Source organism: Streptomyces sp. NPDC085900, assembly GCF_044540925.1.
Classification (GTDB): domain Bacteria; phylum Actinomycetota; class Actinomycetes; order Streptomycetales; family Streptomycetaceae; genus Streptomyces; species Streptomyces gilvifuscus.
This window is the reverse complement of record NZ_JBITSP010000001.1, coordinates 57672-114148: the sequence shown is the minus strand read 5'-3', so window position 1 is coordinate 114148 and position 56477 is coordinate 57672. Positions and strand designations below refer to the sequence as shown.

The following is a 56477-nucleotide window of genomic DNA, read 5'->3' as shown; positions in this document are numbered from 1 at the left end:
CGGGCGTGGCGGAGGAGCCGTCGGACGCGCCGCCCTGGGGGCCGGGGTCCGCGGTCACCCTGCGGAAGACGAACGTGCCGCCGGAGTCGGCCTCGGAGGGGGCCGTCCGGGCGGGCGGGATCGTCGCGGAGCCGTCCGTGCTGCTCGTGCGGTCCGGGCCGTCGGACCCGGCACGCGGGTCGGCACCCCAGGAGACGCGGCGGTCCTGGTCGCCGCCGAAGCCGGACTGCCGGGAGCGGTCGGCGCCCCAGGCGGACGCCGGCTCGGGACGGCCGCCCTGCGCGGGCTCCGCGGGAGCCGACTGACCCGGCTCGGGGTCCTCGTCGAAGAAGTGCGGGCCGGTCTCCTCGACCAGGGGGACCGAGGGGGCCTGGGCCTGCCCGGGGACCGGGCCCGATCCGGGCGGCGGGTCGAGCGACTCGCCGTCCGACGGCGCCGGACGGCTGGTGCCCGGTACCCAGGCGGCACCGTTCCAGTACCGGACATATCCAGGAATGGACGGGTCCGGGTAGTACCCTTCGCGGGGCCTGTCGTCGCCGGGGGCCGGGGATGGGGCGCTCATGTCCGTCGTCCCGTATCTGCTCGCGGGTGAATATGGGGGCCACCACATCTATCAGACCGGCGCGAGCCGCACGCCCGGTCCCGCCGGACCCACTCTTTTCCGGGCAACCTCATGCACCGGATTCACACGCTCGGAAAAAACTTCTCCGAACCCGCGTAATGGTCGCGGCCCCACCCCTCTCTCCCCTGTACGGGCCCGCCCACAGGGCCCCGTACACCTGCCCGAGAGAGGAACCGGACGTCATGCACTACACCGTCGTGGAACGCGAGTTGGAACTCAGGCTGATCCTGTCGCCGGAACGCGGTATCCCGGTACCGGCCCGGCTCAGCTACCGCACGGACGACCCGTACGCCGTGCACGTCGCCTTCCACATCAACTCCGAGCACCCCGTGGACTGGACGTTCTCGCGCGAGCTGCTGGTGGAGGGGGTGTTCCGGCCGTGCGGGCAGGGTGACGTGCGGGTGTGGCCGACGAAGACCGAGGGGCGCAGCGTCGTGCTGATGGCGCTGAGTTCGCCGGACGGGGACGCCCTGCTGGAGGCGCCAGCCGCGCAGGTGTCCGCCTGGCTGGAGCGGACGCTGAGGGTGGTGCCCCCGGGGACCGAGGGCGAGCAGCTGGGGATCGACGACGCGCTCGACCAGTTGCTCGCCCGGTGACCGCTCCGGTGACGGGGTCAGAAGAGCTTGCCGGGGTTGAGGATGCCCAGCGGATCGAAGACGTGCTTGATCTGCCGTTGCATCTCCACCCCGACCGGCCCGATCTCGCGCGCCAGCCACTCCTTCTTCAGGACGCCCACGCCGTGTTCGCCGGTGATCGTGCCGCCGAGCTGGAGGCCGAGGGCCATGATCTCGTCGAAGGACTCGCGGGCGCGCCGGGACTCGTCGAGGTCGGCCGCGTCGAAGCAGACGGTGGGGTGGGTGTTGCCGTCGCCGGCGTGCGCGCAGACGCCGATGGTGAGGCCGTACTTCTCGGCGATCCGCTCCACGCCCTGAAGCATCTCGCCGAGCCTGGAGCGGGGCACGCACACGTCGTCGATCATCGTCGTGCCCTTGACGGCCTCCAGCGCGGTCAGCGAGAGCCGCCGGGCCTGGAGGAGGAGTTCGGACTCGGCGACGTCTTCGGCGGGCACCACCTGGGTGGCGCCGGCCGCCTCGCACAGGGCGCCGACGGCGGCGAGGTCGGCGGCGGGGGCCAGGGTGTCGAAGGCGGCCAGCAGCAGGGCCTCGGTGCTCTCCGGCAGCCCCATGTGCGCGAGGTCGTTGACGGCCTTCACCGTCGTACGGTCCATGAGTTCGAGGAGCGAGGGGACGTGGCCGCCGGCCATGATCCGGCACACCGCGTCGCAGGCGGCGGTCGCGGAGGCGAACTCGGCGGCCAGCACGAGCTGGGCGGGCGGCTGCGGCTTGAGCGCCAGGACGGCCCGGACGACGATGCCGAGGGAGCCCTCGGAGCCGACGAAGAGGCGGGTGAGGTCGTAGCCGGCGACGCCCTTCGCGGTGCGGCGGCCGGTGGACATCAGGCGGCCGTCGGCGAGGACGACGTCGAGGCCGAGGACGTACTCGGCCGTCACGCCGTACTTGACGCAGCACAGGCCGCCCGAGGCGGTGCCGATGTTGCCGCCGATCGTGCACATCTCCCAGCTGGAGGGGTCGGGCGGGTAGTACAGGCCGTGTTCGTTGACCGCCCGGGAGAGCGTGGCGTTGATGACGCCCGGTTCGACCACGGCGATGCGGTCGACCGGATTGATCTCCAGGATGCGGTCCATCTTGGTGAGGGACAGCGCGATGCTGCCCTCGGAGGTGTTGGCGCCGCCGGACAGGCCGGTGCGGGCGCCCTGTGGGACGACCGGGACGCGCAGTTCGGTGGCGATGCGCATGACGTGCTGGACCTGCTCGACGGTGCGGGGCAGCACGACCACGGCCGGGGTGCCGGCGGGACAGAAGCTGGCCATGTCGTTGGCGTAGGACGCCGTGACGTCGGGGTCGATCAGGACGGCCTCGGCGGGCAGACCGGTCAGGAGCCGGTCGACGAGGTTTCCGGTGGCTGCGTCGGAGGGCGCTTCGATACGGCTCATGATCACAGCGTCGCACCCGGGGCCATCGGTGTGAACCCCGTCTACGGCAGTGGACGTATGCCGGGTGTGGTCGTCGTGCTGGCGCAGAGTGAGCGGCATGGAGAAGGAGCAGGAGGCACGGCGTCCGCGGACCGGCCGGCGGGTACTGATCGCCGCTCTCGCCGGGTCCCTGGTGCTCGGCGCGGCGGTGGCGCTGTGGCCCTGGGAACGGCCCGTGACCAGGCCCGTCGTCACTCCGGCGGCGGGCGCGCAGGCGCTGTCGGCCGTCGTCGCGGGGGCGCCTGCGGGGCTGCCGGAACTGGGGACGCTGATCGGGGAGCGGGAGGCGTGGGTGCGGGGGCATCCGGGGGACGGTCGGGCCTGGGCGGTGCTGGGGGCGGCGTACGTGGAGCAGGGGCGGCGGACCGCGGACGCGGCGAACTATCCGCGGGCCGAGCGGGCGCTGCGGACCTCGCTGCGGGTCGCGGGGACGCGGAAGGACGTACAGGTCGCGGCACTGGACGGCATGGCGGCGCTGGCGAACGCGCGCCGCGACTTCCCGGCGGCGCGGGCCTGGGGCGAGACGGCGCTGAAAGTGGAGCCGAAGCGGTGGACGACGTATCCGCCGCTGCTCGACGCCTACACCGGGCTCGGTGACTACAAGGCGGTCAAGCGGACCCTGGACCGGCTGCTGGAGCTGCACAGCGGGTCGGCCGTGCGGGCGCGGGCGGCGGCCGTCTACCGCGACCGGGGCTGGCGCGAGGACGCGGCGGCGCAGCTGTCCGACGCGGCGGCCGGAGCGTCGTCGCCCGCCGAGCGGGCGGCGTGGCTGGAGCGGGCCGGGGAGCTGTCGTGGGAGCGCGGGGATCCGCAGGACGCGCTGCGGCGTTTCCAGGAGGCGGTGCGGATCGATCCCGACCAGCGGGCGGCGCAGGCGGGGCAGGGGCGGGCGCTGGCCGCGCTGGGGCGGACGACGGAGGCGCTGAACGCCTACCGGGTGGCCCTCGCCAAGCAACCCTGTCCCCAGTACGCCCTGGAACTGGGCGAGTTGTACGAGTCGATCGGGCTCGGTGAGGCGGCCCGGGTGGAGTACGACGCCGTGCGGGAGCGGGTGCGCGAGGTGGCCGAGGCGGGGGTCGACGAGACGCTGGTGCTCGGACGGCTGGAGGCCGACCACGGGGACGCGCGGGCCGCCGTGCAGCTCCTGCGCGCCGAGTGGCGCAAGCAGCCCGGCATCGAGGTGGCCGACGCGCTGGGCTGGGCGCTGCACCGGGCCGGGCAGGACAAGGAGGCGCTGCGGTTCGCGACGGCGGCGACGGACCCGGTGCACGGCGGCGGGGTGCGCAGCGCCCTGTACGCGTACCACCGGGGCGTGATCGAGCGGGAGTTGGAGCAGTACGGGGCCGCGCGGCGGCATCTGCAGGAGGCGCTGCGCGTCAACCCGTACTTCTCCCCGCTGCACGTCCCCTCGGCACGACAGGCGTTGGCGGCGCTGGGCGAGCCGCCGGACGTGCCGGTGCCGACCGTCGAGGAGAGCAAGGAGCCTCAGGACGAGGAGGGTTGAGTCATACGGCGGCGGTGCCGATGAGGGCGTTTCGGGTCACCAGCGCGGCCAACTGCTCCTCGCCCAGGTCCTGTGTGCCCTCGGGCCGGCGCGGCAAGACCATGTAGCGGGTCTCGGCGCTGGAGTCCCACACGGTGATCTCCGTGCCGGCCGGCAGTTCCAGGCCGAACTCCGCCAGGACCGCCCGTGGTTCGCGGACCACCCGGGAGCGGTAGGCCTCCGACTTGTACCAGCTGGGGGACGGGCCGAGCAGGCGCAGCGGATAGCAGGAGCAGAGGGTGCAGACGATGACGTTGTGGGTCGTCGCGGTGTTCTCGACGACCCGCAGCCGCTGGTACGAGCCCTCCATGAAGCCGAGTTCACGGACCGCGGCGGTACCGTCCGCCAGCAGGCGGGACCTGAACCCCTCGTCAAGCCAGGCCCGGGCGACGACCCGTGCGCCGTTCGCCGGTGTCGCCCCGGACACGGTGGCGTCGATGATCTCGTCGAGCCGGGCGCCGGAGAGGACGCCCTTCTCCTCCAGCAGGGTCTCCAGGCGTCGTACCCGACGGGCGATCGTCGCGTCGGAGTGGTCACCGCTCATGCTCGGGATCCTCTTCCAGGTAGCTTTCCCACAGGTCCAGTACGACGTGGTGGTCGCCCTCGCCCCACAGGTCGCGGGCCGCGAACCGGACCGCGTAGACCTGCTCGACCGGCGCGTCCCCGCGGCCCTGCGCGCTGACGTCGGCGAGTTCCGCCGGTCCCTCCGGTTCGATCACGACGCCCCGCTTGCCGCGGGCGTAGCGCGGCAGGCGGGTGTGGTGGGACGGGTCGTGGTGGAAGGTGCGGACGCGTGCGCCGGGCGGGAAGCGGTCACCGGGCATCGAGCTCACCCGGCTTCAGCACGCCCTTGCGTTCGAGCAGGACGCGGATGGCCTCGAACCAGCGCTCGTAGTACGACGTCGACAGGTACTCCGCCGGCGGCATGGACTCGATCGCGTCCCGGAACTCGTTGGTGTTGAACAGCCCTTGCTCGCGCAGCGCGTTGAGCAGCCCGACGACCCTGGCCTCCCAGTCCGCGTGGAAGGGTTCGGCGTCGTCGGTGATGTCGACGGCGCCGAAGCCCTGCGTCCCGCCCACGTCGTTGATCCTGGCCATGCGGACAGGCTACGACGCGGTTCAGTCGCTGTCCTCCTTGACGAAGATCGAGAAGCGGCGCGCTCCGATCTCCCCCGAGGCGAAGCCGACGTACACCCTCGGGTCGGAGCCCGGGCGCACCGCGACGCCCTCCGGCTCGCGGTAGGTGAGGCTGTAGCCGGCCTCGGTGCGCTGTTGCTGGAGCAGCTTGCCGGTGGTGACGGAGACGCTGGAGACGTAGGAGTTGCCGCGCCCCGCGGCCGGGTTGGTGGTGGCGTTGTAGGCGGTGCCCGCGAGCTGATAGACGGCGTCGCGGAACAGGGCGTAGCCCTGGAACGGGATACGGGGGTCGGGGTGGGCGCCGACCTGGGCGAAGTCCGCGACCGGGTTGTCGTAGTCGCGGGCCGTGAAGGCGTCGAGGTCCCAGACGCGGTACCGGGGCGTGTTCGCCTTGTCGCGGTAGCGGATGGCGATGCGGCCCGAGGCCTGGCAGACCGACGGCTGGTTGTTGGTGGAGCCCGCTATCGGCTTGCGGATCTTGACGTCGGCGGCGGTGCGGGTGGCGCCGTCGGCGAAGTGGAAGCGGGTGACGCCCTGCCCGTAGCCGCGGACGGCGGCGGCCTCGGTCCAGATCCAGGTGGAGCCGTCCTCGGCGTCGCGCTGGATGCCGATGCTGACGCCGTGGCCGAAGCCCCTGAGGTACATGTGACCGAGCCGGTTGCCCTTGTAGTCCAGCTTGTTGAGGCACAGATCGCCGGCCGCGTGGCCGGTGGCGGTGACCTGGAGCACGTACAGATGCCTGTTCGGCTCGTCGAAGGCGAACGACTGCAGCACCGTCGGCTCCCTGAGCGTGGCCTTCTGCCACAGCCAACGAACCGACGGCACCGCGAGGTTGATCGCAGAGATCACTGCACTTTCCCCAGTCCTGTGGGCGCCCCCTCGGCACCCGCAGGACTTGAGGGTGTCAACCGGCGTTCACCGGTCGCAAGGCTTTCGGCTCACAGGTTTCCGCGCTTGGCCTGCTCCCGCTCGATCGCCTCGAAGAGGGCCTTGAAGTTGCCCTTGCCGAAGCCCATCGAGCCGTGCCGCTCGATGAGTTCGAAGAACACGGTCGGCTTGTCCTGGACCGGCTTGGTGAAGATCTGCAGCAGGTAGCCGTCCTCGTCGCGGTCGGCGAGGATCTTCAGCTCACGCAGGGTCTCGATCGGCACCCGGGTGTCGCCGACCCACTCGCCGAGGGTGTCGTAGTACGAGTCCGGGGTGTTGAGGAACTCCACGCCGGCCGCGCGCATCGTGCGGACCGTCTGGACGATGTCGTTGGTGTTGAGCGCGATGTGCTGGACGCCCGCGCCGCCGTAGAACTCCAGGTACTCGTCGATCTGGGACTTCTTCTTGGCGATGGCGGGCTCGTTGATCGGGAACTTGACCTTGAGCGTGCCGTCGGCCACCACCTTCGACATCAGCGCGCTGTACTCGGTGGCGATGTCGTCGCCCACGAACTCCTTCATGTTCGTGAAGCCCATGACCTTGTTGTAGAACTCCACCCACTCGTTCATGCGGCCGAGTTCGACGTTGCCGACGCAGTGGTCGATGGCCTGGAAGGTGCGGTGGGCGGGCGGCTCGACGATCGGGCTCGCGGCGACGAATCCCGGGAGGTAGGGGCCGTCGTAGCCGGTGCGCTCGACCAGGGTGTGGCGGGTCTCGCCGTAGGTGGCGATCGCGGCGAGGACGACCGTGCCGTTGTCGTCCTTCAGCTCGTACGGCTCGGCGACGCTCTTCGCGCCGTGCTCCAGCGCGTAGGCGTACGCGGCGCGGGCGTCCGGGACCTCGATGGCGAGGTCGACCACGCCGTCGCCGTGCTCGGCCACGTGCCGGTCGAGGAAGTGCCCCCAGGCGGTGGCGGGCTTGATGACCGAGGTGAACACGAAGCGGGCGGAGCCGTTCTCGAGCACGTAGCTCGCGGTCTCGCGGCTGCCGTTCTCGGGTCCCGAGTAGGCGACCAGCCGCATGCCGAAGGCGGTGGAGTAGAAGTGCGCCGCCTGCTTCGCGTTGCCCACGGCGAAGACGACCGCGTCCATTCCCTTGACCGGGAAGGGGTCGGCCTGCCGGGCGGTGTCGGGAGTGTGGTGTGTGGTCTGGGTCATAGCGGCAGCCTGATGCGGAGCGGCAAGGTGCGCAATAGTTTGCGTATCTGCTGGACAATCTGTTCAGCGGCACGGCCGTACACGCGGTCTTTCTGTACAGGATGACCACCGCACTCGGGAGGCTGCTGTGGCGATCGACCAGCTCGACGGCCGGATCCTGGTCCTGCTGGCGCTGGAGCCGCGGATCGGGGTGCTGGAGATGTCCCGGCGGCTGGGGGTGGCGCGCGGGACGGCGCAGGCGCGACTGGACCGGCTCCAGTCGAACGGTGTCATCCGGGGGTTCGGGCCCCAGGTGGATCCGGCGGCCCTGGGGTATCCCGTCACGGCGTTCGCCACCCTCCAGATCCGCCAGGGCCAGGGCGCCGACGTACGGGCGCACCTGGCATCCGTGCCGGAGGTGCTGGAGCTGCACACGACCACCGGCAGCGGGGACATGCTGTGCCGGCTGGTGGCCCGGTCCAACGCGGATCTGCAGCGGGTCATCGACCGGGTCGTCGGCTTCGACGGCATCGTCCGGGCCGCCACCGCGATCGTGATGGAGAACCCCGTTCCGCTGCGGATCATCCCGTTGGTGGAGCAGGCGGCGAGGGATGTGGAGGGCACCTAGCGGCTCACAGAAGGCGATGCAAAGAAAGCGTTGCAAAGAGACCTTTGCAACGCTACCTTTGTATGCGTGACAGAGCAGCCCAGGACCCCGGAGGTCCGCCATCTCGACGCTCGCTCCCTGCGCGGGCTCGCACACCCCCTGCGCATGCAGCTGCTGGACGCCCTGCGCTTCGGCGGCCCTGCCACCGCGTCCCAACTCGCCGAGAAACTGGGCGAGTCGAGCGGTGCCACCAGCTACCACCTGCGCCAGCTCGCCGCCCACGGCTTCGTCGAGGACGCTCCCGAGCGCGGCAAGGGACGGGAACGCTGGTGGAAGGCGGTCCACAAGGGCTTCTCCTTCGACGACTCCCTGCTCACGGACACCGATCCGGCCGTCCGCGGGGCCGCCGACCTCTACCTCCACGAGATCGCCATGAGCCAGGTCAGGAACCTGTCCACCTGGCTGGGCGACCGCGGTTCCTGGCCCGAGGAGTGGAACCGCGTCTGGGACATGAGCAGCGCGACGCTACGGCTGACGCCGGAGCTCACCCGTGAGCTGATCGAGAAGATGCACGCGCTCGTCGACTCCTACCGCGACCTGGCCGTCGAGGACGACACCGCCGCCCAGGTGCGCATCCACACGCACGCCTTCCCGCTGACCGACTGAGAGGCCCGGCCCCGATGCTGCCCCCCGAGTCCCACCTCGCCACGCACCACGTCCGCGCCGCCGAACTCCACGCCGAGGCCGCCGACCACCGCCTCGCCGCCGAGGCCGCACGCCCCCGCGACCTCCGTGCCCGCCTGGGCTGGACGCTCGTGGAAATGGGCCTGCGCATCGCCACACCGAGGCCGGCGCTGAACCCCTAGAACGGAATTCAGCAGGCGACGACCGGAGACGACTTCAGCGGGCCACGACCATAACCGGCTTCAGCAGGCGGCGACGGAACCCTTCCCGCTCTCCAGCGCCACCAGCGAGTCCACGGCGCTCTTCAGCGTCGTCACCGGGATCAGCCGCAGCCCCTTCGGCAGCTCGGATCTGGCGTCGGAGCACTCGGCCTTGGGGACCAGGAACACCGTCGCCCCGTCCCGCCGGGCGGCCTGCGTCTTCAGCGCGACGCCGCCCACGGCGCCGACCTTGCCGTCGGCGTCGATGGTCCCCGTACCCGCGACGTTGCGGCCGCCCGTGAGGTCGCCGCCGCTGCCGTTGCCGTCGAGCTTGTCGATGATGCCCAGCGTGAACAGCAGCCCGGCACTGGGCCCGCCCACGTCGGCGAGCTTCAGGGTGACCTTGACGTCCTTGCCGTTCAGATGGAGGTAGTCCAGCGCGGCCTCGGTCGCGGCGTCCTGGGACTCCTTCATCTGCGCGCTGTTGTGCTGCTCGATCTGCTTCGTGGTCTCCCCGCTGGGGTAGACGGCGTCGCGCGGCATGACGGCCCGGTCCGTGGCGAACCACGCGGAGAGCACGTCGCCGAGCGAGACCCGCGTGTCCGGATTGGTCGCCTCGATCGTCGTCATCCGCAGCTGCCCGCTGGTCGTACGGGTCTTCGCGCCGGAGATGGTGATCACCGGGGTGCCCTTGTTCTCGCCGAGGACGTTCGCGGTCATACCGGGCTGCGCCAGCGAGAACGGCAGCGGCGCGAAAACCGCCGTGGCGATCAACGCCACGACGGGCAGCGCGCAGACGGCGAGGGCCTGGGGGCGTGTGAGGCGAGAGAGCACGGGATCAATCTAACGCGAAGAACCCTTTCGGCCTGCTCCGGGCCACCGGGGCCCCACGCGGGCAGGCATCGCCCACCCGCGGCGGCCCTGCACGAACTCAGGGCGATGTCCCGTGCCGCGTCCACACCCGCGGCCCCACCCGCACTCACCCGCGGCAGCTCCCGCACATGCTCACTGCAGGGCCTCGGCGATCTCCCGTGCCGCGTCCACCACCCGCGGCCCGCCCGCACCCATCCGCGGCGGCCCCTGCGCATGTTCACTGCAGGGCCTCGGCGACCTCCCGTGCCGCGTCCACCACCCGCGGGCCCACCCGCTCAGGCACCGCGTCGGCCAGCATCACCACTCCGACGCTCCCCTCGACCCCGGTGACCCCGAGCAACGGCGCCGCGGCGCCACTGGCGCCCGCCTCCAGCTCGCCGTGCGTGAGGGTGTACCCGCACTCCGCCGTCGGCTTGGCCCGCGCGGCCAGGATCGCCTTGCCGGCGGCCCCCCGGTCCAGCGGATGCCGGAAGCCCGCCCGGTAGGCCACGTGGTAGTCGGTCCAGGAGGGCTCGACGACGGCGACCGCCAGCGCGTCCGCCCCGTCCACCAGCGTCAGATGAGCGGTCGCCCCTATGTCCTCGGCGAGCGAGCGCAGGGCCGGCAACGCGGCCTCCCGGACCAGCGGATGCACCTGCCGTCCCAGCCTCAGCACGCCCAGCCCGACCCGGGCACGTCCGCCCAAGTCACGGCGTACGAGGGCGTGTTGCTCCAGGGTGGCGAGCAACCGGTACACCACGGTCCGGTTCACGCCCAGTTTGGTGGATAGCTCGGTGACGGTCAGCCCATGGTCCGTGTCGGCCAGCAGCTTGAGGACACGTAGTCCCCGGTCGAGCGTCTGAGAGGTCTCCGCGGTCACGACGCCCACTCCTCCAAGTGGTGAGGTCGGCGACCTCCGAGCGGCAGTGCGTCACCGAGTCCCGTCGGCGACGCGCAACAGAGGCCGCCGATCGGCCGGCGACCCGGCCTGTACCGGGCCGCGTCGCTTCACGGCTGCGCTCCGCGGCGGCGCTGCCACGGGGCGTGTGCGTAGCGGGACAGTAGCGAAGGGGGTTCGCTGAGCGGAAGTCTCCGTCCAGAATCCGGGCAGGGGCCGGGAGGGACTACCTCTGTTTGTCCCGGTACGCGCACCGCGCAACGTACGCGCACCGGGCAACGGGTGTCACCGCATCCGCGTGGCCCACTCCTGCACCTTGGCGATCCGCTGCCTGAGCTGTCCGGCCGTCGCCTCCGCGCTCGGCGGCCCGCCGCACACCCGGCGCAGCTCGGTGTGGATGACGCCGTGCGGCTTGCCGCTCTGGTGGACGTAGGCGCTGACCATGGTGTTCAGCTGCTTGCGCAGCTCCATCATCTCCTTGTGCGAGACGACGGGCCGCCGCTCGGCCGGCAGCTCCAGCAGGTCGGCCTCCGAGTCCGGCTTCTTACGGCTGTGCGCGATCTGCCGGGCCTGCCGCTTCTGCAGCAGCAACTGCACCTGGTCGGGCTCCAGCAGCCCCGGGATGCCGAGGTAGTCCTGCTCCTCCTCGCTGCCGGGGTGGGCCTGCATGCCGAACTCGGCACCGTCGTAGAGCACCCGGTCGAAGACCGCCTCGGACTCCAGCGCCTCGAAGGCGAACTGCTCCTGCTCGCCGGTGTCCTCGTCCTGCTCCTTGTTCGCCTCCTCCATCTCCTTCTCGGACTCGGCGTACGGGTCCTCCTCGCCCTCCTTCTTCGGCTTGTCGAGGGCGTGGTCGCGCTCGACCTCCATCTCGTTGGCGAAGGTGAGCAGGTCGGGGACGGTCGGCAGGAACACGGAGGCGGTCTCGCCGCGGCGCCTGGACCGCACGAAGCGGCCGACGGCCTGGGCGAAGAAGAGCGGGGTGGAGATCGTGGTGGCGTACACGCCGACCGCGAGCCGGGGCACGTCGACGCCCTCGGACACCATGCGTACGGCGACCATCCAGCGGTCGTCGCTGTTGCTGAAGTCGTCGATCCGCTTGGACGCGCCGGCGTCGTCGGACAGGACGAGGGTGGCCTTGTTGCCGGTGATCTCCCGGATCAGCTTGGCGTAGGCGCGCGCCGAGTCCTGGTCGGAGGCGATGACCAGGGCGCCCGCGTCCGGGATGCCCTTGCGGACCTCGGTCAGCCGCTGGTCGGCGGCGCGCAGCACGCTCGGCATCCACTCGCCGCGCGGGTCCAGGGCCGTACGCCAGGCCTGGCTGATCGCGTCCTTCGTCATGGGCTCGCCGAGCCGCGCGGCGATCTCGTCGCCCGCCTTCGTCCGCCAGCGCATGTTGCCGCTGTAGGAGAGGAAGATGACCGGCCGGACGACGTGGTCGGCGAGGGCGTTGCCGTAGCCGTAGGTGTAGTCGGCCGCGGACCGCCGGATGCCGTCGTTGCCCTCCTCGTACGTGACGAAGGGGATCGGGTTGGTGTCGGACCGGAACGGCGTGCCGGTGAGCGCGAGGCGGCGGGTGGCCGGCTCGAAGGCCTCCAGACAGGCCTCGCCCCACGACTTGGAGTCACCGGCGTGGTGGATCTCGTCGAGGATGACGAGCGTCTTGCGCTGCTCCACCCGGTTGCGGTGCAGCATCGGCCGCACGCCGACACCTGCGTAGGTCACCGCGACACCGTGGTAGTCCTTGCCGAGCGGCCCCGCGCTGTACTCGGGGTCGAGCTTGATCCCTATCCGCGCGGCCGCCTCCGCCCACTGCTTCTTCAGGTGCTCGGTCGGCGCGACCACGGTCACCTGCTGCACGACGTGGTGGTGCAGCAGCCAGGACGCGAGCGTCAGCGCGAACGTCGTCTTGCCGGCGCCGGGTGTGGCGACGGCGAGGAAGTCGCGCGGCTGCTCCTGGACATACTTCTCCATCGCCCCCTGCTGCCAGGCACGCAGCTTGCTGGCGGTGCCCCAGGGGGCCCGGCCGGGGAAGGCGGGGGAGAGGTGGTGGGAGTGCGAGGCGGAGCTGGCAGACATGGGTGTGGGCCCGGAGGGCCCTCCGTTGAGGGTGGTGGCGGGCGACGGGCGGGCGGTAGTCACGGTCTCCGTGGGTGGGTCGGGCGGCTCGATTGACGAGGGTCGGGGTGGCTCGGCTACGTATGACAACCGGGCCACCCTACCGGCGGGCCACCGGTGTCAACGTGCGGACAAGGCCGGGTCACCCGTGGGTGGGACCCACGTCACAGCCGGCTCGACCGCCCGGCTACGACCGCCCCGGCTACGGCCGTCCCCGCAGCCGGGTGGCCACCCAGGCCCCCACCAGGGCCACCCCGGCCATCGGCAGGAACACCGCCGCGAAGGCCGCCGGATGCGAGCCGGACGCCTGGGTCGCCGTGTGGCTCACCGCTCCCCCGCCCAGCGCCGCGAAGGCCGCGCCGCCCGCCGCCAGCAGGACGGTGTTGGAGAGGCCGTCGGAGATCTGGAGGGCGGCGGAGTTCGCGCCGGCCTCCTCGGGGGCGGACAGCTGGAGCAGGAGGACGCTGGTCGACGAGATCACCAGGCCCATGCCGAAGCAGCCGACGGCCCAGGCGACGGCGACGGTCCACACGGGCACCGAGTGGATGAGCACGCTGGGCGCGGTGGCGATCGCGGCGGTCACGAGCAGCATGCCCACGGTCATGAGCCGGTCCCGGTACGGCTCCACACGCGACCGGGACTGCAGCCACGAGCCCAGCGCCCAGGTCCCGCCGCCGGCCGCGAGCGAGAACCCGGCCAGCGTCGGTGTGAGCCCCCGCTCGGTGACCAGCATCAGGGGCACGAAGGACTCGGCGGCGACGAAGGACCCCGCGGAGATGCCGCGCAGCAGCACGACGGACGGCAGCCCGCGCGCCGCCCGGTAGGTGCCGCGCGGGAGCAGCCCGAGCACGGCGGGCACGAGCAGCGCGGCGCCGGCGACGCCGGGGAGGAGGGAGAGCCAGCGCAGGTCCTGGGCGGCGTACTGGAGCAGCCCGGCGCCCAGCGAGACGCCGAGCGCGAGGCGGATACGGCGCCGGTCGGCGGAGGAGGCGGCGTCGCCGGAGGCGGCGGGGGTGACCGGGCCTCCCGCGCGACGCCGTATCTGCGGCAGCGCGAGGGCTAGGGGGAAGACGACGAGGACGGGGATGCCGATGAACACCCAGCGCCAGCCGAGGTGTTCGGTGACCGCGCCGGAGGCCAGCGGCCCCACGATCGACGGTACGACCCAGCCGGCCGCGAACCCCGCCATGATCGCCGGCCGCAGCCGCTCGGGGTAGGCCCGCCCGACGACGACGTACAGGGCGACGATCACGAGCCCGCCGCCCAGCCCCTGCACGGCGCGGCCCAGGATGAACAGCCACATCGCGGACGCCGTCCCGGCCAGCAGCAGCCCCGCGGCGAAGCACCCGATCCCCGTGGTCAGCGCCCCGAGGGGGCCCCGCCGGTCCGACCACTGCCCGGCGAAGACCATCCCGAACAGGCTGGTGGTGAAGTACCCCGAGAACGCGAACGCGTACAGACCCACCCCGTCCAGCTCCCGGGCGGCCACCGGCATCGCCGTCCCCACGGCCGTCGCCTCGAAGGCGATCAACAGCACGACGGACACGATCCCGACACTGAGCGCCCGGTACTCCCGTCCCAACACGCCTTCTTCGGCACGGCCCGGGGTCTGGTCTGCGACGGCGGCGTCACGCGGTTCGAGGACGGTCATGCCCGCCAGGGTAAGGTGCGCAGCCTCCCGTCACCCCTGTCGGAGGTCTCCCCCGGCCTCGGACCTTGGTCGTACGCCCCACCCCCGCACACCCCTTCATGAACGGCGTATGGCAGTCCCGTTGCACCACCCCCGATTCCCTTGAGCCCCGCCACCACCCGCCCCTACGGTCGACTCACCGAGTTCGGAAGGGCGGCCCACCGCCACCCACCCGACCCGGCCGTGTGCCCGAGTGGTTCAGGGACTCGCCTGCAAAGCGAGTTACGCGGGTTCGATTCCCGCCACGGCCTCCGATGTGTCCGTCCCCTCTGCAACGGCAGCACAACCCCAGGCCCCCCTCGGGTGTCCTTCACATGACCGGTGGGGTGTCCCGCCGGTCATCGTGCTGTCTGTTGTCGACGAGGAGATCACTGTGCGCCAGCACACGCGCTCGTACATCCGGGCCTCGGCCGCCTTCGTGGCCGCCGTCGCGATCGCCGGCGGCGTCGCTCCCGCGGCGCACGCCGAGGACGCCGGGGCCGATCTGGTGATTTCGGCGCTGCCGAAGGCGGCGCCCAAGCCCGGTGAGGTGTACGACCAGGACGTCGTGATCACCAACAAGGGGACCGCCGCCGTGGACGGCGTCAGCTTCCGGATGCGGCTGACCCGCGGGCTGGACTTCCCCGAGGCCGTCGAGGGCTGCACCTACTCGACCGTCGAGGATCAGGTCCGGCAGGCCGTGTGCAAGATCGACGAGGTCGTGGAGCCCGGCGCCTCCATCAAGACCGCCGTACGGTTCAAGGCGCTGCCCAAGGCGCTGATGGAGGCCGTCGAGTACGGCACCGGCAGGACCGGTGAGACGCCGGGCGAGGGATTCACCGACAGCTACCGGCGACTGGCCCTGACCGCCGACAGCAGCGCCGACCTCGTCGCCGTCGGCGACGACACCGAGGCCCTCGCGGGGAACTGGCAGTCGGTCACGGTGGCGCTGCGCAACGACGGCCCCGGCTGGATCCGCAACCAGGAGAGCGACGACCAGCCCGCGCTCATGGTGCACATACCGGCGGGCACCACCGCCACCGAAGTGCCGAAGCAGTGCTCGCCGTTCGGGATCGACGGGCCGTCCGCTCCCGGCGGGACGCCGGGCAGGTCCACGTACGTGTGCACGCCCGACGACCACACCATCGAGGTCGGTCAGTCGCTGCTCTACACCTTCATGCTGAAGATCCACGCCGATGCGAAGACCACCACCAGCGAGGTGAAGGCGACCTCGGTCTACGACATCCACCCGGTCTTCGACAAGAACGCGGCCAACGACAAGGCCCAGATCCACATCGCCATCCCGACCGACAACGAGGAGGACCCCACCACCTCGGGCGGCTCCACCGGCGGTGCCACGGACGGCGGTTCCGGCAGCGGAGGCAACGGCAACGACCCGCAGGGCCAGGCCGCCGGGGGCACCGGGGCCTCGGGCTCCTCGACGGGCGGCGCGTCGAGCGGCGGGTCCGACGGCTCGGTGACCGGCAGCCTGGCGAACACCGGCTCCGACGGCATCCCGATGGTCGCCGGTGCGGCCGGCGCCGCTGCTGCGCTCGGCGGCCTCCTCGTCGTGGCCGCACGCCGGCGCCGCGCGGGCACCGGCGCCTCCTGAGGTTCCGGCTCTCGGCGGATCGCGTCCCGGCACCGGTCGTCCGGCGCCCGGACGCGTCCTCAGAGCACTCCGCCCGCCTCGTCCTGGAAGGCCTGGGTCCAGTAGTGCCAGTCGGCCGACGTGGTCGTGGCCGTCGGGTCGACCGAGGCGAGCACCTGGAGCATGGTCGCGGCGAGCTGGTCGTAGGCCTGGGTCGTGAGTTCGTGGGAGAGGTACTTGTCGATGCCCCGCTCACGCTGGTGCAGCCAGAGGGTGAAGGCGAGAGTGGAGACGTCCGTGTTGAGCGGATAGAGTCTCGCCTCCGGCTCGCTCCAGTTCAGGACCTCGCCCGTCGCGCCGTCCACCACCAGGCTGTTGTCCTCGACGAGGTGACCGAGGCGTATCAAGTGGTCGGCGCGCGCGGGGAGTTCGAACGGGGAGGCGGTGCCGGGGCGGTCGTCCGCCGCGTACTCCGCGAGGGTCTGCAGCGGCACCTCGGTGTCGAGGTGGAACAGGACCGTGTCCTCCGGCAGGCCCGTCTCGCGCAGGAAGCGGCGGGTCGGCTCGTGGGTGAGCGTGGCCGGGAAGTCGACGTCCTCGAAGCGGGCCACGCGCGCGTGGCCGAACTCCTCGTCCAGCAGGCGGGCGGGGACGTCCAGGGTGAGGCCGGTGCGGGTTCCGGGGCCGGCGGCGAGGGCGAGAGGGCGGATCAGCGCCGCGGCCTTCCAGTACGGCGGGACCCGGCCGTCCGTGCCCTCCTCGAACAGGGCCAGCAGCTGCCGGGAGGCCTCGGCCGCCGCCTTGGCGCCGTGGCGTCCGGCGAACGACGCGAACTGCCCCCGCAGGTCGGCCAGTTCCTCGGTGACCGCGGCGAACCGCACCAGCGCCTCCAGCGAGGGCGCCAGGGGGCGGTCGTCCATCGCCTCGAAGAGGTACGCGGTGCTGATCTCGCCCGTGCCGCCGTCGAGGAGGATCGACTCCGCCTCCATGCCGGCGGGCGCGAGGAGTTCGCCTATCACCAGCCGGTCCCGCAGTTCCCGCAGGTCCCGATCCTGCCCGGAGGCACCGTCGGTGCTCTCCGCCAGCGTGCGCAGGCCGTCCGTGCGCAGCACGGCGAACGTCAACAGGGCGCCGGAGCCCGGCAGTCCGGGACCCGTGAGCCGCCGCCGCGTCGGGGCGTGCGTGACGTACGGGTCGAGTTGGTCCTCGGTGAACGTGATCGCCGCGACGGCGGTATCGGTCGTCATGCCCTTTGCTCCCCCGGATTTCCCGCTGCGCCCGGCCCGCTGTGTCCGCCCGCAGTTCCGCACGGGGACAGCCGACCGGACGTGGACGCAGCCCACCGTCCGCCTCGTGGCCGGCAGGCGTTCCCACTGCTGAAAACAGTACGCCCCGCCACTGACAACGGCCCCTGATCACAAGACGCTCGGCACACCCTCGCGCGTTCCCTCCCCGCGAGAATCGCCGCCCCCGGCGGCACCGCCGCCACCAGTAGCACAGCCGCTGCGGACAGCGTGGCCGCTACCGACAGCACGGCCGCGACCGACGTCCTGACCGCTCCCGCGACGCGACAGCCGCTACTGCGACGTGACGACCGCTACTGCGACGCGACAGCTCTACTGCGACGTGACGACCGCGGCCTGGGGGCGGATCGGCAGCCGGTTCACCGGGCGGCCGGTCGCGGCCCGGACGGCGGAGGCGATCGCGGCGGGGGACGTGACCACCGGCACCGCGCTCACCGCCTTCGCGCCGAAGGGCGCCACGACGTCCCGCTCCTCCACGAGCTTGACGATGCGGATGTCCGGGGCGTCCAGGGCCGTCGGCAGCGCGTAGCCGGTGAGGTCGGGGTGGCGGATCACCCCGCGCGCGGTGCGCAGGTTCTCCGTCAGCGCGATGCCCACGCCCTGGGTGACGCCCGCTTCGATCCGGGCGGCCAGCTGGGCCGGGTTCAGGACGCGGCCGACGTCCTGGGCGAGCGCCAGCTCCACGACCCGTACCGAACCGAGCTCGATGTCGACGTCGACCACCGCGCGGATCGCGCAGAAGGCCATGCCGACGAAGGCGTCGCCCTGGCCGGCGCCGTCGAGGGGCTCCGTGGGGTGCGGCCGGCACTGGGCCGTCGCCCACAGCTCCTTGCCGTCCATCGCCTCGGTGACGGTGGTCGACAGGACCCCGTCGTACGAGGTGATCTTGCCGTCGGTGATCTGGAGCAGTTCGGTGGACATGCCGAACTTATGGGCCAGCGGCTGCAGGAGCTGGGTGCGGACCATCTTGGCCGCGCGTTCCACCGCGCCGCCGGAGACCCAGGTGTGGCGGCCGCGGCAGCCCGCCCCGGCCGGGGGCTGGTCGGTGTCGACGGGGGCCACGTGGACCTCGTCGATGCCGAGCGTCTCCTGGACGATCTGACGGGCCAGCGTGGTGAAGCCCTGGCCGGTCTCGACGGCCGCGCACAGCACGGTCGCGACGCCGTCCTGGACCTTCACGGTCGCCGTGGAGACCTCGTCGGCGCCCTCCGCGCCGAGCATGTGGACCATGCCGAGGCCGTAGCCCACGCCCCGGCGCACCGCGCCCGGTTCACCCGCGCCCTCGGGGCCCCCGGGGAGCAGCCACTCGTCCTCGGGGGTGTCCTTGGGCAGCTCGGGGAGCGGGAAGTCCCGTACGGCCTGCAGCAGTTCCGCCACCGGCGCCGGGCAGGTCACGGTCTGCCCGGTCGGCAGGACGTCACCGGTGGCCAGGACGTTGCGCAGGCGCAGTTCCGCCGGGTCGACGCCGAGCTTCTTGGCCAGCTTGTCCATCTGGGCCTCGTAGGCGGCGCACACCTGCATGGCACCCTCGCCGCGGACGTGGCCGGAGGGCGGGTTGTTGGTGCGTACGGCCCAGCCCTCGATGAAGGCGTTGGGCACGACGTAGGGGCCGCAGGCGAAGCCCACCGCGGCGGCCAGGGCCTCGGAGGAGGTGTCGGCGTAGGCGCCCGCGTCGAGCAGGATCTGCGCCTCGACCTTGACGAGCTTGCCCTCGGCGTCGGCGTGGTGGCGGTATCTGAGCAGCGTGGGGTGGCGGTGGGCGTGGCCGAGGAAGGACTCCTCGCGCGTCGCGGTGAGTTTGACCGGGCAGCCGGTGCGCAGGGCCAGCAGGCCGAGGGGGAGCTGGAAGCCCTGGTCCTCACGGTCGGCGGTGGCGCCGGGGACACCGGTGACGACGATCTTGACGCGCTCGGGTTCCAGGCCGTAGCAGGCGGCGGCCGTGTCGCGGTCGGCGTGCGGGTCGGTGGAGGCCAGGTAGAGCTCGACGCCGCCGTCCGGGCGCGGGACGGCGAGACCGGCCTCGGCGCCGATGGGGGCCGGGTCCTGGCGGCCGATGCGGTACAGGCCCTCGACGACGATCTCGCCGGCCGCGTCGGGGTCGCCGTGGCGCAGCGGGATGTGCCGGATCAGGTTGCCGTCGGGGTGCAGCGGCTCGGCCTCGAAGGCCTGCTCGGGGTCGGTGACGGGGTCGAGGACCTCGTACTCGACCATGATGGCCGCGGCGGCCATGCGGGCGGTGTCGGGGTGGTCGGCGGCGACGGCGGCGATGGGTTCGCCGTGGTGGCGTACGACCTCCGAGGCGAAGACCGGGCGGTCGGCCTTTCCGCGTCCGTGCACCGGGGTGCCGGGGACGTCCTCGTGCGTGACGACGGCCCGGACGCCGGGCATCTCGCGCGCGTGGGACGCGTCGATCGACACGATGCGCGCGTGCGGGTGCGGGGAGCGCAGTACGGCCGCCCAGAGCAGGCCCTCGGCCCACAGGTCGGCCGCGTACGGGAACGTGCCCTCGGTCTTGGCACGGGCGTCGGCGGCCGGCAGGGAGGCGCCGAGGCCGTGCGGGATCGGCTCGGGGGCGGGTGCTGCCTCCGCGGTGGTGGTCGCGGTGGCGGCTTCGTTGCTCACGCCTGGCCTCCGTCCTGTCCGTACGCCTGGTCGTGCGGGGCGGGGTCGAACGCCGACGGGTTGACACCGCCGGCCCCCGGACCCGCCTGGTGAGGAATACGTGCCTCGTCGCCGTCGTGTTCGGCGTCCGCGGCGTTGTGCGCCTGTCGTTCGGCGACGACCTCCTGGACGGCGTCGACGACACCCCGGTAGCCGGAGCAGCGGCAGAGGTTGCCGCACAGGGCCTGGCGGGTCTCCAGCTTCGTCGGCGCCGGGTTGCCCTCCAGCAGGTCGTGCACGGTCATCGCCATGCCGGGCACGCAGAAGCCGCACTGCACGGCGCCGCACCGGGCGAGCGCGCGCTGCACGTCGGACGGCTGCCCGTCCTCCGCGAGGCCCTCGACGGTGCGTACCTCGCTGCCGGCGGCGGTCACGGCGGGCACCAGGCAGGAGGCGACCAGGCGCCCGTCGACCTGGACGTTGCACGCTCCGCACTCGCCCTGGGAGCAGCCGTCCTTGGCGCCGGCGAGCCCGAGGCGCTCACGCAGCACGTAGAGCAGCGACTCGCCGATCCAGGCGTCGGAGACGGGGCGTTCCACGCCGTTGACGCGCAGGACGTAGGAGGCGAGGGGGTGTTCCTCGCCGGGCAGCGAGGGCGCGGGCTCCTCGGAGTCGTCGGTGGCGTCCGGGCCGTCGGAGACCGGTGCGGTGTCGTGGGTGTCCGGACCGTCCGCCGGGGCGGCTCCGGCCGCCGTCGGTTCGGCCGTCTCTGCCCGGTCGTGCGTCTCCGAGCCGTCACCGGGCCGCGTGAACGCCTCTACGGGCCCCTCGGCGCCCTCGGTGGGCTCCTGGGCCTCCTCGGCCGCTCCGGCGGCCTCACGGGCCCCTTGGACGGCCTGTGAGGCTGCTGCGGCGGCGTCGGACGCGGAGGCGTAGCCCTCGGCGGCACGCCGTGCGGCGGGATCGCCCTGCCCGGCATCCCCGGCCGGGTACTCGCCAGCCCGGGTCGGGTCCGCGCCCGCGGCCTCGCGCCCGGCGTGCTCGCTCTCCGACGGCCGGAGGTCCCGCGGCCGTTCGCCGGCGTGCGGGGGCGCGTACCCGGTGCCGTCCGCGGGCCGGTGGCCGGTGGGCTCCGGGTGTCCCGGCAGGTGCGGTTCGGGCGCCGCTTCACGGCCGTGCCCGCCCGGCATCGGCGGTGCACCGGGGTGCCCGTGGGCCGGGTCGGCGTCCGTGGGCCTGCCGGGCGCCTGCCCGATGGCGTGGTGCCCGGTGTCGGTCCGCCCGTCGTCCGTCCGTCCCGGGGCGGTGTCCGTTCCCGCCGCCGACGCGAGGGGCCGTCCGGCGCCGTCGGTTCCGGTCGGTTCCGCGGTCTCCTGCCCCCAGGGCCGGCCCGCGCCCTCCGACGCCCAGGGGGCGGCCGCGCCGCCGGGGAGGGTCGCCGGGGGTGTTCCGCCCCACTGCTGGACCAGGGACGACGTGGTGAACTCGCCCGATTCGTCCGGAAGATCACCGTTCGCGACGGGGATCGACCACTGGCCGGTGACGTCGTGACCGGACCCGCCGTCGGTGCGCGCGGGGTCCTCGTAGGCCCACTGCTGCGTGGACCCGGGGTTGTACGTGAACTGGTCGTTCCCGGCGCCGTGCGGCACGGCGTTGGGGTCGGGCCACTGGGCGCCGTCGGCCGGTGCGGCCCAGGCGCCGGGGGCCTCCGGGTCGGTGCCCGGCGTGGCCTGTATCTGCGGCGGCACATAGCCGTGGCCGCGTGCGGCGAGCGGGCTGTCCGCGGAGGCGAGAAGCGCGTCGATGCCGCCCTCGGGAAGTTTCACGAAGGCGGTCGCGCCGTCGTCGTAGTCGCCCTGGGGCAGCGGGTCCCAGCGGCCGCCGCTCTGGGGCGGGGTGCCCTCTCCGTGCTGGTCGTCGGTCACGACAGCGCCCTCCCCAGTGCTCGTCGGGCCAGCGCGGCGACGGTGCGCCGCAGGTGCAGAACGGCGGGCGGAAGCTGCGGTACGGATCCGTCGGCCTCGGGGGCCGGGTCGGGGATGCAGGCCGCGGCGACGTACTCCCCGAAGGCCTGCAGCGCCTCGGGGACGATCGCGCGGCCGTTGTCCCAGTCGATCAGCCGGGCGACCCACTGCTCGGCGTCCAGCGGACGCAGCGGCATCGGCGCTATGGCACCGACGGCGCACCGCACTCCGCGCCGGGCGGGGTCGAGGACCAGGGCGACGGAGGCCATCGCGCGGCCCGGTCCGGTCCGGCCGGTCGCCTTCAGGAAGACCTGCGGCGCGTGCAGCAGGGGCACGCGCACGTACCCGATGAGTTCGCCGCCGCGCAGCATGTCCACGCCGGCCAGCAGGTGCGACACCGGGATCTCCCGGCGGGCTCCGCCCGGGCCCGCGATGATCAGTGTCGCTTCCAGGGCGGCCAGGACCGGCAGCGCGTCGCCGGTGGGCGCGGCCGTGGCGATGTTGCCGCCCAGGGTGCCCGCGTTGCGGATCTGCGGCGGGCCCGCGGCGCGGGCTGCGGCGGCGAGCGCCGGGATCAGGGCGGCGAAGTCGGGGCGGCCCATACGCGCGTGCGTGAGGCCCGCGCCGAGCAGGGCGTGACCGTCCTGGTACTGCCAGCCGCGGATCTCGCTGATCCGGCCGAGGCCGACCAGCGCGGCGGGCCTGAGCTGCCCGGAGTTGACGGCGGCCATGAGGTCGGTGCCGCCCGCGACGGGCACGGCGGCGGGCATGGCGACGAGGGCCGCCACGGCCTCGTCCAGTGTCGTGGGCAGCGTGACGGACTGCGCCGCCTGCGGTGCGTGCGTGGTCAAACCGGCTGCCCCTTCCCGCTGCCCCACCTGGTCCCACCTGTGTTGCCGTACGGTACGTGCTGACAGGGCGGACGTGGCAACTCTGGCACATCTTCGAGGCACCCGAAGACGTGGGTCCACTACGAGGCATTCGCCCCCGCCACCAGGGAGATGGTCCGTTTTGGCGCGCCATAACCGGTGCGCGCGATTTGCCACTCTTCGGTGATGCTTACGACGGTTTTCCGCCGCGCGTTCGGGAGGGCCGGTTGCCCGTTCGGGGACTACCTGTTCGGGGGCGTGCCCTCGATCGGGCGGCCGGGCACCCCGGGGCGCCGCTGCCACGGCCGGGGCCCGGACGGTGGCCGATAGCCGACCCCCAGAGCGTCCAGCCGCCGGTAGTGCTCGGCCATCCGCTCCTCGAATCCGGCGAAGTCCCGCTCCCCGGGGGCGGGCAGGCGGCTCCAGGCGACCTCGGCGAAGGCGGCGAGCCTCGGGAAGGTCTGGTAGTCCACACGCGCGTGGTCCTCCATCGCCTCGGTCCACACATTGGCCTGCGCGCCGAGGACGTGCTCGGCCTCCTCGGGCGCCAACTCCGGTGGCACGGGCTCGAAACGGTAGACGTCCTCCAGGGTGCGGACGTAGCCGATGGGCACCGGCTCGTCGGCGCCCGCCTCCTGACGGTGGTCCAGGTACACGTACTGCTCGGGGCACATGACGACGTCGTGGCCGGCCCGGGCGGCGGCGACCCCGCCGCCGTAGCCCCGCCAGGAGGAGACCGCGGCGCCCTTCGCCAGCCCGCCCTCGAGGATCTCGTCCCAGCCGATCAGGCGGCGTCCGCGCGCGGTCAGCCAGGTGTCGAAGTGGCCGATGAACCACGCCTGGAGGCCGTCCTCGCCGGCGAGTCCGAGCTCCCGGATGCGGGCCTGGGCGGTCGGGGAGCGCCGCCACTGGTCCTTGAGGCATTCGTCGCCACCGATGTGGACGAACTGCGAGAACTCGGCGGCGTCCGCGGGGAAGAGACCGAGCAGCTCCTCGAAGACGTCCTCGTAGAAGCGCAGGGTGTTGTCGGTGGGGGCGAGTACGTTGGGAGAGATTCCCCAGTCGTCCCAGACGGAGAGAGTGGTGGTGTCGATGACGTCGGTGTTGCCGAGTTCCGGGTACGCGGCGATGGCGGCCTGCGAGTGCCCGGGTACGTCGATCTCGGGGACGACGGTGATATGCCGCTCGGCGGCGTAGGCGACGATCTCCCGGATGTCGTCCTGGGTGTAGAAGCCACCGTGCGGCTTCTGTTCCCACAGCGGTGAGGCGCGATGGCCGAATCTCGTACGCGCCCGCCATGAGCCGACCTCGGTCAGCCGGGGGTACTTGAGGATCTCGACACGCCAGCCCTGGTCGTCCGTCAAGTGCAGGTGCAGGACGTTGAGTTTGTGCGCGGCCATCAGGTCCAGGTAGCGCAGGACGCCGTCCTTGGGCATGAAGTGCCGGGCCACGTCGAGCATGAGGCCGCGCCAGCGGAAGCGGGGCGCGTCACGGACGGTGACCGCCGGCACCTCCCACCGCCGCTTCGAGGTGACGGGGGCGCGGCGGAAGGCGTCGGGGCCGAGGAGTTGGCGCAGGGTCTGGGCGGCGTGGAACAGTCCGGGCTCGGCGGCCGCCCGCAGCGTGATCGCGTGCCGGTCGACGGTCAGGCCGTAGCCCTCGGGGTTCCCGGACTCCTGCGGGGCGATGCGCAGCACGATGCCCTCGCGGTCGCCGGTGTGCGGCGGCAGCGGCAGTCCCGTGGCCGCGCCGACGGTGCTGCGCAGCCACTGCGCCACCCGCTCGGTGCCCGGCCCGGCGTCGATGCCGGAACCGGCGTCGAGCAGATGGCCCGTGCCTTCGCCGGGTGACGGCGCCGAGAACTCGCCGGGTGCCGGAATCAGTCCCGTCCGTACCGTCACATCAGCCCCTCAGCGTCGTGCCCGGCCCGGCTGCCCCGGCAGGGTCGTCTGCGCAGTGTCGCCGACCGGGGCGGACAGCACAAAGGCCCCCGGAGCACGCCGGAACGCGCCCCGGGGACCTGACAGATCTCGGCCGGAAACCGGCAGGGTTACTTGTCGCCGCCCTTGCCCTTGTCGCCACCGCCGGCGCCCATGGAGTCGTAGATCTCCTTGCACATGGGACACACGGGGTACTTCTTCGGGTCGCGGCCCGGCACCCAGACCTTGCCGCAGAGCGCCACGACGGGGGTCCCGTCGAGGGCGCTCGCCATGATCTTGTCCTTCTGGACGTAGTGGGCGAAGCGCTCGTGGTCGCCGTCGCCGTGGGACACCTGTGGCGTCGGCTCTACGAGGGTTCCCGTACCAGTCCCGCGCTCGGGCTCGAGAGTGCTCATATCGCCAAGGGTACTGAAGCTCACACGCATCAGTTGAGCGAAGGGTCGTCCGGGTACGTGGCCACCATCGCGAGCTCGTTGCGCTGACGGCGCAGGACCTCCCGCCAGAGTCTCTCGGGGGCCGGCGAGGAGACGTCCCCCGGCTCCGACTCCACGACGTACCAGGCGCCGTCGACCAGCTCGTCCTCCAGCTGGCCCGGGCCCCAGCCCGCGTACCCGGCGAAGATCCGCAGCGAGCCGACGGCCGAGGCGAGCAGCTCCGGCGGTGCCTCCAGGTCGACCAGGCCGATCGCGCCGTGCACCCGGCGCCAGCCGAGCGGGGCCCCGTCGACCGAGGAGCCGCCGGGGATGACGGCGACGCCCAGCGCCGAGTCGAGGGAGACCGGTCCGCCCTGGAAGACCACGCCCGGCTCTCCCGCCAGGTCGGCCCAGCCCTCCAGGATGTCGCCGACGTCCACCGGCGTCGGGCGGTTGAGGACGACACCGAGGGAGCCCTCCTCGTCGTGGTCGAGAAGGAGCACCACCGCACGGTCGAAGTTCGGGTCCGCCAGGGCGGGTGTTGCCACGAGCAACCGCCCTGTGAGCGAGGACACCTCGGTCATGCCAGACATGATCCCGCATCTTCCGTCGACGCGGGGAGGCAATGGGGGTAAGAAGGGTGATTGCAGCTCAGGGTGTAAGGAAGCGCGCCCGGCGCACACGGGCCGTCGGTGACCCCATGTACCCGGCAGGGAACGGCCCGTGTTGTGACACAGCTATGACGTAGCTGGGCGGTACTTGGGCTTACTCAAGGGGGGTAGGCGGCGATTACCCTTTCCCTTCTGGCCCCTGCCCCACTCATCGGAACGCGAGATACATGACCGTCAACGACGATGTCCTGCTTGTCCACGGCGGAACCCCGCTGGAGGGCGAGATCCGTGTCCGCGGTGCGAAGAACCTCGTACCGAAGGCCATGGTCGCCGCCCTGCTGGGCAGCTCGCCGAGTCGACTGCGCAACGTTCCGGACATCCGTGACGTGCGTGTCGTACGCGGCCTGCTGCAACTGCACGGGGTGACGGTCCGTCCCGGTGAGGAGCCGGGTGAGCTGGTGATGGACCCCTCGCACGTCGAGAGCGCGAACGTCGCCGACATCGATGCCCACGCGGGTTCGAGCCGCATCCCGATCCTCTTCTGCGGTCCCCTCCTGCACCGCCTCGGGCACGCCTTCATCCCCGGTCTCGGCGGCTGCGACATCGGCGGCCGGCCGATCGACTTCCACTTCGAGGTGCTGCGGCAGTTCGGCGCGAAGATCGAGAAGCGGGCGGACGGCCAGTACCTGGAGGCGCCGCAGCGGCTGCGCGGTACGAAGATCCGGCTGCCGTACCCGTCGGTCGGAGCCACCGAGCAGGTGCTGCTGACGGCCGTGCTCGCGGAAGGCGTCACCGAGCTCGCCAACGCGGCGGTGGAGCCCGAGATCGAGGACCTCATCTGCGTCCTGCAGAAGATGGGCGCGATCATCGCGATGGACACCGACCGCACCATCCGCATCACCGGTGTCGACAGCCTCGGCGGCTACAACCACCGCGCCCTCCCGGACCGCCTGGAGGCCGCCTCGTGGGCGTCCGCCGCGCTGGCGACCGAGGGCAACATCTACGTCCACGGCGCCCAGCAGCGCTCGATGATGACGTTCCTGAACACCTACCGCAAGGTGGGCGGCGCCTTCGAGATCGACGACCAGGGCATCCGCTTCTGGCACCCCGGCGGGCAGCTGAAGTCCATCGCGCTGGAGACGGACGTGCACCCGGGCTTCCAGACCGACTGGCAGCAGCCGCTGGTGGTCGCGCTGACGCAGGCGACGGGCCTGTCCATCATCCACGAGACGGTGTACGAGTCCCGCCTCGGCTTCACCTCCGCGCTGAACCAGATGGGCGCCCACATCCAGCTCTACCGCGAGTGCCTGGGCGGCTCGGACTGCCGCTTCGGCCAGCGCAACTTCCTGCACTCGGCCGTCGTCTCCGGCCCGACCAAGCTCCAGGGCGCCGACCTGGTCATCCCCGACCTCCGCGGCGGCTTCTCGTACCTGATCGCCGCCCTCGCGGCCCAGGGCACGTCCCGAGTCCACGGCATCGACCTCATCAACCGCGGCTACGAGAACTTCATGGAGAAGCTGGTGGAGCTCGGCGCAAAGGTCGAACTCCCGGGCAAGGCCCTCGGCTGACCCCAGCCACGTCACCCCGGCCCCGGGCACACCGCCCCCGGCTGGGGGTCCGGGGGTCATCCCCCGGGCAGACACGGCATGGAGAAGCTGGTGGAGCTCGGCGCAAAGGTCGAACTCCCGGGCAAGGCCCTCGGCTGACCCCAGCCACGTCACCCCGGGGTCGTCCCCGGGGCAGACACAGCAATGCCGATGGGGCGGTCACCCGGATTCCGGGTGACCGCCCCATCGGCGTTCACGTTTCGCCCCTGTAAGGGGCGCGGGGAACTGCGCGACCGGCCACGGCCGGTCCGCAGTCGCCCACGACGCTCATGGCCACGGCGCTCCGAACGGCGCCCGAAGCGGAGCGCTTACTTGCCCTTGGCGGCTTCCTTGAGCTTCGAGCCCGCGGAGACCTTCACGCTGTAACCGGCCGGGATCTGGATCGGGTCGCCGGTCTGCGGGTTGCGAGCGGTGCGAGCGGCACGGTGGGTGCGCTCGAAGGTCAGGAAGCCGGGGATGGTGACCTTCTCGTCGCCCTTGGAGACGATGTCGCCCACGACCTCGGCGAACGCGGCCAGGACGGCGTCGGCGTCCTTGCGGGTCACCTCGGCGCGGTCGGCCAGCGCGGCCACCAGCTCACTGCGGTTCATGTTGTTACTCCCGTGTTCTTCTTGCCGTTGGGGTGTGCCACCCGGCCGGAGCCGCATGGTGGCACAGCGAAGCCGATGCGCTCGCGCCCAGGGACGCATCCTGCCCCTACCTGCGACGGGAAAGCCAATCCGGCACCCGTCGGAGGCGTGAGAACACCCGAGGGAGTCACACGAAAAGAGGGCCTGGGAGGCCTGAGCGCGGCGCCGCCACCCTAGAGGGTGGCGACGGACGCCTGGTTCCACGACTCGCCGGTACTGCCGGTCGTGGTGATGCTCACAGCCCGCGCACGTCATGGCCGGGCCTACTACGCACCGTACGCCACGTCTACGGCGCGACGCCCGCCGCCTTGGCCGCCTCGCGCACCGCTCCGGCCACCGCGCCGGCGACCTTGTCGTTGAAGACGCTCGGGATGATGTAGTTCGGGTTGAGCTCGTCCTCGGTCACGACGTCCGCGAGGGCGGTCGCCGCGGCCAGCATCATCTCGGTGTTGACGGTGCGGGACTGGGCGTCCAGCAGGCCGCGGAAGACGCCCGGGAAGACCAGCACGTTGTTGATCTGGTTCGGGAAGTCGGAGCGGCCGGTGGCCACGACGGCCGCCGTCTGACGGGCGATCGCCGGGTCCACCTCGGGGTCGGGGTTCGCGAGCGCGAACACGATCGCGTCGTCGGCCATGGCGGCCACATCGTCGCCGTCGAGGACGTTCGGGGCGGAGACGCCGATGAACACGTCCGCTCCGCGAACGGCTTCCTTCAGCGTGCCGGTCAGGCCCTCGGGGTTGGTGTTGTCGGCGATCCAGCGCAGCGGCGAGTCGGCGGCGGCCTCGCGCAGGTCGTCGCGGCCGGCGTGCACGACGCCGCGGATGTCGGCGACCACGGCGTTCTTCACGCCGGCGGCGAGCAGCAGCTTGAGGATGGCCGTGCCGGCCGCTCCGGCGCCGGACATGACGACCCGGATGTTCTCGATCGGCTTTCCGGTGCAGCGCAGCGCGTTCTTCAGGGCGGCCAGGACGACGATCGCGGTGCCGTGCTGGTCGTCGTGGAAGACGGGGATGTCGAGGGCCTCGCGCAGCCGTGCCTCGATCTCGAAGCAGCGGGGGGCGGAGATGTCCTCGAGGTTGATGCCGGCGAACCCGGGGGCGATCGCCTTGACGATCTCGACGATCGCGTCGGTGTCCTGGGTGTCGAGGCACAGCGGCCAGGCGTCGATGCCGGCGAACCGCTTGAACAGGGCGGCCTTGCCCTCCATGACCGGCAGGGCGGCCTTGGGGCCGATGTTGCCCAGGCCCAGCACGGCCGAGCCGTCCGTCACGACCGCAACGGAGTTGCGCTTGATGGTCAGGCGGCGGGCGTCCTCGGGGTTCTCGGCGATCGCCATGCAGACGCGGGCCACACCCGGCGTGTAGATCATGGACAGGTCGTCACGGTTGCGGATCGGGTGCTTGGACTGCATCTCGATCTTGCCGCCGAGGTGCATCAGGAACGTACGGTCGGAGACCTTGCCGAGCGTGACGCCTTCGATGCCGCGCAGCTGCTCGACGATCTCTTCGGCGTGCGCGGTGGAGGTGGCGGCGATGGTGACGTCGATGCGGAGCTTCTCGTGCCCCGATGCGGTGACGTCGAGGCCGGTGACCGAGCCTCCGTGGGACTCCACGGCCGTGGTGATCTGGGAGACCGCCGTTCCTCCGGCGGGCACCTCCAGACGGACCGTGATCGAGTAGGAGACGCTGGGCGCCGTTGCCATGGCCGACTTCCTCTGCTTTCACCGTGTGACGCTGGTATGCCGTCCGATCGTCGCACCTACCCCTGAGTACGCGGTAGCCGCCTCGGATTGCGGACGTTTTGTTCACAGGGTGGTGTCGTTTTCGGAAAACGGATTCCACCATACGAGAAGTGATCAGGCAACGAAAGAGGCCCACGTCACGTGGTGACGTGGGCCTCCGAAACGTTCAGTGGCACCGACCCGCCATGCTCGCCTCGCGGCAAGTGGTCCCTCTGAGGGACGAAGGTTGGGCCCGGGGGCTTGGATCGGGCCGGTGCCACACCCAGGCTAACAAACAGATCCCGTAAGGCCATTCCCGTACCGGGACTTCATTCGTTTCCACCCCGGAGAGCGTCGACTCCACCCCCGGTGAGGGCCGGCTCCACCCCCGGTGAGGGTCGGCTCCACCCCCGGTGAGGGCCGGCTCTACTCCCGCAGGAGGTCGGGCACCCCGTCCCCGTCCGGCTGGTCCTTGTCCGTCGAGACGATCGTCAGCTGCTGCGTGGCCCTGGTGAGGGCGACGTACAGCACCCGCAGACCGGCCGGGGACTCGTCGGCGATCTCCGCGGGCGATACGACGACCGTGGCGTCGTACTCCAGACCCTTCGCCTCCAGGCTGCCGAGGGCCACCACCCGGTCGCCGAGCCCGGCCAGCCATCGCGCGGCCTCCTCGCGCCGCCGCATGGCGACGACGACGCCGACGGTGCCGTCGACGAGGTCGAGCAGGCGGGCGGCCTCCGCGCGGACGGTCTGCCCCAGGGACTCCCGCGACACCACGAAGCGCGGCTGCACGCCGGTGGAGCGGACGGCCGAGGGGGCCTCGGAGCCCGGCATGGCGAGCGCGAGGACCTTCGCCGCCAGTTCGGCGATCTCCGCCGGGTTGCGGTAGTTGACGGTGAGCTGGAAGCGGCGGCGCGGGCGGGTGCCCAGGGCCTCGTCGCGGGCCTCGGCCGCCTCGTCGACGTCCGACCAGGAGGACTGGGCGGGGTCGCCGACGACCGTCCAGGTGGCGTGCCGGCCGCGGCGGCCCACCATGCGCCACTGCATCGGCGTGAGGTCCTGGGCCTCGTCGACGATGACGTGGGCGTACTCGGTGCGCTCCTGTGCCAGCCGCTCGGCGCGCTCGCGCTGCGACTCCTCGCGCACCGGCATCAGCTCCTCGAGGCCGGTCAGCTGGTCCAGCGGGTCCAGCTCGCGCTTCTTCCTCGGACGTACCGGGGTGCCGAGGATCGCCTGGAGCTCGTCGAGCATGGCGATGTCGTGCACGGAGTGGCCGTCGCGTCTGAGCGAGCGGGCGACCCTGCGGACCTCGCCGGGGTTGAGGATCCGGCGGGCCCAGCGGCCCAGGCGCCGTTCGTCGGCCATGGCGGCGAGGACGGCCTTGGGGGTCAGCTCGGGCCACCAGGCGTCGAGGAACTCGAGGAAGGAGTCCTCGGAGGTGATGTCCTCGTCGAAGGAGGAGCGCAGTTCGGCCGCGAGCTCCGGGTCGGTGTGCCGGCCGGCGGCGCCCGACTGCTCCCACAGGGCGTCCAGGAGCAGCTTGCGGGCGCGGGGGCGCAGCAGGTTGACGGGTGCCGTGCCGCCCAGAGCGTTACGGCGGATACGTTCCAGCGTGGGCGACTCCAGCTCCAGCCGGCGCCCGAAGGCGACGACGCGCAGGCGGGTGGGGGTCTGAGCGGGGGCCGTCGCGTCACCCTCGCCGTCGTCGCCGAAGGCGAGCTGCCCGGCGGACGCGGCACCGGGCCGCCCCAGCTCCAGCGCCCCCCGCGCCGCCTTCCGCAGCACCTTCAGCATCCGGTACGAGCCCTTGGCCCGGGCCACCGACGGGGAGTCGTACAGCGTGGCCTCGGCGCCGTCGACGAGCGAGCCGATCGCGCGGATGGCGACCTGGCCCTCCTCGCCCAGCGACGGCAGCACGCCCTCGGTGTACGCGACGAGCAGCGGGGTCGGCGAGACGATGAGGATGCCGCCCGCGTACCGGCGCCGGTCCTGGTAGAGGAGGTAGGCGGCGCGGTGCAGGGCGACGGCCGTCTTGCCGGTGCCCGGTCCGCCCTCGACGTACGTCACGGAGGCGGCGGGGGCGCGGATGACCAGGTCCTGCTCGGCCTGGATGGAGGCGACGATGTCGCGCATGGTGTGGCTGCGGGCCTGGCCGAGGGCGGCCATGAGGGCGCCGTCGCCGATGACGGCCAGTTCGCGGCCGTCGAGGGAGGCCTTCAGCTCGGGGCGCATGAGGTCGTCCTCGACGCCGAGGACGCGCCGCCCCTTGGAGCGGATGACCCTGCGCCGTACGACCCGGCCCGGGTCGACCGGGGTGGAGCGGTAGAAGGGGGCCGCGGCGGGGGCCCGCCAGTCGATGACGAGGGGCGCGTAGTCGGCGTCGAGGACGCCGATGCGTCCGATGTGCAGGGTCTCGGCGATGTCGGCGGTGCCGTCGTCCCGGACGGCGCCTTCGGCGGGTTCCACGGCGGTGTAGGCGCCGTCGGGACCCTTCTTGCCGTCCTTGCCGAGAAGGAGATCGATCCGCCCGAAGAGGAAGTCCTCGAACTCGTTGTTCAGGCGGTTGAGGTGGACGCCGGCCCGGAAGACCTGGGCGTCCCGTTCGGCGAGGGCGCCGGGCGTACCGACCTGGCCGCGCTTGGCCGCGTCGTTCATCAGGAACTCGGCCTCGTGGATCTTCTCCTCGAGCCGCCGGTACACCCGGTCCAGGTGTTCCTGTTCGACGCTGATCTCCCGCTCACGACTCGAGTCGTGATCCGAGCCGACCGCGGTTTCCTGCTGAGCCTGAGCGGCCACCGGGCCCCCTTCTGACGTGCTGGGCAGCCGTCAACCGTACGCGAAGGGGACCCGGCAAAGCTACGTGGACGCAGGAGCAGTCCTACGCGTCGACCTGCACGAGCTTCTTGCCGTCGAAGGTCATGACCTCGAAATGGTCGATCTCGTTGGGCTTGAAGGCGGCGCCGCCCTGCGCGTACAGGGGCTGCTTCGACTCCGGGGTCTTGCCGTTGGGGATGCCGTATCCCCACTTGGGGACCGCCCAGGTCGACATCGTCTCGCGCTCGCCGTTCTTGCCCACCGCGATGAGCGAGCACTTCAGCGGGCCCTTGACGTTGCTGAGCTCGACGACGCCCCAGGTGCCCCAGTCCTTCTGCTCCATGGCCACGGTCGCCTTGACCTTGGTGGAGGCGTCCGTCGCCGAGATCTTGTCGTCGATCGTGGTGAAGGCCGCCTTGGCGCCGGCCGCCAGCGGGGTGCCGCTCTTGGCGCCGGAGTCTCCACCGGTCGCCGCCATGACGGTGAGCGGGCCACCGATGATCAGCGCGGCGGCTGCCGCCACCAGGTAGAACCCCTTGCGCCGCTTCAGCGCACGGCGCTCCGCGACCTCGTCGACCAGCTTCTCGGCGAGCCGCGGGCTGGGCCTGGCGGAGAGCGACTCCCCTATGGCCGGCGTGCCCGTCCCCGGCAGGTCCGCGAGGGCCGCCAGCATCGGCTCCATTCCGGCCAGCTCGTCGAGCTGCCGGGCGCACCATTCACAGGTGGCGAGATGTGCCTCGAAAGCGGTTGCCTCGGCGTCGTCGAGAATGCCGAGGGCGTAGGCGCCGACCGTCTCGTGCTCGCTCGGGCCCGGAGATCCCATCATGGGTCCAGACATACCCGACCCACCTGTGCCGAATCCCTGGTTTCCCCCGTAAACACTCATCACGCCGTCACCCCCCGCTCCTCCAGTGCGAGCTTCATCGACCGCAGGGCATAGAACACCCGAGACCGCACGGTGCCACTGGGAATGCCCAGCGTCTCGGCAGCCTCATTGACCGTACGCCCCTTGAAATACGTCTCGACGAGCACCTCCCGGTGGGCCGGGGTCAGGTCGTCCAGCGCGTCCGACAGCGTCATCAACCACAGCGCCTTGTCGATCTCGTCCTCCGCGGGGATGACCTCCAGCGGCGACGGATCGACCTCCTGCGGCCGGGCCTGCCGGCTGCGGTGGCCGTCGATGACGATGCGCCGAGCGACCGTCACCAGCCAGGGGCGTACCGATCCGGTCGCTCGATTGAGCTGGCCGGCGTTCTTCCAGGCACGGATGAGTGTTTCCTGCACCACGTCCTCGGCTCTCTGGCGGTCACCCGCGACCAGACGAAGGACGTACGCAAGGAGAGGTCCGGCGTGCTCCCGGTACAGGGCACGCATCAGCTCCTCATCAGGTTCCGAGGGCTGGGACATGCGATGTCGGGCCCTCGATCCACGTTCATTGGCCACGACGGAATCCTTGCGCACGCCCACCTCCGATGTCCGGGGGTTCCCCCAGTCGGTCGCTCGTGCACAGGTACGGATGTGGCATGCGTCATGTTCAAACTACGCCGACACTTTTCTTCGGGGTGTCGTGATGAGAGGGACATGAGAGCACATTCCCACCGCGCGATCTTTACATTTCCGCCACACCGGCAAGATCAGGCCGACTGCCCGTGGCGGTTCAAGACCAAACGGAGTGTTGTCGAAATCACTTCGACACCACACAACCCTGTTCCCCCCAGAACGCGCAAACCGGACAGCTAGGCCCGCGCGAGAGCGGCCCGGCGGCGGTGCCGGGCGACCCTTTCGCGGTTCCCGCAGACCTCACTGGAGCACCAGCGCCTCCTGCGTCCCCGGGACGAATCGACGTAGACGATCGGACAGTTGTCCCCCTCGCACTGCCGCAGCCCCGCTCTCGCGACGGGGTCGGTGAGCAGTTCCACGGCGTCCCTGGCGATGGCGGCGAGCAGCGCCGCGCACTCGGGCGGCCGGTCCAACTCCCTTACGAGGGCCCCGTCCTCACCGCGGACGGCGCGCGGGGCAGGGGGCGCGACGAGGGCGATCTCGTTCACCCGGCCGAGCGCGATGTCGTACGACGGCCGGGTCCGTGCGGTGACGCCCGCGGCCGTGCCGCGCACCAACTGCCCCACCTGCCCCCTGAGTTCCCGGAACCCCACGAGCCACGACCCGTCGGCGTGCGCCAGGGAGGTGCCCGGTGGCACCAGGCCCGCCCCCACGATCCAGGCGCACAGCACCTCGACCGAGTCGAACCGTTCCTCGGGATGCGTGGTCGCGAGGAGATCGAGGCAGATCCGCCCCGAGTCGAACCGCAGTTCGTACGGGACCGTGGCCGTACCCAGTGCCATGTGCCTGTCACCGCCTAGGGGTTACCAGGGGCCGGGGAAGCGTTCCTTCTTACAGTGCCCTCCCCTGGCCGAGGCCGGAACCCCTTCCGCTGGACGGGCGCTTATGCGGCCGCGCGTCTCGGCGATGTCCCGGGCGGGGCAGGGTCCGTTGACTGGAGGGCATGACACGAAACAGGACCGCCGCGGGACTCGTACTGGGCGCGGCCACGGTCGCCATGGGCCTGATGGCCGGGGTGTACTACATCTTCGCCTGCTGCGTGATGCCCGCGCTGGCCCGCAGCGACGACCGGACCTACGTCCAGGTCATGAACGACGTCAACGACGTCATCCAGAACCCGCTGTTCCTCCTCGCCTTCCTGGGCGCCCCGCTGCTGACGGCCGTCTCGGCGTGGCAACTCCGGGGCCAGCCCTGCCGGTCGTGGATCTGGACGGCCATGGCCGCGTACATGCTCGGCTTGTTGACGACGATCGCCTTCAACATCCCGCTCAACGACGACCTGTCCCGCGCGACCGACCCGGCGGCGGCACGGGAGCACTTCGAGGACGCGTGGGTGACGTGGAACGCGGTGCGGGCGGGGGTTTCGGTGGTGGCCTTGGCCTGTCTGGCACGGGGGTCGGTGCTGTACGGAGCCTCAGAGCGCCGGACGGCTCACCTCAACACGTCCGGCGCTTGAGGTGGCACCCTCCCTCAGGCGTCCGCGTACTTCGCGTCCGTCGCCGGATCCAACGCCAGCCGGTACCCCCGCTTGACCACCGTCTGGATCAGCTTCGGCGCCCCGAGAGCCGTCCGCAGTCGGGCCATCGCGGTCTCCACCGCGTGCTCGTCGCGTCCCGCCCCCGGCAGCGCCCGCAGCAGTTCCGCCCGGGCCACCACCCATCCCGGCCGCCGGGACAGGGCCCGCAGCAGGGACATCCCGGCCGGCGGAACCGGCTTCAACTCCCCGTCCACCAGCACCGCGTGACCCCGGATCTCCACCCGGTGCCCGGCGATGGGCAGCGCGCGGGCCCGCCCCGGCAGCTCCTGGCACAGCAGCTGTACGAGCGGACCGAGCCGGAACCGCTCCGGCTGCACCGTGTCGACGCCCCGCGCCTGCAGCGGCAGCGCGGTGACCGGCCCGACGCACGCGGGCAGCACGTCGTGGTGGAGCGCGGCGATCAGCTCGGGCAGCAGTCCCCGCTCCTCGGCACGGTTGAGCAGCGACGCCGCGGCCGGCGCGCTGGTGAAGGTGAGCGCGTCCAGGCCGCGGGAGACGGTGGCGTCCAGCAGCCGGTCCACCGGCCCGATGTCCTCCGGCGGCATCCACCGGTACACCGGCACCCCGACGACCTCGGCCCCGGCCTCCCGCAGCGCCTCCACGAACCCCGGCAGCGGCTCGCCGTGCAGCTGTATGACGATCCGGCGCCCCTCGACGCCCTCGTCCAGCAGCCGGTCGAGCACCTCGGCCATGGACTCGCTCGACGGCGACCAGTCCTCGGTGAGCCCGGCGGCCCGTATCGCCCCCTTGACCTTGGGGCCGCGGGCGAGCAGTTCGACGCCCCGCAGCCGCTCCAGCAGGGGCTCGCCGAGACCCCACCCGTCGGCGGCCTCGACCCATCCCCGGAACCCGATGGCGGTCGTCGCCACCACCACGTCCGGCGCCTCGTCGATCAGGTCCTTCGTCGCCGCCAGCAGTTCGCTGTCGTCGGCGAGCGGCACGATGCGCAGGGCGGGTGCGTGCAGGACGGCGGCTCCCCGTCGCTGCAGCAGTGCGCCCAGTTCGTCGGCGCGGCGGGCGGCGGTCACGCCCACCGTGAAGCCGGCCAGGGGCCCGTGCTGCCCTGACTGCGGTCGCTGCTGTTCGTCGTACATGGCTCTCGTCCCGAACTCGAGTCGTCGTACAGGAGGTACGGCGGTACCCACATACCGATCGAGCCTGTCAACGATGCGTGACAGGCTCGGTTCGGCTTCGTGTCGCCGGTGTTACGTCACACCTCGGCGTAGCTGAGCTGCGGCTTCGCCTCTGCGGCAGCCGTGGCGTGGGTGGCGGGGGCCGTACGGCGAAGGTATACGGCCCAGGTGATGGCGAAGCAGACGGCGTAGTAGGCGAGGAAGGCGACGAAGGCGCCGGTGCCCGAGCCGTAGGAGAGGAAGGACTGGCGGAAGGCCATGTTGATGCCGACACCGCCGAGCGCGCCGACCGCGCCGATGAGGCCCATGGAGGCCCCGGAGAGCCGGCGCCCGTACTTGACGGCCTCCTCGCCCTGCAGGCCCTTGGCGAGGGCCTTGGCCTGGAAGATGCCGGGGATCATCTTGAAGGTGGAGCCGTTGCCGATGCCGGTCAGCGAGAACAGCACCACGAAGGCGGTCACGAACAGGGGCAGCGACTTCTGCATGCTGGCGGCGACCAGGACAGCGGTGGCGGCGGCCATGGCGACGTAGTTGTAGAGGGTGATCTTCGCGCCGCCGTACTTGTCGGCGAGCCAGCCGCCGACGGGCCGGATGAGGGAGCCGAGCAGGGGGCCGACGAAGGTGAGGTAGGTGGCCTGCAGCGGCGTACGGCCGAACTGGTTGGTGAGCACCTGGCCGAAGGCGAAGCTGTAGCCGATGAACGAGCCGAACGTCCCGATGTAGAGGACGGACATGATCCAGGTGTGGCCGTCGCGGGCGGCGTCCTTGGCGGCGCCGGTGTCGTTCTTGACGTTCTCGATGTTGTCCATGAACAGCGCGGCGAGGACGGCGGCGACGACGATCAGCGGGATGTAGATGCCGAGCAGCACCCGCGGGCCGCCGCCGGCGCCGATCACGGCGAGGGCGACGAGCTGGATGGCCGCGACGCCGATGTTGCCGCCGCCGGCGTTGAGCCCGAGGGCCCAGCCCTTCTTCCGCAGCGGGAAGAAGGCGTTGATGTTGGTCATGGAGGAGGCGAAGTTGCCGCCGCCGATGCCGGCGAGGAGCCCGATCCACAGGAACGTGTCGAACGACGTGCCCGGCTTCATCACGGAGAACGCGGCGATGCTCGGCACGAGCAGCAGGCCGGCCGAGATGATCGTCCAGTTCCGGCCGCCGAAGACGGCGACGGCGAAGGTGTACGGGACGCGGACGACGGCGCCGACCAGCGTCACCATGGACGTCAGCAGGAACTTGTCGGCCGGGGTGAGCCCGTACTCCGGACCCATGAAGAGCACCAGCACCGACCACAGGGTCCAGATGGAGAACCCGATGTGCTCGGAGAGGACGGAGAAGGCGAGATTGCGGCGGGCGATCTTCTCCCCGGTCTGCTTCCAGAAAGTCTCGTCCTCGGGGTCCCACTGCTGGATCCAGCGGCCTCCCCTACTGGATGCGGGGGCTGTGCTAGGGGCTGTCATGACGCCTCCACGGTGCTCCGGGGCTCGGTGGTACTCGGGGTGCTGAGCGGTATGAGTCCCGAAGGTAGGGAGGGCGCGTTTCCTTGCTGTGGCACTGAGTGACCGGAAGGGAACGTTGCTCTCACCCCGGACCGGGGCGGGATGAGAGGTACTGCGCCGGTACGTTACGAACGCCTCCCCCGAGCCGACCGGCGCACTGTGAGTCAGCGGCCCCGGCGGTCGACGGCCGTGAGGTCGATCTCGATGTCGCAGGGGACGGAGACCTTGAGCCGCTCGTGGAAGATGCCGGTGAGGCCGCAGGCCAGGCCTGGGTGGCCGAATCGAGCCAGCGGTACGCGGGTTTCGTCGGCCGGCCCGTCGTCGGATGCGGCGCTCATCGGTGCTCCCCTGGGACGGACTCTCGCCTGTCGCTTCAGCGTGCCCAGGGGGACGACGGCGGGCTCACCCGAACCAGTGATCCAACGTCAGGGCCGGAGGCCGTCACGCGTCGGCGTCCGGGACCCATCCCCCCTCCGGCACCCTCAGCCACCCCTCCCCCGCCGACAGTTCCGCCGCCGCGCGGCGGAGCGCGTCGAGTGCGGGGTGGGTCATGCCCCTTCGCCAGACCAGGGACACGGGGGACAGCGGGACCGGGTCGACCAGGGGGCGCAGTACCGTCCGTGGCATGGGCGGGAAGTCGGTCACCGCGAGGATCGGGTGCCGCATCTTGGCCATGATCCGTTCGAACTCCTCGTCGCCGACGGCCAGCGGCGCGGGTGGCGCGATCTCGATGCCGCGGCCGTCGAACAGGCGGCGCGCGAGGTCCGTCCACTCGGGGGTACGGGGGTTTCCGGCGCCCGCGTACACGGTCTCGCCCGCCAGCGCGGCCAGCGGCACCGCGTCCAGACAGGCCAGGTGGTGGTCGTCGGGCAGGACGACCGCCATCGGCTCGTGGCGGACGAGCTGGTGGTCCAGTCGGCCGCGGAGTGCCGGGTCCAGGCCCGCGTACCGTCCGAACGACGCGTCCAGCCGGCCGGCCAGCAGTTCCGCCGCCGCGCCGGTCAGCCCGCTCTCGTACCGTGCCATCAGCTCGTGCTCGGGGGCGAGTTCGCGGGCCCGGTGCAGGACGCGGCGTGCGGTGACCGCGTCCCGGTAGTTGAGGTCGACCAACAGGGGGCGGGCCTGTCCGAAGGCGTCCAGCAACTCGTCCTGCGCCGCCAGCACGCGGCGGGCGTACGGCAGCAGTCGCTCGCCGTCGGAGGTGAGGGTCACCTGCCGGGTGGAGCGCACGAACAGCTCGGCCCCCAACTCCCTCTCCAGCCGCCGTACATCACGGCTGAGTGCCTGCTGGGCGACGTAGAGCCGGGCGGCGGCCCGGGTGAAGTGCAGCTCGTCGGCGACCGTGACGAACGCGCGGAGGAGTCGGGGGTCGAGGTGGCGGTGGCCGACAGGTCCGGGGGCTGGCATCCGGTGAACCTACAACAGCGACTCACAACACAGGTGCGTGAATCAGTGCGAAGCAGGTGTTGGACCCCTTGATCGTCCACGGGCGACCGTAGTGCCCATGCCGCAGTCCGAGTCCCGCAGGCCTCCCATGTTCACCGTCACCGCCGACACCATCGTCGCCGTCGACTTCACCTCCCGTACGGGAACGCCCGGTCCCTACCGCCGCCTCCTGTCCACCCCCGGCGCCCGCGCCTTCACCCTCCCCAACCTCCTGGCCCGTCTGCCGATGGGCATGTTCAGCGTGAGCGCGGTGGTGATGATCGCCGGTTCGCGCGGCTCGTACGCCCTCGCCGGCGCCGTCACCGCGACCGGCCTCGCGGCGACCGCCCTGGTCGCCCCGTGGATCGCGCGGCTCGTCGACCGGCACGGGCAGGCACGGGTCGCCGTACCCGCGACCGCCGTCGCCGTCCTCGGCTCCCTCGCGCTCCTGCTGTGCGTCCGCTACGACGCCCCGGCCTGGACCCTGTTCGCCTCCTACGCCGCCACCGCCACCACCCCCAACACCGGCGGCATGTCCCGCGCCCGCTGGGCCCATCTGCTGCGGGGCGACGAACGGGCCCTGCACACCGCGAACTCCTTCGAGCAGGCCGCCGACGAGGCGTGTTTCATGCTGGGCCCGGTCCTCGCGGCCTTCCTGTGCGGAACGTTCTTCCCGGAGGCGGGCACCCTGGTGGGAGCCTTGCTGCTGCTCACCGGCGTGCTGCTGTTCGCCGCCCAGCGTTCGACCGAGCCGCCCGCGGGCCGGCCGGCGCACAGCGCGCCCCCGTTCCGGGCTCCGGGCATGCCCGCGCTGCTCACCGTCTGCCTCGCCATGGGGGCGGTGTTCGGCTCCATGGAGGTCGTCACCATCGCGTTCGCGGACGCGCAGGGGCACCGTTCGGCGGCGGGGGTCGTGCTGGCGCTGCAGGCGGCCGGATCGTGCGCGGCGGGGCTGCTGTTCGGGACCCTCAGGACCAGGGGGCCCGCCTCCGAGCGGCTCCCCTGGTGCATCGCCGCGATGACGGGCCTGCTCACCCTGCCCCTGCTCACCGCGACCCTGGCCGGTTCGCTGCCGCTCCTCGCGCTCGCCCTCCTCGTCGCCGGCATGGCGACCGCCCCGACGATGGTCACGACGATGACGCTGGTCCAGCAGCTCACCCCGGAGGGGCGTCTCAACGAGGGCATGACCCTCGCCGTCACGGGTCTGCTCGGCGGCATCGCCTGCGGCTCGGCGATCGGCGGCTGGACCGTGGACCACATGACGGCGACGGCCGGGTTCGGGGTGCCGGTGACCGCCGCGGCCGTGACGCTGATGATCTCCCTGTTCCACCAGCCGGCGACTTCTCCGGACAGCGATTCCCGTCAAATGCATTGACGCGCCCACAGCGCCCACATACGGTCCCCCGTCGAAGCGCTTCGACGTCACGCATCGAATCGATTCGACGATGGCCCGTTCGCCGCGTGACGTCCCGATACCCATCCGACTCCTGCGGAGGCACGGGATGTTGACGACACGAAGGCGTGTGATGACGGTCGCGGCGGCGGTCCTGGGAGGGTCGCTGCTCGTGACCGCCTGCGGCGGCTCGGACGGTGGCGGGTCCGCGGACGGCAAGACGCTCAAGCTCTGGCACTACGAGGGCGCCGACAGCGCGATGGGCGCCGCCTGGAACGAGGCGATCAAGGAGTTCGAGGCGAAGCACCCGGGCGTGAAGGTGAAGTTCGAGGAGAAGGGCTTCGAACAGATCCAGAAGACGGCGCCCATGATCCTCAACTCCTCGGACGCGCCCGACCTCATGGAGTACAACAAGGGCAACGCGACCGCGGGCCAGCTGTCGAAACAGGGCCTGCTGACCGATCTGTCGGCGGAGGTCACCAAGCGCGGCTGGGACAAGACGCTCAGCCCGGGCGTGGCCACGACCAGCAAGTACGACGCCGAAGGCGTCATGGGCTCCGGCAAGTGGTACGGCGTGCCCAACTACGCCGAGTACACGATGGTCTACTACAACAAGGACCTGTTCAAGAAGTACAAGATCGCCGAGCCGAAGACGTTCGACGAGCTCACGGCCGCCATGGACGAGTTCGTCGCCAAGGGCGTCACCCCGCTCGCGAACGCCGGCGCCGAGTACATGGCCCAGCAGTACCTCTACCAGCTCGCCCTGTCCAAGGCCGACCGCTCCTGGGTCGACAAGTACGAGCTGTACAAGGGCAAGAACGACTTCCACGACCCGGCCTGGACGTACGCGGCCACCACCTTCGCCGACTGGGTGAAGAAGGGCTACATCAGCAAGAAGTCGACCAGCACCAAGGCCGAGGACGCCGGAGTGTCCTGGATCCAGGGCAAGGCGCCGATCCTGTTCTCCGGCAGCTGGTGGTACGGCCGCTTCCAGTCGGAGGCCAAGTTCGACTGGGACAGCGGGCTGTGGCCCGGGTCGGACCTGACCCTGGGCTCGGGCGGCAACCTCTGGGTGGTCCCCAAGAACGCCAAGAACAAGGAGCTCGCCTACGACTTCATCGACATCACCATGTCGAAGAAGATCCAGAACATCCTGGGCAACAAGGGCGGTGTCCCGGTGGCGGCCGACACCTCGGCCATCACCGACCCCAAGTCCAAGGAGCTGATCTCCGACTTCAACACCGTCAGCAAGCGGGACGGCCTCGCCTTCTACCCGGACTGGCCGGTCAACGGCTTCTACGACGTCCTCGTCTCCGAGACGCAGAAGCTGATCACGGGCAGTGAGAAGCCGGACGCCTATCTGTCGAACCTCCAGCAGGCCTACGACAAGGGCGTGCCGCAGCAATGACGGTCACCGTCGAACGGGGTGCGCGGACCGGCGGCGGGCAGCCGCACGCCGGGCCGCGCCGCCCCCGTACCCGCGACTCCTACGCCCTGTTCCTGCTGCCCGGCTTCCTCGCCTTCACGGCGATCATCATCGTCCCGTTCCTGATGAACACGGGCGTGAGCTTCACCGAGTGGCAGGGCATCGGCACCCCGAAGTGGACCGGCCTCGCCAACTACCGTGACCTGCTGGACGACTCGGAGTTCTGGGCGTCCTTCCGGCACAGCCTGTTCATGGTCGTCGCCATGGCCGCCGTGCCGACGGTGATCGGACTCGTCCTGGCCGCCGCCCTGTTCGACTACATAGGCAAGCACTTCGGCAGCAAGGTCGCCGCCGTCCTGCGTGCCTGCTTCTACCTTCCGCAGGTGCTGCCGATCGCGGTCGCGGGCATCGTGTGGAGCTGGATCCTCGCGCCCGACAACGGCTCCCTCAACGAGCTGCTGAAGGCCGTCGGGCTCGGCAGCTGGCAGCAGGACTGGCTCGGCGATCCCGACATCGCGCTGTACAGCGTCATGGGGGTCATGGTCTGGGTCCAGATCGGCTTCCCGCTGGTCGTCTTCATGGCCGGACTGCAGCGCGTGGACCCGCAGTTGCACGAGGCGGCCGAGCTGGACGGGGCCGGCTGGTGGCGGCGCTTCTGGCACGTCACGCTGCCGCAGATCCGGCCGGAGATCTACGTCGTGCTGACCTGGTGCACGATCGCCGCGCTCAAGGTGTTCGGCGCGGTGTACGTGCTGACCAAGGGCGGGCCCGGCGGCGCGACCGACGTGCCGTCGTACTTCTCCTTCACCACCTTCTTCGAGAAGACGCAGGTCGGCTACGGCGCCGCGATCTCCACCATCCTCACGGTGATCATCCTGGCGCTCTCCCTGGGCCTGCTGAAGCTCCAGACCCGCAGCGAGGAAGGGGACCGCGCATGACGACAGCCCTGCGCCGCTACCCGGTGCTGATCGCCCTGTGCATCGCGGCCCTCTTCATGGTCGTGCCGTTCCTGATCGTCGCGGTCAACGCGGTCAAGTCACCGACCGAGTACTCGCAGAACGGCCCGCTCAGCCTCCCGAAGGGCCTCTACACCACCGGCCTGAAGGACTTCTGGGAGCGGGTCGACTACGGCCAGAAGCTGTTCAACTCCGTGCTGATCAGCGGCTCGGTGGCGGTGCTGGCGGCGGCCCTGTCGGTGCTCAACGCCTACGCGATCGGCATCGGCCGGATCAAGGGCCGCACCTGGGTGCTGGCGTTCTTCGTGCTCGCCAACATGCTCCCGCAGGAAGCGCTGGTCTACCCCGTCTACTACCTGAGCAAGCAGGTCGGGCTCTACGACACCAGGCTGAGCGTGATCATCGTGTTCACGGTGATCCAGGCGGCCTTCGGCACGTATCTGCTCTCCTCCGTCCTGGGCCAGTTCCCCCGCGAGATCATCGAGGCGGCCCGGATCGACGGCGCGAACAAGTGGCAGGTGCTGTGGCGGATCGTCGTCCCGGTCAGCCGGCCCACCATCGGCGTGCTCCTGGTCTTCTTCTTCATCTGGACCTGGAACGAGTTCCTGCTCCCCCTGGTCATGCTGATCTCCAACGACAACCAGACGGTGTCGGTGGCCCTCGGCGTGCTGCAGGGCCAGCGCCTGATGGACGCCACCATGACCAACGCGGCGGCCCTGCTCGGCGTGCTGCCCGCCATCGTCTTCTTCCTCGTCTTCCAGCGGACGCTCACCCGCGGCATCGCCGTGGGAGCCGTGAAGTAAGGACCCCCCACATGAAGTTCACCGACGGCTACTGGCTGCTGCGCGAGGGCGTCACCGCGGCCCACCCGGTCGAGGTCCTCGACGTCACAGCCGCCGAGGGCGCGCTGGACATCCACGCGCCGACCCAGCCCATCCGCCACCGCGGCGACCTGCTGAAGGGACCGGTCGTGACGATCAGCGCGCACGCCCCGATGCCCGACGTCATCGGCGTCACCTTCACGCACTTCGAGGGCGAGCAGCCCCGCGGCCCGCAGTTCGAGCTGGGCAGGCAGGACTTCGCGGTCCACACGGAGTACGACGAGGAGCACGCGACGCTGACCTCCGGCGCGCTCTCGGTCCGGGTGGCCCGCACCGGCCCGTGGCACGTGGACTTCCTCGCCGACGGCCGGACGCTCACCACCAGCGGCCCCAAGAACATGGGCATCATGCGGGACACCGCCACCGGCGCCCACTACCTGCGCGAACAGCTCAACCTGACCGTCGGCACCTCCGTGTACGGCCTCGGCGAGCGCTTCGGGCCGCTGGTCAAGAACGGCCAGGTCGTCGACATCTGGAACGCCGACGGCGGCACGGCCACCGAACAGGCCTACAAGAACGTCCCGTTCTACCTCACCGACGCGGGCTACGGCGTCTTCGTCGACCACCCGGGCAGGGTCTCCTTCGAGGTGGGCTCGGAGGCGGTGTCCCGGGTGCAGTTCAGCGCGGAGACCCAGCAGCTGACGTACTACGTCATCTACGGCCCCACGCCCAAGGACGTCCTGCGCAAGTACACCGCCCTCACCGGCCGCCCCGCCCTGCCGCCCGCCTGGTCGTTCGGCCTGTGGCTGTCGACGTCCTTCACGACGTCGTACGACGAGGAGACGGTGACCTCGTTCATCGAGGGCATGCGGGAGCGCGAACTGCCGCTGTCCGTCTTCCACTTCGACTGCTTCTGGATGCGCGAGTTCAACTGGTGCGACTTCCAGTGGGACCCGCGGGTGTTCCCCGACCCCGAGGGCATGCTCGCCCGGCTCAAGGCCAAGGGCCTGCACATCTGCGTCTGGATCAACCCCTACATCGCGCAGCGCTCGCCGCTGTTCGCGGAGGGCAAGGCGCTCGGCCACCTGCTGAAGCGGCCCGACGGCAGTGTCTGGCAGTGGGACCTGTGGCAGCCCGGAATGGCGCTGGTCGACTTCACCAGCCCGGCGGCCCGCGACTGGTACGCCGCGAAGCTGGAGGCGCTGCTCGCGCAGGGCGTCGACTGCTTCAAGACCGACTTCGGCGAGCGGGTGCCCGTCGACGTCGCCTACGCCGACGGCTCCGACCCCGAGCGGATGCACAACTACTACACCTACCTCTACAACCGCACGGTCTTCGACGTGCTGCGCAAGCACCGCGGCGAGGGCGAAGCCGTCGTCTTCGCCCGGTCGGCGACGGCCGGCAGCCAGAAGTTCCCGGTGCACTGGGGCGGCGACTGCGAGGCGACGTACGAGTCGATGGCGGAGTCGCTGCGCGGCGGGCTGTCGCTCGGCCTGTCCGGCTTCGGCTACTGGAGCCACGACATAGGCGGCTTCGAGGGCACCCCGACGCCCGCCCTGTTCAAGCGCTGGCTGGCCTTCGGACTGCTGTCCTCCCACAGCCGGCTGCACGGCAGCTCCTCCTACCGCGTCCCGTGGCTCTTCGACGAGGAGTCCGTGGACGTGCTCCGGCTGTTCACCCGGCTGAAGCTGAGCCTCATGCCGTACCTGTACGAGGCCGCGCGCACCGCCCAGGCCGAGGGCGTGCCGATGATGCGGGCGATGGTGCTGGAGTTCCCGGACGACCCCGCGTGCGCGCACCTGGAGCGGCAGTACATGCTGGGGCCGGACCTGCTGGTGGCGCCGGTGTTCAGCGACGACGGCGATGTCTCGTACTACGTCCCCGAGGGAACCTGGACCCACTTCCTGAGCGGGAGGACGGTGACCGGGCCGCGCTGGGTGCGCGAGCGGCACGGCTTCTCCAGTGTGCCGCTGCTGGTCAGGCCCGGTGCGGTGATCCCGGTCGGCGCGGTCGACGACCGGCCCGACTACGACTTCGCCGACGGGGTCACCCTGCGGGCGTTCGGGCTGCGGCGGGGCGCGCGGGTGACGGTGCCGGTCGGGGAGGTCGTCTTCACCGTCGTACGCGAGGGGGACACGCTGCGGGCCTCGTGCAGTGATCCGGCGGCGCCGTGGGCGCTGACCGCCGGGGAGCGCACGGCGCGGGCGCAGGCGGGCACCGGGTTTCTCTCCCTGGAGCTGGGCTGATGGTGAAGATCACCGATGTGGCGCGGCACGCCGGGGTCTCCCCCAGCACCGTCTCCTACGCGCTCAGCGGCAAGCGCCCCATCTCGGAGGAGACCCGGCAGCGGGTCGAGGAGGCCATCCGCGAGCTGGGCTACCGTCCGCACGCCGGCGCCCGCGCCCTGGCCAGCAGCCGGTCCAACGTCCTGGCGCTCGTCGTGCCCCTACGGGCCGGCATCCATGTGCCGGTGGTCATGCAGTTCGCGGTGTCGGTGGTGACGACCGCCCGGCGCCACGACCACGACGTGCTGCTGCTGACCCAGGAGGAGGGAGAGGACGGTCTGCGCCGGGTCGCCGACACGGCGCTGGTGGACGCGCTGATCGTGATGGACGTCCAGCTCCACGACCCCCGACTGGGTCTGCTGCGCTCACTGGACCGGCCGTCCGTGCTGATCGGCTTCCCCGCCGAGCCGGCCGGGCTGACCTGCGTCGACCTCGATTTCAAGTCGGCCGGGGAGGCGTGCGTGGAGCATCTGGCGCGGCTGGGCCACCGGGTGGTGGCGCTCGTCGGGTCGCCGCCGGAGGTGTACGTGCGCGGGACCGCGTTCGCGCAGCGGGTCGTCCAGGGGTTCACGGCCGCCGCCGACCGCGGCGGGCTGTCGTCCTCCGTGCACCCCTGCGAGGCCACGCCGGCGGCCGCCCGGCTGGTCGCCGAGCAACTGCTGCGCGAGCAGCCCGCGTTGACCGGGGTCGTCGTCCACAACGAGGCGATCCTCGAACCGCTGACGGACGCCTTCGAACAGCTCGGCCTGCGCGTCCCCGGCGACCTGTCCGTCACCGCCATCTGCCCCGACGAGATCGCCGAGTCCGTCCGCGTGCCCGTCACCTCCGTCGCCCTGCCCTCCGCCGAGCTCGGCGAGCGGGCGGTGCAACTGCTGATGAAGAAGCTGGACGGCAGTGCCGTACCGGAGGCGACGCTGCTCGCGCCACAGATGACGGAGCGGGCGAGCACCGCACCGAGGAACACCTGACGCACCTCAGCACCCGTCTGCAAGGCCCTACCTGAAGGAGCCGCGTCATGACAGGCAAGAGAAGACACAGTTCCGTGTACGCCCTGGCCCTCACCCTCGTCGCCGCGCTCGGCGCCACCGTGCCCGCGCACGCCGACACCCCCTACCCCTTCCGCGATCCGAGCCTGTCCGTGGACGCCCGGGTCACCGACCTCCTCGGCCGCCTCACCCTGGACGAGAAGATCTCCCTGCTCCACCAGTACGAGCCCGCGATCCCCCGCCTCGGCATCCAGTCCTTCCGCACCGGCACCGAGGCCCTGCACGGCGTGGCCTGGCTGGGCAAGGCCACCGTCTTCCCGCAGGCCGTCGGGCTGGCCTCCACCTGGGACCCGGCGCTGATGCGGGACGTCGGCTCGGCGGTCGGCGACGAGGCCCGCGGCTTCCAGCAGACCCGCCCGGACGGCTGGGGCCTGAACCTGTGGGCGCCGGTGGTCAACCCGCTGCGCGACCCGCGCTGGGGCCGCAACGAGGAGGGCTACTCCGAGGACCCGTACCTCACGGGCGCGATCTCGACGGCCTACGGCACGGGTCTGACGGGCGGCGACCCCGACCACCTCAAGACCGCCCCCACGCTCAAGCACTTCCTCGCCAACAACAACGAGGTCCACCGCGACACGACCACCTCCGAACTGCGGCCGCGCGTGGCGAAGGAGTACGACGAGCAGGCCTTCAAGCCGGCCGTCGAGGCGAACGCGGCGACGGGCGTGATGTCCTCGTACAACCTCGTCAACGGCCGCCCGAACACGGTGAACCCGGCCCTGGACGACACCGTCCGCAGCTGGACCTCCCAGCGGCTGCTCAACGTCACGGACGCCTACGCCCCCGGCAATCTGGTCGGCAGCCAGAAGTACTACGGCACCCAGGCGGAGGCGGACGCGGCGGCGCTGAAGGCGGGCATCGACAGCTTCACGGACAACGACAGGGACTCCGGGCCGACGACCGCGGCGGTCAAGTCGGCACTCTCCACCGGCCTGTTGAAGGAGTCGGACGTCGACAAGGCCGCCGCGGACGTGCTGAGCGTCCGCGTCCGGCTCGGCGAGTTCGACCCGGGCGGCGGAAAGTACGGCTCCATCGACGCGTCGGTCATCGACAGCCCGGCGCACCGGAAGCTGGCGAGGCGGGCGGCGACCGAGGCCGCGGTGCTGCTGAAGAACCAGGGCGGTGCCCTGCCGCTGAGGAAGTCCGCGAAGGACGTGGCCGTGGTCGGCCCGCTCGCCGACACCCTCCACACCGACTGGTACTCGGGCACCCTGCCCTACGTCGTCACGCCCAAGGACGGCATCGAGGCGAAGCTCGGCACGCCGGTGGCGAGCAGCGAGGGCGTCGACCGGATCGCGCTGAAGGACACGGCGACCGGGAAGTACGTGACGGCCGGGGCGGGCGCGGCGGGCGCGGCGCTGAAGGAGAGCGCCACGAGCGCGGACACGGACGCCCAGTTCGACGTGTTCGACTGGGGCTCGGGCATCGTCACCCTGCGCTCGGCCGCCAACGGAAGATACGTCGGCTACAACTGGTCCGGCTTCGTCAACGACCAAACGCAGCCCAACGGCTGGTACGTGCAGCAGCAGTTCAAGTTGGAGGCCCAGGACGACGGCACGTACCTGCTGCGCTACGCCGGCTACGAGACCCAGGAGTCCTGGTGGTCCAACCCGGTCTACCTCGGCCCGACGGGTGCGGACGGCACGCTGGGGCTGGTGCCGAAGGACCAGGCCGCGCACTACGCCAAGGACGTGGTCCGCAGCGGGGTCGCCGACGCGGTGGCGGCGGTGAAGGGCCGGGACACGGCGGTCGTCGTGGTCGGCTCCGACCCGTCGATCAACGGCCGCGAGGCCCACGACCGCACCGACATGGGCCTGGCGCCCGCGCAGGAGTCCCTGGTCGAGGCGGTCCGCGCGGCCAACCCCCACACGGTGGTGATCGTCGAGAACAGCTACCCGACGACGCTCGGCTCCCTGCAGAAGCAGGTCCCCGCCCTGCTGTGGACCACCCACGCCGGCCAGGAGACCGGAAACGCCCTGGCCGACCTCCTCTACGGCGACGCCGACCCCTCGGGCCGGCTCACGCAGACCTGGTACCGGTCCGAGTCCGACCTGCCCTCCATCCTGGACTACGACATCATCAAGTCCGGCCGCACGTACCAGTACTTCACCGGCCGGCCGCTCTACCCCTTCGGCTACGGGCTGTCGTACACCTCTTTCCGCTACGGCGGGTTGAGGCAGGTGAAGGGCGGCTACGAGGTCTCGGTCACCAACACGGGCGGCCGGGCCGGTGACGAGGTCGTGCAGCTCTATGTCCACCAGCGCGTCTCCCGCGACGAGCAGCCGCTGAAGCAGCTGAAGGCCTTCCAGCGGGTGTCGCTGAAGCCGGGCGAGACCCGGACGGTGCGGCTGAAGCTGCGGCGGTCGGACCTGGCCCACTGGGACGTCACCCGCTCCAAGTGGGTGGTGGAGAAGGGCACTTACGACGTCATGGTGGGCTCGTCGTCCGCCGACCTGCCCGCCCGGACGGCCTGGCGGGTCGACGGCGAGACGATCCCGCCCCGCGACCTGTCGAAGGTCACGCGCGCGGAGAACTTCGACGACTACTCCCCGGCCGTCCACCTCGTCGACGAGTCCAAGGCCGGCGGTACGGCGGTGTCGGCGGCCTCCGACGGGGCGTGGCTGAAGTTCGCCGACACCCGGCCGGGCAAGGGCGCGGGCGTGTTCAGCGCGCGCGTCGCCAGCTCCGCCGGGTCGGTCGAGGTGCGGCTGGGCTCGCCCACCGGGCCCCTCGCCGCGACCGCGCACTTCGCGGGCACCGCGTCGCCGTACGAGTACACGACGGTGACCGCGAGGCTGTCGGCCGCGGCGAAGGGCCGTGCGGACGTCTACCTGGTCCTCGGCAAGGACGTACGCCTGTCGACGTTCAGCCTGCGCTGAGGCCCCACGCCTGCCCGAGCCGGTAGGCGGCGCACAGGTTCACGTCGAGGAGGTAGGCCCCGGCGGCTCCGCACTGCCCGGTGCCGCTGCCGGGGTCCACCGGCTGGCCGTGTCCCATGCCCGTGATGCTGTACGTCTCGACGGCCGTGTTCCCCGCCGGGTCCTTGAAGACCTGGTGGGGATAGCCGGCGACGGTGTCACTGACGTCGGCGGTCTGGTCGGCGCCGTGCACGTTCGTCCACTGCCGCATCAGGTCGGTCATGTTGACCGGCTTGACGGTGTAGTCGGCGGTGCCCTGGAAGACGGTCAGCGTCGGCCAGGGCCCGGAGTACCCGGGCCGGGCGGCGCGCACCCGGTCGCCCCACTGCGCCGGGGTCTGCGTGGCGCCGACGTACATGCACACGTACGGCGATCCGGCCGCCTGCGCGCACCCGTACGGCAGCCCGGCGACGACCCCGCCGGCCGCGAACTTCTCCGGGTAGGCCGCCATCATCACGGCGGTCATGGCGCCGCCGGCGGACAGCCCGGTGACGTACACGCGCGAGGCGTCCCCGCCGGCGTCGGCGAGCTGCCGGTCCACCATCTGCGCGACGCTCGCGGCCTCGCCCTGCCCGCGTTCGATGTCGCCGGTCTGGAACCAGTCGAAGCAGGAGGAGGCGTTGTTGGCGGTGGACTGCTGCGGCAGCACCACGGAGAAGCCCCACCGGTCGGCGAGCTGGATCCAGCCGCTGCCGGAGCCGTACCCGGCGGCGTCCTGGGTGCAGCCGTGCAGGGCGACGACCACCGGGCGGCCGGCGGGCAGCCCCGCGGGGACGTACCGGAACATGCGCAGGGCCCCGGGGTTCGACCCGAAACCGGTGACCTCCTGGAGGGAGGCGGCACGGGCCTGTCCCGACGGGATCAGGGCGAGCAGGGCGACCAGCAGGGTCGCCAGACAGACAAGGCGGCTTGCGGCTCTGGTGTGTGTCATGGGGAGGGACCGTAGAAGCGTGAACCACCCGCCGATATAGAGCCGGACCCCATAAACACACCGAGGGCCCGGTGGTCTGAGACCACCGGGCCCTCAACATGGAGAGTGGAGATGGCGGGAATCGAACCCGCGTCCAACGGTGCAGAACCAGGGCTTCTCCGTGTGCAGTTCGCTGCGATTTTCTCGGCCCCGGCGATCACGCGAACAAGTCGCCGACGGGCCCAGTCACTGTTTGATTTCCCTCTTCACCCCGTGACCGGGATCAAGGTTTAGTCCCCTAGCTGATGCCAGGATCCGGGTCGGGAACACCCCCGGGCTGACACTCCCATCAAGGAGCTATTCGATCACTACCTGATCAGGCAGCGAGAGCGAAAAGCTCGGGAGAATCGCTCTTGGAATTGGCGATTATTTGTTTCGGCCTGTGGTTTACGAGATCATGGCCGCTTCCTCGACACGCTTCCCCTGCTTCGACATCCGCTGTCGAAACCGATCATCCCCATGTTGTGTTTTCAAACCGCGCACCCGCTGTGAGGTGCAGTCCCATCGTACGTGACCAACGCACGCCGATGCCACCGTATTCCCGCGGGGTCAGGCGCCCCGCTGCTTGCGCTTGGCCGCCGCGACCGCGCGGTCCGCGTCCCGCCGGTCCTGCTTCTCCCTCAGGGTCTGGCGCTTGTCGTACTCCTTCTTGCCTCGCGCCAGCGCGATCTCGGCCTTCGCCCGGCCGTCCTTGAAGTACAGGGCGAGCGGCACGACGGTGTGACCGGTCTCCTCCGCCTTGACGGCCAGCTTGTCGATCTCCTCGCGGTGCAGCAGCAGCTTGCGCTTGCGGCGCGCGGAGTGGTTGGTCCAGGTGCCCTGGGCGTACTCGGGGATGTGGGCGTTGTGCAGCCACGCCTCACCCCCGTCGATCTGGACGAAGCCGTCGACCAGTGAGGCGCGGCCCTGGCGCAGCGACTTGACCTCGGTGCCGGTCAGGACGAGCCCGGCCTCGTAGACGTCGATGATCGCGTAGTCGTGTCGGGCCTTCTTGTTCTGGGCGACCAGCTTGCGCTTGCCGCCCTTCTCGCCGTCCTTGGCCTTGCCGGCGCCCGCGCCCTGCTTGGGCTGGGCCTCCTTGGGTACGTACATTCCCTTGCTCATAGTGCCGTCCATTTTCGCACTACGCAGGGGGGCCGGGGCCAGTCCTTAATCCGCGTCGCCGAGGCCGCTGAGCACGGTCTCCGCCCGCTCGACGGCGCGCGGCCCGTCCGCCTGGTCCACTTCCAGGTCGGGGGTGATGCCGTGGTCGTCGACGCTGCGCCCGGAGGGGGTGCGGTAGTGGCCGACGGTCAGTTCGGCGACGGAGCCGCCGGGGAGCCTGCTCGGCATCTGGACCGAGCCCTTGCCGAAGGTGCGGGAGCCCACGACGACCGCCCGGCCGCGGTCCTGCAGGGCCCCGGTGAGCATCTCGGCCGCGCTCATCGTGCCGCCGTCGACGAGCGCCACCAGGGGTCTGGTGGTGTCGCCGCCGGCGTCGGCGTGCAGGACGCGCTGCTCGCCGTCGACGTCGTAGGTGGCGACGAGGCCGCCGTCGAGGAAGGCGGAGGCGGTGGTGACGGCCTCGGTGACCAGGCCGCCGGAGTTGCCGCGCAGGTCGAGGATGATGCCGGTGTCGGCGGCGGCCCGGCGCACCGCGGTGCGCACGGCGTCGCCGGAGCCCTTGGTGAACGCGGCGATCTTGATGACGGTGATGCCGCCGGGGAGCTTCTGGACGGTGACCGAGTCGGTGGACAGTCGGGCCCGCCGCAGCGTCTGCGTCCACGCGCGCGTGCCCCGCTCCAGGCCGAGCCGGACCGCCGTGCCGGCGGGGGCGTCGGTGGCGTCGCCGCGCAGTAAGGAGACGACCTCGGTGACGGGCTGCCCGTCGACGTCCCGGCCGTCGATGCTGCGCAGCCGGTCGCCCTTGTGGATCCCGGCGTCGGCCGCGGGGGATCCGGAGGCGACCTTGGTGACCTCGATCCGGCCGTCGCGTTCGCGCCGCGCCCACAGGCCGACGCCGGTGTACTGGCCGTCGAGGGCTTCCTGGAACTCCTCGTACTCGCCCTGGGAGTAGACGGCGCCCCAGCGGTCCCCGCTGCGGCTGACGGCGCGCTCGGCGGCCTCCATGGGGGACTTGCCGTCGGCGAGGGCCTCCTCGGCCGCCCTGGTGACGTCCTCGTGGTGCCCGGCCGGAACGGCCGAACGGGCCTGCCCGGCAGCGGATTTCCGGTCGAGGTCCGGGAAGGAGCCGGTCGCCGCGCCGGCGACGAGGACGCCGGTGAACAGCAATGTCAGGGCGGCCCCGCGGCGGCCGCGGCGGGGCTGGCAGAACAGGTCACGACCTGACATGCCGGTGAGTCTAGGACAACGAGAAGGGCCGTACGGCGTCTTGCCCGTACGGCCCTCTTGGCATGCGTCACACCTTCAGGTACTTGCGCAGCGCGAAGAACGCCGCCAGCGCGGGCATCAGCAGACTCGTCGCGAGGATCAGCGGCAGCTTGGTCAGCACGGCGTCCCAGCCGATGAAGTTGATCAGGTTCAGCTTGTGGGACAGGTCGAGGCCGTGGTCGATGATGAAGTACCGGGCGATCACCAGGAAGCCGCAGGCGACCGTTCCACCGATGAGCCCGGCGACCGCCGCCTCCATGATGAACGGCGCCTGGATGTAGAAGCCCGAGGCACCGACCAGGCGCATGATCCCGGTCTCGCGCCGTCGGCTGAACGCGGACACCCGCACGGTGTTGACGATCAGCATCAGCGCGACGACGAGCATCAGCGCCATGATCGCCCGCGCGGCCCAGTTCATGCCGTTGAGCAGCCCGAAGAGGTTGTCGAGGATGCCCTTCTGGTCCTGCACGGACTGCACGCCGTCCCGCCCGTCGAAGGCGGTCGCGATGACCTGGTACTTCTGCGGGTCCTTCAGCTTGATCCGGTACGACTCCTGCATCTGGTCCGGCGTGAGGGAGCTGGCCAGCGGGGAATCGCCGAACTGCTGCTTGTAGTGCTTGTAGGCGTCGTCCTGCGACTCGTAGGTCACCTTCTGGACGACGTCCATCTTGTCCAGGTCGGCGAGGATCGACTTCTTCTGGTCCTCGGTGACCGCGCCCTTGGCGCAGTTGGGGTCCGACTCCGCGTCGCTCTTGTTGCAGAGGAAGATCGAGACGTTGACCTTGTCGTACCAGTAGCCCTTCATGGTGTTGACCTGGTCGCTCATCAGGAGCGACCCACCGAAGAGCGCCAGGGACAGGGCGACGGAGACGACGACGGCGAACGTCATCGTCAGGTTGCGGCGGAGACCGACACCGATCTCGGACAGTACGAACTGGGCGCGCATGGCGTGTTGTTCAGGCCTTTCCGTGGACAGTCGTCAGGTGCGTCAGTGCTGGTAGCCGTAGACGCCGCGGGCCTGGTCGCGGACGAGGCGGCCCTTCTCCAGCTCGATGACGCGCTTGCGCATCTGGTCCACGATGTTCTGGTCGTGCGTGGCCATGACCACCGTCGTACCGGTGCGGTTGATCCGGTCGAGCAGCTTCATGATGCCGACGGAGGTCTGCGGGTCGAGGTTGCCGGTGGGCTCGTCGGCGATGAGCAGCTTGGGCCGGTTGACGAAGGCGCGCGCGATGGCCACGCGCTGCTGCTCACCACCGGACAGCTCGCCGGGCATCCGGTCCTCCTTGCCGCCGAGCCCGACGAGGTCGAGCACCTGCGGCACGGACTTGCGGATCTCGCCCTTCGACTTGCCGATGACCTCCTGCGCGAAGGCGACGTTCTCCGCCACCGTCTTGTTCGGCAGGAGCCGGAAGTCCTGGAACACCGTCCCCAACTGGCGCCGCATCTGCGGCACCTTCCAGTTGGAGAGGCGCGCGAGGTCCTTGCCCAGGACGTGCACCTGACCGTGGCTGCACCGCTCCTCGCGGAGGATCAGCCGCAGGAAGGTGGACTTACCGGAGCCGGAGGACCCCACGAGGAACACGAACTCGCCCTTCTCCACTTCCAGGGACACATCCCTGAGTGCGGGGCGGGTCTGCTTGGGGTAGACCTTGGAGACGTTGTCGAATCGGATCACGGATGCACCACGGGTAGCCGGGGGTAGATGAGCGTGACCATACGCGAGTCCGGTGTGCAACCGCAGGCGCAGGCGTGGGTTGGGTACCGGATGCGTCTTTTGTGCCCCGAAGGCGACGAGACGAACAGCACGCACCCCATTGAGAGCGACCCCCGCGCACCCTTCCGAGGAACCTGGCACAGTAGAGGAGGGAACGTTCGTCGACCTCCGAGCGTTCTTCCGGTGAAACCATTGGTCTAGGAGGGCGAGCGCATGACGTACGACCGGCTGGTGTGCGCTAACTGCGCGGCGCCCGTGAGCGAGGGCCGGTGCCCCGTGTGCCGCGCGAACCGCGAGCGGCTGCAGCAGGAGAACTTTTTCGCGGGTCTGAACCCCATGGCGCTGATCGCGCTGCTTGCGGTGCTCATCGCCACCGTCGCGCTGCTGGCCCACCAGACCGCGTAACGGCCGTACAAGGGCGCCAGGACGCCCGAAGGGCCCGGAGCGAGGCACGCTCCGGGCCCTTCGTCGTACGTCGTCGCACACGGTGTGCGTACGGACGGCTACCGTCAGGCGGCCGCACCGCCACGGCCGCCCACGAGGCGCGGCAGCAGGCGGAAGCCGATGCCACCGGCGATCATCGTGGCCGCGCCGACCAGCAGGAACGCGGTCTGGCCGGCACCGGTCTCGGCGAGCTGTCCACCGCTGCCCTGGGCCGAGGTGTTGGTCGAGCTGCCGGTGTCGGTGAGGGCCGAGGAGCCCTCCTCCTGGGTGGAGTCGTTGGAGCCGCCGTTGGGGTCGGTGTCGTTGCCGCCCGTCGAGCTGCTGCTGCCGCCACCGGTCGAGCCGGAGTCACCGGAGCCACCCGAGTTGCCGGAGCCGCCGGAGTTGCCGCTGCCACCCGAGTTGCCGGAGCCGCCCGAGTTGCCCGAGCCACCGTTGTCACCGGAGCCGCCGGAGTTGCCGCTGCCGCCG

The 56477-nt window shown here is 71.3% G+C and carries 50 protein-coding genes, 1 tRNA gene and 1 other RNA gene (2 of these 52 cut by a window edge); 17 read left to right on the top strand and 35 right to left on the bottom strand.

All coding sequences use genetic code 11. From position 1 onward, the window contains the following. Positions 1-562: the start of an RDD family protein gene (locus ACIGDI_RS00465; protein ID WP_399888419.1), read on the bottom strand. Its footprint begins 1031 nt before the window's first position; only the first 562 of its 1593 coding nucleotides appear in the window; the start codon lies at positions 560-562; its stop codon lies beyond the left edge, outside the window. Between the two features lie 242 nt (positions 563-804). Here ACIGDI_RS00465 and ACIGDI_RS00460 point away from each other — a divergent pair, with 242 nt between their 5' ends. After that, complete coding sequence (locus ACIGDI_RS00460; protein WP_399888416.1) at positions 805-1218, top strand: SsgA family sporulation/cell division regulator; 414 nt, start codon at positions 805-807, stop codon at positions 1216-1218. A gap of 17 nt (positions 1219-1235) precedes the next feature. Here ACIGDI_RS00460 and ACIGDI_RS00455 read toward each other — a convergent pair whose 3' ends face one another. Next, positions 1236-2642: an FAD-binding oxidoreductase gene (locus ACIGDI_RS00455; protein ID WP_399888414.1), complete on the bottom strand. Its 1407-nt coding sequence runs from the start codon at positions 2640-2642 to the stop codon at positions 1236-1238. 91 nt (positions 2643-2733) lie between these two features. Here ACIGDI_RS00455 and ACIGDI_RS00450 point away from each other — a divergent pair, with 91 nt between their 5' ends. Beyond that, positions 2734-4179, top strand: coding sequence for a tetratricopeptide repeat protein (locus tag ACIGDI_RS00450; RefSeq protein ID WP_399888411.1), 1446 nt, complete (start codon positions 2734-2736; stop codon positions 4177-4179). A gap of 1 nt (position 4180) precedes the next feature. Here the strand turns inward: ACIGDI_RS00450 and nthA are convergent, their stop codons facing one another. The 5 genes from nthA to hppD form a co-directional block, all read right to left on the bottom strand. Next, complete coding sequence (nthA, locus tag ACIGDI_RS00445) at positions 4181-4762, bottom strand: nitrile hydratase subunit alpha (protein ID WP_399888408.1); 582 nt, start codon at positions 4760-4762, stop codon at positions 4181-4183. Next, positions 4752-5042, bottom strand: a complete 291-nt coding sequence (locus ACIGDI_RS00440) for an SH3-like domain-containing protein (RefSeq protein WP_399888405.1) — start codon at positions 5040-5042, stop codon at positions 4752-4754. The genes nthA and ACIGDI_RS00440 overlap by 11 nt, the downstream gene beginning before the upstream one ends. Further along, entirely contained in the window at positions 5032-5316 is a 285-nt protein-coding gene (locus tag ACIGDI_RS00435; protein ID WP_399888402.1) for a hypothetical protein, read from the bottom strand. Before ACIGDI_RS00435 ends, ACIGDI_RS00440 begins: the two co-directional genes overlap by 11 nt. A 21-nt stretch (positions 5317-5337) precedes the next feature. Then, the gene (locus ACIGDI_RS00430; RefSeq protein WP_399888399.1) at positions 5338-6204 is read right to left on the bottom strand and encodes a Teichoic acid biosynthesis protein C (Precursor); all 867 of its coding nucleotides are present in this window, start codon (positions 6202-6204) and stop codon (positions 5338-5340) included. A gap of 89 nt (positions 6205-6293) precedes the next feature. Further along, positions 6294-7439 carry a 4-hydroxyphenylpyruvate dioxygenase gene (gene hppD, locus ACIGDI_RS00425; protein ID WP_399888396.1) on the bottom strand — a complete coding sequence of 382 codons (1146 nt, stop codon included), beginning with the start codon at positions 7437-7439 and terminating at the stop codon, positions 6294-6296. Positions 7440-7566: 127 nt separating this feature from the next. Between hppD and ACIGDI_RS00420 the strand changes: the two genes are divergently transcribed. From ACIGDI_RS00420 to ACIGDI_RS00410, 3 genes are all read left to right on the top strand, one after another. Further along, positions 7567-8046: an Lrp/AsnC family transcriptional regulator gene (locus ACIGDI_RS00420; protein WP_399888393.1), complete on the top strand. Its 480-nt coding sequence runs from the start codon at positions 7567-7569 to the stop codon at positions 8044-8046. Positions 8047-8112: 66 nt separating this feature from the next. Further along, positions 8113-8691: an ArsR/SmtB family transcription factor gene (locus tag ACIGDI_RS00415; protein ID WP_390625649.1), complete on the top strand. Its 579-nt coding sequence runs from the start codon at positions 8113-8115 to the stop codon at positions 8689-8691. Positions 8692-8705: 14 nt separating this feature from the next. Next, positions 8706-8891: a hypothetical protein gene (locus ACIGDI_RS00410; protein WP_399888390.1), complete on the top strand. Its 186-nt coding sequence runs from the start codon at positions 8706-8708 to the stop codon at positions 8889-8891. Between the two features lie 60 nt (positions 8892-8951). On the opposite strand, the gene ACIGDI_RS00405 is transcribed toward ACIGDI_RS00410, so the two are convergent. The 4 genes from ACIGDI_RS00405 to ACIGDI_RS00390 form a co-directional block, all read right to left on the bottom strand. Continuing rightward, a complete protein-coding gene (locus ACIGDI_RS00405; RefSeq protein ID WP_399888387.1) occupies positions 8952-9743 on the bottom strand; it encodes a PDZ domain-containing protein in 792 nt (263 codons plus the stop codon). 256 nt (positions 9744-9999) lie between these two features. Next, entirely contained in the window at positions 10000-10641 is a 642-nt protein-coding gene (locus tag ACIGDI_RS00400) for an IclR family transcriptional regulator (RefSeq protein ID WP_142152271.1), read from the bottom strand. 303 nt (positions 10642-10944) lie between these two features. Then, positions 10945-12738 carry a DEAD/DEAH box helicase gene (locus ACIGDI_RS00395; RefSeq protein ID WP_384822221.1) on the bottom strand — a complete coding sequence of 598 codons (1794 nt, stop codon included), beginning with the start codon at positions 12736-12738 and terminating at the stop codon, positions 10945-10947. A gap of 241 nt (positions 12739-12979) precedes the next feature. Beyond that, complete coding sequence (locus ACIGDI_RS00390; protein ID WP_399888383.1) at positions 12980-14428, bottom strand: MFS transporter; 1449 nt, start codon at positions 14426-14428, stop codon at positions 12980-12982. Positions 14429-14646: 218 nt separating this feature from the next. On the opposite strand from ACIGDI_RS00390, the gene ACIGDI_RS00385 reads away from it, so the two are divergent. Together ACIGDI_RS00385 and ACIGDI_RS00380 are read left to right on the top strand one after the other, a co-directional pair. After that, positions 14647-14718: transfer RNA gene (locus ACIGDI_RS00385), tRNA-Cys, on the top strand. A gap of 122 nt (positions 14719-14840) precedes the next feature. Next, positions 14841-16058: a hypothetical protein gene (locus tag ACIGDI_RS00380; RefSeq protein ID WP_399888381.1), complete on the top strand. Its 1218-nt coding sequence runs from the start codon at positions 14841-14843 to the stop codon at positions 16056-16058. Between the two features lie 59 nt (positions 16059-16117). Here ACIGDI_RS00380 and ACIGDI_RS00375 read toward each other — a convergent pair whose 3' ends face one another. The 7 genes from ACIGDI_RS00375 to ACIGDI_RS00345 all read right to left on the bottom strand — a co-directional run bounded on the left by ACIGDI_RS00375 (position 16118) and on the right by ACIGDI_RS00345 (position 25712). Then, complete coding sequence (locus ACIGDI_RS00375; RefSeq protein ID WP_399888378.1) at positions 16118-17284, bottom strand: SUKH-4 family immunity protein; 1167 nt, start codon at positions 17282-17284, stop codon at positions 16118-16120. A 369-nt stretch (positions 17285-17653) separates the two neighbouring features. Further along, the gene (locus ACIGDI_RS00370) at positions 17654-19963 is read right to left on the bottom strand and encodes a xanthine dehydrogenase family protein molybdopterin-binding subunit (RefSeq protein ID WP_399888375.1); all 2310 of its coding nucleotides are present in this window, start codon (positions 19961-19963) and stop codon (positions 17654-17656) included. Further along, the gene (locus ACIGDI_RS00365) at positions 19960-21867 is read right to left on the bottom strand and encodes a 2Fe-2S iron-sulfur cluster-binding protein (RefSeq protein ID WP_399888372.1); all 1908 of its coding nucleotides are present in this window, start codon (positions 21865-21867) and stop codon (positions 19960-19962) included. The genes ACIGDI_RS00370 and ACIGDI_RS00365 overlap by 4 nt, the downstream gene beginning before the upstream one ends. After that, positions 21864-22757 (bottom strand): xanthine dehydrogenase family protein subunit M, encoded by an 894-nt coding sequence (locus tag ACIGDI_RS00360; protein WP_142152278.1) that lies wholly within the window; start codon positions 22755-22757, stop codon positions 21864-21866. The genes ACIGDI_RS00365 and ACIGDI_RS00360 overlap by 4 nt, the downstream gene beginning before the upstream one ends. A 260-nt stretch (positions 22758-23017) precedes the next feature. Beyond that, a complete protein-coding gene (locus ACIGDI_RS00355; RefSeq protein ID WP_399888368.1) occupies positions 23018-24676 on the bottom strand; it encodes a beta-N-acetylhexosaminidase in 1659 nt (552 codons plus the stop codon). Positions 24677-24825: 149 nt separating this feature from the next. After that, positions 24826-25110: a DUF3039 domain-containing protein gene (locus tag ACIGDI_RS00350; protein ID WP_058925017.1), complete on the bottom strand. Its 285-nt coding sequence runs from the start codon at positions 25108-25110 to the stop codon at positions 24826-24828. A gap of 29 nt (positions 25111-25139) precedes the next feature. Next, entirely contained in the window at positions 25140-25712 is a 573-nt protein-coding gene (locus ACIGDI_RS00345; RefSeq protein ID WP_174267348.1) for a YqgE/AlgH family protein, read from the bottom strand. A gap of 254 nt (positions 25713-25966) precedes the next feature. Between ACIGDI_RS00345 and murA the strand changes: the two genes are divergently transcribed. Continuing rightward, the gene (murA, locus tag ACIGDI_RS00340; protein ID WP_399888364.1) at positions 25967-27307 is read left to right on the top strand and encodes a UDP-N-acetylglucosamine 1-carboxyvinyltransferase; all 1341 of its coding nucleotides are present in this window, start codon (positions 25967-25969) and stop codon (positions 27305-27307) included. A 347-nt stretch (positions 27308-27654) separates the two neighbouring features. Here the strand turns inward: murA and ACIGDI_RS00335 are convergent, their stop codons facing one another. The 6 genes from ACIGDI_RS00335 to ACIGDI_RS00310 all read right to left on the bottom strand — a co-directional run bounded on the left by ACIGDI_RS00335 (position 27655) and on the right by ACIGDI_RS00310 (position 34851). Further along, a complete protein-coding gene (locus ACIGDI_RS00335; RefSeq protein WP_004000874.1) occupies positions 27655-27936 on the bottom strand; it encodes an HU family DNA-binding protein in 282 nt (93 codons plus the stop codon). Between the two features lie 325 nt (positions 27937-28261). Beyond that, the gene (locus ACIGDI_RS00330) at positions 28262-29677 is read right to left on the bottom strand and encodes an NAD-dependent malic enzyme (protein ID WP_200704388.1); all 1416 of its coding nucleotides are present in this window, start codon (positions 29675-29677) and stop codon (positions 28262-28264) included. 444 nt (positions 29678-30121) lie between these two features. Further along, positions 30122-32491 (bottom strand): HelD family protein, encoded by a 2370-nt coding sequence (locus ACIGDI_RS00325; RefSeq protein ID WP_399888360.1) that lies wholly within the window; start codon positions 32489-32491, stop codon positions 30122-30124. A gap of 82 nt (positions 32492-32573) precedes the next feature. Beyond that, positions 32574-33395, bottom strand: a complete 822-nt coding sequence (locus ACIGDI_RS00320) for an anti-sigma factor (RefSeq protein ID WP_272174211.1) — start codon at positions 33393-33395, stop codon at positions 32574-32576. Continuing rightward, on the bottom strand, positions 33395-33916 hold the full coding sequence (locus ACIGDI_RS00315) for a sigma-70 family RNA polymerase sigma factor (RefSeq protein ID WP_010039908.1): 522 nt from the start codon (positions 33914-33916) through the stop codon (positions 33395-33397). Before ACIGDI_RS00315 ends, ACIGDI_RS00320 begins: the two co-directional genes overlap by 1 nt. 329 nt (positions 33917-34245) lie before the next feature. After that, positions 34246-34851: a CGNR zinc finger domain-containing protein gene (locus tag ACIGDI_RS00310; RefSeq protein ID WP_399888357.1), complete on the bottom strand. Its 606-nt coding sequence runs from the start codon at positions 34849-34851 to the stop codon at positions 34246-34248. A 161-nt stretch (positions 34852-35012) separates the two neighbouring features. Here ACIGDI_RS00310 and ACIGDI_RS00305 point away from each other — a divergent pair, with 161 nt between their 5' ends. Beyond that, entirely contained in the window at positions 35013-35525 is a 513-nt protein-coding gene (locus tag ACIGDI_RS00305; RefSeq protein WP_399888354.1) for a DUF1772 domain-containing protein, read from the top strand. A gap of 14 nt (positions 35526-35539) precedes the next feature. Here the strand turns inward: ACIGDI_RS00305 and ACIGDI_RS00300 are convergent, their stop codons facing one another. The 4 genes from ACIGDI_RS00300 to ACIGDI_RS00285 all read right to left on the bottom strand — a co-directional run bounded on the left by ACIGDI_RS00300 (position 35540) and on the right by ACIGDI_RS00285 (position 39642). Further along, positions 35540-36700 (bottom strand): uroporphyrinogen-III synthase, encoded by a 1161-nt coding sequence (locus ACIGDI_RS00300; RefSeq protein ID WP_399888351.1) that lies wholly within the window; start codon positions 36698-36700, stop codon positions 35540-35542. Between the two features lie 116 nt (positions 36701-36816). Continuing rightward, positions 36817-38196 (bottom strand): nitrate/nitrite transporter, encoded by a 1380-nt coding sequence (locus ACIGDI_RS00295; protein ID WP_399888348.1) that lies wholly within the window; start codon positions 38194-38196, stop codon positions 36817-36819. A gap of 203 nt (positions 38197-38399) precedes the next feature. Next, complete coding sequence (locus ACIGDI_RS00290) at positions 38400-38573, bottom strand: hypothetical protein (RefSeq protein ID WP_399888345.1); 174 nt, start codon at positions 38571-38573, stop codon at positions 38400-38402. Between the two features lie 103 nt (positions 38574-38676). Continuing rightward, positions 38677-39642: a LysR family transcriptional regulator gene (locus ACIGDI_RS00285; protein WP_399888342.1), complete on the bottom strand. Its 966-nt coding sequence runs from the start codon at positions 39640-39642 to the stop codon at positions 38677-38679. Between the two features lie 97 nt (positions 39643-39739). On the opposite strand from ACIGDI_RS00285, the gene ACIGDI_RS00280 reads away from it, so the two are divergent. From ACIGDI_RS00280 to ACIGDI_RS00250, 7 genes are all read left to right on the top strand, one after another. Next, the gene (locus ACIGDI_RS00280) at positions 39740-41035 is read left to right on the top strand and encodes an MFS transporter (protein WP_399888339.1); all 1296 of its coding nucleotides are present in this window, start codon (positions 39740-39742) and stop codon (positions 41033-41035) included. Between the two features lie 127 nt (positions 41036-41162). Continuing rightward, on the top strand, positions 41163-42461 hold the full coding sequence (locus ACIGDI_RS00275; protein WP_399888336.1) for an ABC transporter substrate-binding protein: 1299 nt from the start codon (positions 41163-41165) through the stop codon (positions 42459-42461). Further along, on the top strand, positions 42458-43417 hold the full coding sequence (locus ACIGDI_RS00270) for a carbohydrate ABC transporter permease (protein ID WP_399888333.1): 960 nt from the start codon (positions 42458-42460) through the stop codon (positions 43415-43417). The genes ACIGDI_RS00275 and ACIGDI_RS00270 overlap by 4 nt, the downstream gene beginning before the upstream one ends. Then, positions 43414-44238, top strand: coding sequence for a carbohydrate ABC transporter permease (locus ACIGDI_RS00265; protein ID WP_142152291.1), 825 nt, complete (start codon positions 43414-43416; stop codon positions 44236-44238). The genes ACIGDI_RS00270 and ACIGDI_RS00265 overlap by 4 nt, the downstream gene beginning before the upstream one ends. 11 nt (positions 44239-44249) lie before the next feature. Beyond that, complete coding sequence (gene yicI / locus ACIGDI_RS00260) at positions 44250-46502, top strand: alpha-xylosidase (protein WP_399888329.1); 2253 nt, start codon at positions 44250-44252, stop codon at positions 46500-46502. After that, positions 46502-47509 carry a LacI family DNA-binding transcriptional regulator gene (locus ACIGDI_RS00255; protein WP_399888326.1) on the top strand — a complete coding sequence of 336 codons (1008 nt, stop codon included), beginning with the start codon at positions 46502-46504 and terminating at the stop codon, positions 47507-47509. The genes yicI and ACIGDI_RS00255 overlap by 1 nt, the downstream gene beginning before the upstream one ends. 47 nt (positions 47510-47556) lie before the next feature. Then, complete coding sequence (locus ACIGDI_RS00250) at positions 47557-50466, top strand: glycoside hydrolase family 3 C-terminal domain-containing protein (protein WP_399888323.1); 2910 nt, start codon at positions 47557-47559, stop codon at positions 50464-50466. Here the strand turns inward: ACIGDI_RS00250 and ACIGDI_RS00245 are convergent. The 6 genes from ACIGDI_RS00245 to ftsE all read right to left on the bottom strand — a co-directional run bounded on the left by ACIGDI_RS00245 (position 50453) and on the right by ftsE (position 55523). Beyond that, positions 50453-51436, bottom strand: coding sequence for an alpha/beta hydrolase family esterase (locus ACIGDI_RS00245; protein ID WP_399888320.1), 984 nt, complete (start codon positions 51434-51436; stop codon positions 50453-50455). The genes ACIGDI_RS00250 and ACIGDI_RS00245 overlap by 14 nt on opposite strands. A gap of 103 nt (positions 51437-51539) precedes the next feature. Continuing rightward, positions 51540-51934: a transfer-messenger RNA gene (ssrA, locus tag ACIGDI_RS00240) on the bottom strand. Positions 51935-52024: 90 nt separating this feature from the next. Further along, positions 52025-52579, bottom strand: a complete 555-nt coding sequence (smpB, locus tag ACIGDI_RS00235; RefSeq protein WP_200703125.1) for an SsrA-binding protein SmpB — start codon at positions 52577-52579, stop codon at positions 52025-52027. Between the two features lie 45 nt (positions 52580-52624). Next, a complete protein-coding gene (locus ACIGDI_RS00230; protein WP_399888316.1) occupies positions 52625-53806 on the bottom strand; it encodes a S41 family peptidase in 1182 nt (393 codons plus the stop codon). Positions 53807-53873: 67 nt separating this feature from the next. After that, positions 53874-54791 (bottom strand): permease-like cell division protein FtsX, encoded by a 918-nt coding sequence (gene ftsX / locus ACIGDI_RS00225; RefSeq protein ID WP_200703127.1) that lies wholly within the window; start codon positions 54789-54791, stop codon positions 53874-53876. A gap of 42 nt (positions 54792-54833) precedes the next feature. Beyond that, the gene (ftsE, locus tag ACIGDI_RS00220) at positions 54834-55523 is read right to left on the bottom strand and encodes a cell division ATP-binding protein FtsE (RefSeq protein ID WP_030943440.1); all 690 of its coding nucleotides are present in this window, start codon (positions 55521-55523) and stop codon (positions 54834-54836) included. Positions 55524-55775: 252 nt separating this feature from the next. On the opposite strand from ftsE, the gene ACIGDI_RS00215 reads away from it, so the two are divergent. Further along, on the top strand, positions 55776-55967 hold the full coding sequence (locus ACIGDI_RS00215) for a hypothetical protein (protein ID WP_058928376.1): 192 nt from the start codon (positions 55776-55778) through the stop codon (positions 55965-55967). Between the two features lie 104 nt (positions 55968-56071). Here ACIGDI_RS00215 and ACIGDI_RS00210 read toward each other — a convergent pair whose 3' ends face one another. Continuing rightward, positions 56072-56477: the final stretch of a hypothetical protein gene (locus tag ACIGDI_RS00210; RefSeq protein WP_399888310.1), read on the bottom strand. 449 nt of this gene lie beyond the right edge of the window; 406 of the gene's 855 nt are visible here — the last part of the coding sequence; its start codon lies off the right edge, out of view; its stop codon occupies positions 56072-56074.

Coding starts and splice junctions, on each gene's coding strand:
- ACIGDI_RS00460 (WP_399888416.1), top strand. CDS start 805: ATGCACTACACCGTCGTGGAACGCGAGTTGGAACTCAGGCTGATCCTG.
- ACIGDI_RS00450 (WP_399888411.1), top strand. CDS start 2,734: ATGGAGAAGGAGCAGGAGGCACGGCGTCCGCGGACCGGCCGGCGGGTA.
- nthA (WP_399888408.1), bottom strand. CDS start 4,762: ATGAGCGGTGACCACTCCGACGCGACGATCGCCCGTCGGGTACGACGC.
- ACIGDI_RS00440 (WP_399888405.1), bottom strand. CDS start 5,042: ATGCCCGGTGACCGCTTCCCGCCCGGCGCACGCGTCCGCACCTTCCAC.
- ACIGDI_RS00435 (WP_399888402.1), bottom strand. CDS start 5,316: ATGGCCAGGATCAACGACGTGGGCGGGACGCAGGGCTTCGGCGCCGTC.
- hppD (WP_399888396.1), bottom strand. CDS start 7,439: ATGACCCAGACCACACACCACACTCCCGACACCGCCCGGCAGGCCGAC.
- ACIGDI_RS00410 (WP_399888390.1), top strand. CDS start 8,706: ATGCTGCCCCCCGAGTCCCACCTCGCCACGCACCACGTCCGCGCCGCC.
- ACIGDI_RS00395 (WP_384822221.1), bottom strand. CDS start 12,738: ATGTCTGCCAGCTCCGCCTCGCACTCCCACCACCTCTCCCCCGCCTTC.
- ACIGDI_RS00390 (WP_399888383.1), bottom strand. CDS start 14,428: ATGACCGTCCTCGAACCGCGTGACGCCGCCGTCGCAGACCAGACCCCG.
- ACIGDI_RS00375 (WP_399888378.1), bottom strand. CDS start 17,284: ATGACGACCGATACCGCCGTCGCGGCGATCACGTTCACCGAGGACCAA.
- ACIGDI_RS00350 (WP_058925017.1), bottom strand. CDS start 25,110: ATGAGCACTCTCGAGCCCGAGCGCGGGACTGGTACGGGAACCCTCGTA.
- ACIGDI_RS00345 (WP_174267348.1), bottom strand. CDS start 25,712: ATGACCGAGGTGTCCTCGCTCACAGGGCGGTTGCTCGTGGCAACACCC.
- murA (WP_399888364.1), top strand. CDS start 25,967: ATGACCGTCAACGACGATGTCCTGCTTGTCCACGGCGGAACCCCGCTG.
- ACIGDI_RS00335 (WP_004000874.1), bottom strand. CDS start 27,936: ATGAACCGCAGTGAGCTGGTGGCCGCGCTGGCCGACCGCGCCGAGGTG.
- ACIGDI_RS00330 (WP_200704388.1), bottom strand. CDS start 29,677: ATGGCAACGGCGCCCAGCGTCTCCTACTCGATCACGGTCCGTCTGGAG.
- ACIGDI_RS00320 (WP_272174211.1), bottom strand. CDS start 33,395: ATGAGTGTTTACGGGGGAAACCAGGGATTCGGCACAGGTGGGTCGGGT.
- ACIGDI_RS00315 (WP_010039908.1), bottom strand. CDS start 33,916: ATGTCCCAGCCCTCGGAACCTGATGAGGAGCTGATGCGTGCCCTGTAC.
- ACIGDI_RS00310 (WP_399888357.1), bottom strand. CDS start 34,851: ATGGCACTGGGTACGGCCACGGTCCCGTACGAACTGCGGTTCGACTCG.
- ACIGDI_RS00305 (WP_399888354.1), top strand. CDS start 35,013: ATGACACGAAACAGGACCGCCGCGGGACTCGTACTGGGCGCGGCCACG.
- ACIGDI_RS00300 (WP_399888351.1), bottom strand. CDS start 36,700: ATGTACGACGAACAGCAGCGACCGCAGTCAGGGCAGCACGGGCCCCTG.
- ACIGDI_RS00295 (WP_399888348.1), bottom strand. CDS start 38,196: ATGACAGCCCCTAGCACAGCCCCCGCATCCAGTAGGGGAGGCCGCTGG.
- ACIGDI_RS00290 (WP_399888345.1), bottom strand. CDS start 38,573: ATGAGCGCCGCATCCGACGACGGGCCGGCCGACGAAACCCGCGTACCG.
- ACIGDI_RS00285 (WP_399888342.1), bottom strand. CDS start 39,642: ATGCCAGCCCCCGGACCTGTCGGCCACCGCCACCTCGACCCCCGACTC.
- ACIGDI_RS00280 (WP_399888339.1), top strand. CDS start 39,740: ATGCCGCAGTCCGAGTCCCGCAGGCCTCCCATGTTCACCGTCACCGCC.
- ACIGDI_RS00275 (WP_399888336.1), top strand. CDS start 41,163: ATGTTGACGACACGAAGGCGTGTGATGACGGTCGCGGCGGCGGTCCTG.
- ACIGDI_RS00270 (WP_399888333.1), top strand. CDS start 42,458: ATGACGGTCACCGTCGAACGGGGTGCGCGGACCGGCGGCGGGCAGCCG.
- ACIGDI_RS00265 (WP_142152291.1), top strand. CDS start 43,414: ATGACGACAGCCCTGCGCCGCTACCCGGTGCTGATCGCCCTGTGCATC.
- yicI (WP_399888329.1), top strand. CDS start 44,250: ATGAAGTTCACCGACGGCTACTGGCTGCTGCGCGAGGGCGTCACCGCG.
- ACIGDI_RS00255 (WP_399888326.1), top strand. CDS start 46,502: ATGGTGAAGATCACCGATGTGGCGCGGCACGCCGGGGTCTCCCCCAGC.
- ACIGDI_RS00250 (WP_399888323.1), top strand. CDS start 47,557: ATGACAGGCAAGAGAAGACACAGTTCCGTGTACGCCCTGGCCCTCACC.
- ACIGDI_RS00245 (WP_399888320.1), bottom strand. CDS start 51,436: ATGACACACACCAGAGCCGCAAGCCGCCTTGTCTGTCTGGCGACCCTG.
- smpB (WP_200703125.1), bottom strand. CDS start 52,579: ATGAGCAAGGGAATGTACGTACCCAAGGAGGCCCAGCCCAAGCAGGGC.
- ACIGDI_RS00230 (WP_399888316.1), bottom strand. CDS start 53,806: ATGTCAGGTCGTGACCTGTTCTGCCAGCCCCGCCGCGGCCGCCGCGGG.
- ftsX (WP_200703127.1), bottom strand. CDS start 54,791: ATGCGCGCCCAGTTCGTACTGTCCGAGATCGGTGTCGGTCTCCGCCGC.
- ACIGDI_RS00215 (WP_058928376.1), top strand. CDS start 55,776: ATGACGTACGACCGGCTGGTGTGCGCTAACTGCGCGGCGCCCGTGAGC.